The sequence below is a fragment of the Candidatus Tisiphia endosymbiont of Parasteatoda lunata genome, assembly GCF_964030955.1.
In the GTDB taxonomy this organism is placed as follows: domain Bacteria; phylum Pseudomonadota; class Alphaproteobacteria; order Rickettsiales; family Rickettsiaceae; genus Tisiphia.
Window position 1 is genome coordinate 858874 of record NZ_OZ035003.1, and the last position, 55347, is coordinate 914220.

Annotated in this window: 71 protein-coding genes, 1 tRNA gene, 1 rRNA gene, 1 other RNA gene and 6 pseudogenes (2 of these 80 cut by a window edge); 40 read left to right on the top strand and 40 right to left on the bottom strand. The window is 33.0% G+C overall.

Features of this window, described 5'->3' with window-relative positions; genetic code table 11:
* The 8 genes and pseudogenes from rplM to AAHN00_RS05355 all read left to right on the top strand — a co-directional run.
* Window positions 1-40 carry the final stretch of a 50S ribosomal protein L13 gene (gene rplM / locus AAHN00_RS05320; protein WP_341748112.1) on the top strand. It extends 428 nt beyond the left edge of the window, so the window shows 40 of its 468 coding nt (coding positions 429-468); the start codon falls outside the window, past its left edge; it ends in the stop codon at window positions 38-40.
* Between the two features lie 6 nt (window positions 41-46).
* A complete protein-coding gene (rpsI, locus tag AAHN00_RS05325; RefSeq protein WP_342272337.1) occupies window positions 47-523 on the top strand; it encodes a 30S ribosomal protein S9 in 477 nt (158 codons plus the stop codon).
* 62 nt (window positions 524-585) lie between these two features.
* Window positions 586-662: transfer RNA gene (locus tag AAHN00_RS05330), tRNA-Met, on the top strand.
* A gap of 202 nt (window positions 663-864) precedes the next feature.
* Window positions 865-1110, top strand: a complete 246-nt coding sequence (locus tag AAHN00_RS05335) for a YraN family protein (RefSeq protein WP_342272338.1) — start codon at window positions 865-867, stop codon at window positions 1108-1110.
* 448 nt (window positions 1111-1558) lie between these two features.
* Complete coding sequence (locus tag AAHN00_RS05340) at window positions 1559-2266, top strand: IS6 family transposase (protein ID WP_342272339.1); 708 nt, start codon at window positions 1559-1561, stop codon at window positions 2264-2266.
* Between the two features lie 61 nt (window positions 2267-2327).
* Window positions 2328-2666, top strand: a pseudogene (locus AAHN00_RS05345) (transposase); the annotation flags it as partial.
* Window positions 2667-2698: 32 nt separating this feature from the next.
* On the top strand, window positions 2699-3319 hold the full coding sequence (locus tag AAHN00_RS05350; RefSeq protein WP_342272340.1) for a transposase: 621 nt from the start codon (window positions 2699-2701) through the stop codon (window positions 3317-3319).
* Between the two features lie 231 nt (window positions 3320-3550).
* Entirely contained in the window at window positions 3551-4573 is a 1023-nt protein-coding gene (locus tag AAHN00_RS05355) for an Rpn family recombination-promoting nuclease/putative transposase (RefSeq protein WP_342272341.1), read from the top strand.
* A gap of 140 nt (window positions 4574-4713) precedes the next feature.
* Here AAHN00_RS05355 and AAHN00_RS05360 read toward each other — a convergent pair.
* Window positions 4714-4839, bottom strand: a pseudogene (locus tag AAHN00_RS05360) (Hsp20 family protein); the annotation flags it as partial.
* A gap of 107 nt (window positions 4840-4946) precedes the next feature.
* On the bottom strand, window positions 4947-5138 hold the full coding sequence (locus tag AAHN00_RS05365; RefSeq protein WP_342272342.1) for a hypothetical protein: 192 nt from the start codon (window positions 5136-5138) through the stop codon (window positions 4947-4949).
* A gap of 95 nt (window positions 5139-5233) precedes the next feature.
* Here AAHN00_RS05365 and AAHN00_RS05370 point away from each other — a divergent pair, with 95 nt between their 5' ends.
* On the top strand, window positions 5234-5845 hold the full coding sequence (locus tag AAHN00_RS05370) for a transposase (protein WP_342272343.1): 612 nt from the start codon (window positions 5234-5236) through the stop codon (window positions 5843-5845).
* Between the two features lie 28 nt (window positions 5846-5873).
* Here AAHN00_RS05370 and AAHN00_RS05375 read toward each other — a convergent pair whose 3' ends face one another.
* Both AAHN00_RS05375 and AAHN00_RS05380 read right to left on the bottom strand, forming a co-directional pair.
* Window positions 5874-6776 carry an IS3 family transposase gene (locus tag AAHN00_RS05375; protein ID WP_342272567.1) on the bottom strand — a complete coding sequence of 301 codons (903 nt, stop codon included), beginning with the start codon at window positions 6774-6776 and terminating at the stop codon, window positions 5874-5876.
* Entirely contained in the window at window positions 6734-7024 is a 291-nt protein-coding gene (locus tag AAHN00_RS05380; RefSeq protein ID WP_342270937.1) for a transposase, read from the bottom strand. Before AAHN00_RS05380 ends, AAHN00_RS05375 begins: the two co-directional genes overlap by 43 nt.
* 80 nt (window positions 7025-7104) lie before the next feature.
* Between AAHN00_RS05380 and AAHN00_RS05385 the strand changes: the two genes are divergently transcribed.
* On the top strand, window positions 7105-7689 hold the full coding sequence (locus AAHN00_RS05385) for an IS66 family transposase (protein ID WP_342272584.1): 585 nt from the start codon (window positions 7105-7107) through the stop codon (window positions 7687-7689).
* Here the strand turns inward: AAHN00_RS05385 and tnpB (AAHN00_RS05390) are convergent.
* A complete protein-coding gene (tnpB, locus tag AAHN00_RS05390; protein WP_341752109.1) occupies window positions 7686-8039 on the bottom strand; it encodes an IS66 family insertion sequence element accessory protein TnpB in 354 nt (117 codons plus the stop codon). The genes AAHN00_RS05385 and tnpB (AAHN00_RS05390) overlap by 4 nt on opposite strands.
* 170 nt (window positions 8040-8209) lie before the next feature.
* On the opposite strand from tnpB (AAHN00_RS05390), the gene AAHN00_RS05395 reads away from it, so the two are divergent.
* Complete coding sequence (locus AAHN00_RS05395) at window positions 8210-9394, top strand: IS3 family transposase (protein ID WP_342270888.1); 1185 nt, start codon at window positions 8210-8212, stop codon at window positions 9392-9394.
* A gap of 25 nt (window positions 9395-9419) precedes the next feature.
* Here AAHN00_RS05395 and AAHN00_RS05400 read toward each other — a convergent pair whose 3' ends face one another.
* The 8 genes from AAHN00_RS05400 to tnpA (AAHN00_RS05435) form a co-directional block, all read right to left on the bottom strand.
* On the bottom strand, window positions 9420-9779 hold the full coding sequence (locus AAHN00_RS05400; RefSeq protein ID WP_342272344.1) for a hypothetical protein: 360 nt from the start codon (window positions 9777-9779) through the stop codon (window positions 9420-9422).
* Window positions 9780-9882: 103 nt separating this feature from the next.
* Window positions 9883-10053 (bottom strand): hypothetical protein, encoded by a 171-nt coding sequence (locus AAHN00_RS05405; protein ID WP_342271174.1) that lies wholly within the window; start codon window positions 10051-10053, stop codon window positions 9883-9885.
* 182 nt (window positions 10054-10235) lie between these two features.
* Window positions 10236-10454 (bottom strand): hypothetical protein, encoded by a 219-nt coding sequence (locus AAHN00_RS05410; RefSeq protein WP_342272345.1) that lies wholly within the window; start codon window positions 10452-10454, stop codon window positions 10236-10238.
* Window positions 10455-10490: 36 nt separating this feature from the next.
* Window positions 10491-10613 (bottom strand): hypothetical protein, encoded by a 123-nt coding sequence (locus tag AAHN00_RS05415; RefSeq protein ID WP_342272346.1) that lies wholly within the window; start codon window positions 10611-10613, stop codon window positions 10491-10493.
* A 204-nt stretch (window positions 10614-10817) separates the two neighbouring features.
* Window positions 10818-11264, bottom strand: coding sequence for a hypothetical protein (locus AAHN00_RS05420; RefSeq protein ID WP_342272347.1), 447 nt, complete (start codon window positions 11262-11264; stop codon window positions 10818-10820).
* Window positions 11265-11407: 143 nt separating this feature from the next.
* On the bottom strand, window positions 11408-12598 hold the full coding sequence (locus AAHN00_RS05425) for an IS256 family transposase (RefSeq protein ID WP_342272348.1): 1191 nt from the start codon (window positions 12596-12598) through the stop codon (window positions 11408-11410).
* A gap of 287 nt (window positions 12599-12885) precedes the next feature.
* Window positions 12886-13734 carry a hypothetical protein gene (locus AAHN00_RS05430; RefSeq protein ID WP_342272349.1) on the bottom strand — a complete coding sequence of 283 codons (849 nt, stop codon included), beginning with the start codon at window positions 13732-13734 and terminating at the stop codon, window positions 12886-12888.
* A gap of 133 nt (window positions 13735-13867) precedes the next feature.
* Window positions 13868-14326, bottom strand: coding sequence for an IS200/IS605 family transposase (gene tnpA / locus AAHN00_RS05435; protein WP_342272350.1), 459 nt, complete (start codon window positions 14324-14326; stop codon window positions 13868-13870).
* A 111-nt stretch (window positions 14327-14437) separates the two neighbouring features.
* Here tnpA (AAHN00_RS05435) and AAHN00_RS05440 point away from each other — a divergent pair, with 111 nt between their 5' ends.
* The 6 genes from AAHN00_RS05440 (at window position 14438) to AAHN00_RS05465 (ending at window position 20010) form a co-directional block, all read left to right on the top strand.
* Window positions 14438-14812 (top strand): hypothetical protein, encoded by a 375-nt coding sequence (locus tag AAHN00_RS05440; protein ID WP_342272351.1) that lies wholly within the window; start codon window positions 14438-14440, stop codon window positions 14810-14812.
* Window positions 14813-14842: 30 nt separating this feature from the next.
* Complete coding sequence (locus AAHN00_RS05445) at window positions 14843-16006, top strand: ATP-binding protein (protein ID WP_342272352.1); 1164 nt, start codon at window positions 14843-14845, stop codon at window positions 16004-16006.
* Window positions 16007-16118: 112 nt separating this feature from the next.
* A complete protein-coding gene (locus tag AAHN00_RS05450) occupies window positions 16119-16997 on the top strand; it encodes an IS982 family transposase (protein WP_342271236.1) in 879 nt (292 codons plus the stop codon).
* Between the two features lie 1127 nt (window positions 16998-18124).
* Complete coding sequence (locus AAHN00_RS05455) at window positions 18125-18247, top strand: hypothetical protein (RefSeq protein WP_342272353.1); 123 nt, start codon at window positions 18125-18127, stop codon at window positions 18245-18247.
* A gap of 215 nt (window positions 18248-18462) precedes the next feature.
* On the top strand, window positions 18463-18918 hold the full coding sequence (locus AAHN00_RS05460) for a hypothetical protein (protein ID WP_342272354.1): 456 nt from the start codon (window positions 18463-18465) through the stop codon (window positions 18916-18918).
* Window positions 18919-19350: 432 nt separating this feature from the next.
* Window positions 19351-20010: an IS66 family transposase gene (locus AAHN00_RS05465; RefSeq protein ID WP_342272355.1), complete on the top strand. Its 660-nt coding sequence runs from the start codon at window positions 19351-19353 to the stop codon at window positions 20008-20010.
* On the opposite strand, the pseudogene tnpB (AAHN00_RS05470) reads toward AAHN00_RS05465, so the two are convergent.
* The 3 genes and pseudogenes from tnpB (AAHN00_RS05470) to AAHN00_RS05480 all read right to left on the bottom strand — a co-directional run.
* Window positions 20007-20210 (bottom strand): annotated as a pseudogene (gene tnpB / locus AAHN00_RS05470) (IS66 family insertion sequence element accessory protein TnpB); the annotation flags it as partial. The gene AAHN00_RS05465 and the pseudogene tnpB (AAHN00_RS05470) sit on opposite strands and share 4 nt — an antisense overlap.
* Window positions 20211-20410: 200 nt before the next feature.
* Complete coding sequence (locus AAHN00_RS05475; RefSeq protein ID WP_342271160.1) at window positions 20411-20614, bottom strand: hypothetical protein; 204 nt, start codon at window positions 20612-20614, stop codon at window positions 20411-20413.
* 36 nt (window positions 20615-20650) lie between these two features.
* Entirely contained in the window at window positions 20651-20794 is a 144-nt protein-coding gene (locus AAHN00_RS05480) for a hypothetical protein (RefSeq protein WP_342271455.1), read from the bottom strand.
* 232 nt (window positions 20795-21026) lie between these two features.
* Here AAHN00_RS05480 and AAHN00_RS05485 point away from each other — a divergent pair, with 232 nt between their 5' ends.
* Entirely contained in the window at window positions 21027-22097 is a 1071-nt protein-coding gene (locus AAHN00_RS05485; protein ID WP_342272356.1) for an IS256 family transposase, read from the top strand.
* Between the two features lie 22 nt (window positions 22098-22119).
* On the opposite strand, the gene tnpA (AAHN00_RS05490) is transcribed toward AAHN00_RS05485, so the two are convergent.
* Window positions 22120-22506, bottom strand: coding sequence for an IS200/IS605 family transposase (gene tnpA, locus AAHN00_RS05490; RefSeq protein ID WP_342272357.1), 387 nt, complete (start codon window positions 22504-22506; stop codon window positions 22120-22122).
* A 66-nt stretch (window positions 22507-22572) separates the two neighbouring features.
* On the opposite strand from tnpA (AAHN00_RS05490), the gene AAHN00_RS05495 reads away from it, so the two are divergent.
* Window positions 22573-22824, top strand: coding sequence for a hypothetical protein (locus tag AAHN00_RS05495; RefSeq protein WP_342272358.1), 252 nt, complete (start codon window positions 22573-22575; stop codon window positions 22822-22824).
* A 116-nt stretch (window positions 22825-22940) separates the two neighbouring features.
* On the opposite strand, the gene AAHN00_RS05500 is transcribed toward AAHN00_RS05495, so the two are convergent.
* The gene (locus AAHN00_RS05500; RefSeq protein ID WP_342272359.1) at window positions 22941-23156 is read right to left on the bottom strand and encodes a hypothetical protein; all 216 of its coding nucleotides are present in this window, start codon (window positions 23154-23156) and stop codon (window positions 22941-22943) included.
* A gap of 131 nt (window positions 23157-23287) precedes the next feature.
* Between AAHN00_RS05500 and AAHN00_RS05505 the strand changes: the two are divergent.
* From AAHN00_RS05505 to AAHN00_RS05520, 5 genes and pseudogenes are all read left to right on the top strand, one after another.
* Window positions 23288-23728 (top strand): annotated as a pseudogene (locus tag AAHN00_RS05505) (tyrosine-type recombinase/integrase).
* 4 nt (window positions 23729-23732) lie between these two features.
* Window positions 23733-23906 (top strand): DUF4158 domain-containing protein, encoded by a 174-nt coding sequence (locus AAHN00_RS15005; protein WP_410521416.1) that lies wholly within the window; start codon window positions 23733-23735, stop codon window positions 23904-23906.
* 75 nt (window positions 23907-23981) lie between these two features.
* The gene (locus AAHN00_RS05510; RefSeq protein ID WP_342270912.1) at window positions 23982-25166 is read left to right on the top strand and encodes an IS3 family transposase; all 1185 of its coding nucleotides are present in this window, start codon (window positions 23982-23984) and stop codon (window positions 25164-25166) included.
* A 49-nt stretch (window positions 25167-25215) separates the two neighbouring features.
* A complete protein-coding gene (locus AAHN00_RS05515; RefSeq protein ID WP_342272585.1) occupies window positions 25216-25770 on the top strand; it encodes a DUF4158 domain-containing protein in 555 nt (184 codons plus the stop codon).
* A 47-nt stretch (window positions 25771-25817) separates the two neighbouring features.
* Window positions 25818-26195: pseudogene (locus tag AAHN00_RS05520) on the top strand (IS110 family transposase); the annotation flags it as partial.
* Here the strand turns inward: AAHN00_RS05520 and AAHN00_RS05525 are convergent.
* The 6 genes and pseudogenes from AAHN00_RS05525 to tnpA (AAHN00_RS05550) all read right to left on the bottom strand — a co-directional run bounded on the left by AAHN00_RS05525 (window position 26146) and on the right by tnpA (AAHN00_RS05550) (window position 30171).
* Window positions 26146-26268, bottom strand: a complete 123-nt coding sequence (locus AAHN00_RS05525; protein ID WP_342272360.1) for a hypothetical protein — start codon at window positions 26266-26268, stop codon at window positions 26146-26148. The pseudogene AAHN00_RS05520 and the gene AAHN00_RS05525 overlap by 50 nt on opposite strands.
* A gap of 37 nt (window positions 26269-26305) precedes the next feature.
* Window positions 26306-26713: pseudogene (locus AAHN00_RS05530) on the bottom strand (transposase); the annotation flags it as partial.
* 30 nt (window positions 26714-26743) lie between these two features.
* Complete coding sequence (locus tag AAHN00_RS05535; RefSeq protein WP_342271324.1) at window positions 26744-27724, bottom strand: transposase; 981 nt, start codon at window positions 27722-27724, stop codon at window positions 26744-26746.
* A gap of 22 nt (window positions 27725-27746) precedes the next feature.
* Window positions 27747-28628 (bottom strand): IS256 family transposase, encoded by an 882-nt coding sequence (locus AAHN00_RS05540; RefSeq protein ID WP_342272361.1) that lies wholly within the window; start codon window positions 28626-28628, stop codon window positions 27747-27749.
* Between the two features lie 31 nt (window positions 28629-28659).
* Window positions 28660-29409 carry an IS982 family transposase gene (locus AAHN00_RS05545; RefSeq protein ID WP_342272362.1) on the bottom strand — a complete coding sequence of 250 codons (750 nt, stop codon included), beginning with the start codon at window positions 29407-29409 and terminating at the stop codon, window positions 28660-28662.
* A 330-nt stretch (window positions 29410-29739) separates the two neighbouring features.
* Entirely contained in the window at window positions 29740-30171 is a 432-nt protein-coding gene (gene tnpA / locus AAHN00_RS05550; protein WP_250310729.1) for an IS200/IS605 family transposase, read from the bottom strand.
* A gap of 131 nt (window positions 30172-30302) precedes the next feature.
* On the opposite strand from tnpA (AAHN00_RS05550), the gene AAHN00_RS15010 reads away from it, so the two are divergent.
* The 8 genes from AAHN00_RS15010 (at window position 30303) to lptB (ending at window position 36341) form a co-directional block, all read left to right on the top strand.
* Window positions 30303-30608 (top strand): RNHCP domain-containing protein, encoded by a 306-nt coding sequence (locus AAHN00_RS15010; RefSeq protein ID WP_410521417.1) that lies wholly within the window; start codon window positions 30303-30305, stop codon window positions 30606-30608.
* Window positions 30609-30754: 146 nt separating this feature from the next.
* Window positions 30755-31735 carry a transposase gene (locus AAHN00_RS05555; protein ID WP_342271025.1) on the top strand — a complete coding sequence of 327 codons (981 nt, stop codon included), beginning with the start codon at window positions 30755-30757 and terminating at the stop codon, window positions 31733-31735.
* Window positions 31736-32001: 266 nt separating this feature from the next.
* Entirely contained in the window at window positions 32002-32685 is a 684-nt protein-coding gene (locus tag AAHN00_RS05560) for an outer membrane protein (RefSeq protein WP_342272363.1), read from the top strand.
* A gap of 151 nt (window positions 32686-32836) precedes the next feature.
* Window positions 32837-33445, top strand: coding sequence for an outer membrane protein (locus AAHN00_RS05565; protein ID WP_342272364.1), 609 nt, complete (start codon window positions 32837-32839; stop codon window positions 33443-33445).
* A 66-nt stretch (window positions 33446-33511) separates the two neighbouring features.
* Window positions 33512-34468 carry a KpsF/GutQ family sugar-phosphate isomerase gene (locus tag AAHN00_RS05570; protein ID WP_342272365.1) on the top strand — a complete coding sequence of 319 codons (957 nt, stop codon included), beginning with the start codon at window positions 33512-33514 and terminating at the stop codon, window positions 34466-34468.
* Between the two features lie 29 nt (window positions 34469-34497).
* Entirely contained in the window at window positions 34498-35130 is a 633-nt protein-coding gene (gene lptC / locus AAHN00_RS05575) for an LPS export ABC transporter periplasmic protein LptC (protein ID WP_342260019.1), read from the top strand.
* Between the two features lie 79 nt (window positions 35131-35209).
* Complete coding sequence (locus AAHN00_RS05580; protein WP_342260018.1) at window positions 35210-35581, top strand: LptA/OstA family protein; 372 nt, start codon at window positions 35210-35212, stop codon at window positions 35579-35581.
* Between the two features lie 22 nt (window positions 35582-35603).
* The gene (lptB, locus tag AAHN00_RS05585; RefSeq protein WP_375331938.1) at window positions 35604-36341 is read left to right on the top strand and encodes an LPS export ABC transporter ATP-binding protein; all 738 of its coding nucleotides are present in this window, start codon (window positions 35604-35606) and stop codon (window positions 36339-36341) included.
* A gap of 126 nt (window positions 36342-36467) precedes the next feature.
* Here the strand turns inward: lptB and tyrS are convergent, their stop codons facing one another.
* From tyrS to AAHN00_RS05620, 8 genes are all read right to left on the bottom strand, one after another.
* On the bottom strand, window positions 36468-37703 hold the full coding sequence (gene tyrS, locus AAHN00_RS05590) for a tyrosine--tRNA ligase (protein WP_342272366.1): 1236 nt from the start codon (window positions 37701-37703) through the stop codon (window positions 36468-36470).
* 18 nt (window positions 37704-37721) lie between these two features.
* On the bottom strand, window positions 37722-37871 hold the full coding sequence (locus AAHN00_RS05595; RefSeq protein WP_342272367.1) for a hypothetical protein: 150 nt from the start codon (window positions 37869-37871) through the stop codon (window positions 37722-37724).
* 335 nt (window positions 37872-38206) lie between these two features.
* Entirely contained in the window at window positions 38207-39112 is a 906-nt protein-coding gene (secF, locus tag AAHN00_RS05600) for a protein translocase subunit SecF (protein ID WP_341748163.1), read from the bottom strand.
* A 16-nt stretch (window positions 39113-39128) separates the two neighbouring features.
* Window positions 39129-39365, bottom strand: coding sequence for a DUF2312 domain-containing protein (locus tag AAHN00_RS05605; protein WP_341751598.1), 237 nt, complete (start codon window positions 39363-39365; stop codon window positions 39129-39131).
* A 368-nt stretch (window positions 39366-39733) separates the two neighbouring features.
* Window positions 39734-40984: an MFS transporter gene (locus AAHN00_RS05610; protein ID WP_342272586.1), complete on the bottom strand. Its 1251-nt coding sequence runs from the start codon at window positions 40982-40984 to the stop codon at window positions 39734-39736.
* A gap of 314 nt (window positions 40985-41298) precedes the next feature.
* Window positions 41299-41559: a Txe/YoeB family addiction module toxin gene (locus AAHN00_RS15015; protein ID WP_341751596.1), complete on the bottom strand. Its 261-nt coding sequence runs from the start codon at window positions 41557-41559 to the stop codon at window positions 41299-41301.
* Window positions 41559-41804 (bottom strand): type II toxin-antitoxin system prevent-host-death family antitoxin, encoded by a 246-nt coding sequence (locus AAHN00_RS05615; protein ID WP_341751595.1) that lies wholly within the window; start codon window positions 41802-41804, stop codon window positions 41559-41561. The genes AAHN00_RS15015 and AAHN00_RS05615 overlap by 1 nt, the downstream gene beginning before the upstream one ends.
* A 204-nt stretch (window positions 41805-42008) precedes the next feature.
* Complete coding sequence (locus AAHN00_RS05620) at window positions 42009-42896, bottom strand: DMT family transporter (protein WP_341751594.1); 888 nt, start codon at window positions 42894-42896, stop codon at window positions 42009-42011.
* A 168-nt stretch (window positions 42897-43064) separates the two neighbouring features.
* Here AAHN00_RS05620 and AAHN00_RS05625 point away from each other — a divergent pair, with 168 nt between their 5' ends.
* A complete protein-coding gene (locus AAHN00_RS05625; protein ID WP_342272368.1) occupies window positions 43065-43781 on the top strand; it encodes an OmpW family outer membrane protein in 717 nt (238 codons plus the stop codon).
* Window positions 43782-43902: 121 nt separating this feature from the next.
* Window positions 43903-44469, top strand: a complete 567-nt coding sequence (locus AAHN00_RS05630; protein WP_341755474.1) for a cell cycle transcriptional regulator TrcR — start codon at window positions 43903-43905, stop codon at window positions 44467-44469.
* 142 nt (window positions 44470-44611) lie between these two features.
* On the opposite strand, the gene AAHN00_RS05635 is transcribed toward AAHN00_RS05630, so the two are convergent.
* The 6 genes from AAHN00_RS05635 to AAHN00_RS05665 form a co-directional block, all read right to left on the bottom strand.
* Complete coding sequence (locus AAHN00_RS05635) at window positions 44612-44935, bottom strand: YbaB/EbfC family nucleoid-associated protein (RefSeq protein WP_342272369.1); 324 nt, start codon at window positions 44933-44935, stop codon at window positions 44612-44614.
* Window positions 44936-44947: 12 nt separating this feature from the next.
* Complete coding sequence (gene dnaX / locus AAHN00_RS05640; protein WP_342272370.1) at window positions 44948-46504, bottom strand: DNA polymerase III subunit gamma/tau; 1557 nt, start codon at window positions 46502-46504, stop codon at window positions 44948-44950.
* A gap of 29 nt (window positions 46505-46533) precedes the next feature.
* An RNA gene (ffs, locus tag AAHN00_RS05645) (signal recognition particle sRNA small type) lies at window positions 46534-46629 on the bottom strand.
* A 36-nt stretch (window positions 46630-46665) separates the two neighbouring features.
* Window positions 46666-47469, bottom strand: coding sequence for an outer-membrane lipoprotein carrier protein LolA (locus tag AAHN00_RS05650; protein WP_410521418.1), 804 nt, complete (start codon window positions 47467-47469; stop codon window positions 46666-46668).
* A complete protein-coding gene (locus tag AAHN00_RS05660) occupies window positions 47466-48350 on the bottom strand; it encodes a bifunctional 5,10-methylenetetrahydrofolate dehydrogenase/5,10-methenyltetrahydrofolate cyclohydrolase (RefSeq protein ID WP_342272371.1) in 885 nt (294 codons plus the stop codon). The genes AAHN00_RS05650 and AAHN00_RS05660 overlap by 4 nt, the downstream gene beginning before the upstream one ends.
* Window positions 48350-49351, bottom strand: a complete 1002-nt coding sequence (locus tag AAHN00_RS05665; RefSeq protein ID WP_342272372.1) for an NAD(P)/FAD-dependent oxidoreductase — start codon at window positions 49349-49351, stop codon at window positions 48350-48352. The genes AAHN00_RS05660 and AAHN00_RS05665 overlap by 1 nt, the downstream gene beginning before the upstream one ends.
* A 108-nt stretch (window positions 49352-49459) precedes the next feature.
* On the opposite strand from AAHN00_RS05665, the gene AAHN00_RS05670 reads away from it, so the two are divergent.
* The 3 genes from AAHN00_RS05670 to AAHN00_RS05680 are packed head-to-tail and all read left to right on the top strand — an operon-like array spanning window position 49460 to window position 51183.
* Complete coding sequence (locus tag AAHN00_RS05670; RefSeq protein WP_342272373.1) at window positions 49460-49720, top strand: monovalent cation/H+ antiporter complex subunit F; 261 nt, start codon at window positions 49460-49462, stop codon at window positions 49718-49720.
* Entirely contained in the window at window positions 49720-50868 is a 1149-nt protein-coding gene (locus tag AAHN00_RS05675) for an FAD-dependent monooxygenase (protein WP_342272589.1), read from the top strand. Before AAHN00_RS05670 ends, AAHN00_RS05675 begins: the two co-directional genes overlap by 1 nt.
* A gap of 51 nt (window positions 50869-50919) precedes the next feature.
* Window positions 50920-51183 (top strand): hypothetical protein, encoded by a 264-nt coding sequence (locus AAHN00_RS05680; protein ID WP_342272374.1) that lies wholly within the window; start codon window positions 50920-50922, stop codon window positions 51181-51183.
* A 16-nt stretch (window positions 51184-51199) separates the two neighbouring features.
* Here the strand turns inward: AAHN00_RS05680 and AAHN00_RS05685 are convergent, their stop codons facing one another.
* Window positions 51200-51412, bottom strand: coding sequence for a hypothetical protein (locus tag AAHN00_RS05685; protein WP_342272375.1), 213 nt, complete (start codon window positions 51410-51412; stop codon window positions 51200-51202).
* A gap of 435 nt (window positions 51413-51847) precedes the next feature.
* On the opposite strand from AAHN00_RS05685, the gene AAHN00_RS05690 reads away from it, so the two are divergent.
* A 16S ribosomal RNA gene (locus tag AAHN00_RS05690) occupies window positions 51848-53350 on the top strand.
* Between the two features lie 260 nt (window positions 53351-53610).
* Here AAHN00_RS05690 and AAHN00_RS05695 read toward each other — a convergent pair.
* Window positions 53611-54318: an IS6 family transposase gene (locus tag AAHN00_RS05695; RefSeq protein WP_342270905.1), complete on the bottom strand. Its 708-nt coding sequence runs from the start codon at window positions 54316-54318 to the stop codon at window positions 53611-53613.
* Window positions 54319-54431: 113 nt separating this feature from the next.
* Between AAHN00_RS05695 and AAHN00_RS05700 the strand changes: the two genes are divergently transcribed.
* Both AAHN00_RS05700 and AAHN00_RS05705 read left to right on the top strand, forming a co-directional pair.
* Complete coding sequence (locus AAHN00_RS05700; RefSeq protein WP_410521434.1) at window positions 54432-55073, top strand: IS6 family transposase; 642 nt, start codon at window positions 54432-54434, stop codon at window positions 55071-55073.
* Between the two features lie 198 nt (window positions 55074-55271).
* Window positions 55272-55347, top strand: the 5' portion of a protein-coding gene (locus tag AAHN00_RS05705; RefSeq protein ID WP_342271157.1) for a hypothetical protein. Its footprint extends 77 nt past the window's final position; only the first 76 of its 153 coding nucleotides appear in the window; it begins with the start codon at window positions 55272-55274; its stop codon lies beyond the right edge, outside the window.

Consider the following 55347-nt stretch of genomic DNA (forward strand, 5'->3'; position numbering starts at 1 on the left):
TTATGATTTTGCAAGCAAAAATACAAAGAATAAAAAATAGTGAATTATGACAATATTAAAGGTTCAAAGTGAAAAAACCAAAAGTGATACAGTTCAGAGTAAGTTAGTTAAGCCTAAAACGCCTGCAGGAAGTAGTGATAATAAAGTCTATGGTACAGGTAGAAGAAAAAGTGCGATTGCTAGAGTTTGGTTAAAAAGTGGTAGTGGTAAGGTAATTGTCAACAAAAAAAATATGGAGCAATATTTCACTCGTGAAGCTCATACCAAATCTCTCTTGCGACCATTTGTTGTAACTAATACTGCTGGGCAATATGATATAATATGTACTGTTAGAGGTGGTGGAATATCAGGGCAACTAGGTGCTGTACTACACGGTGTTTCTAGAGTGCTTGACAAAATTGCACTAGAATTTCATAGTATTTTACGCAAATCCGGTTTCTTAACAAGAGACTCAAGGGTTGTAGAACGGAAAAAATATGGTAAGCATAAAGCTAGAAAAAGTACTCAATTCTCTAAACGTTAAAATTTTACATAATCTGTTTGGAGTTGTCTAGCATGTGATTTTTCTGAAGCTCTTTCCATCATGGCGGGGTAGCTCAGTTGGTTAGAGCAGCGGAATCATAATCCGCGTGTCGGGGGTTCAAATCCCTCCCTCGCTACCACAAAATGCTAATTCATGTGGTAGTTTATTATCGACTTTGTGTAATGGGGGGCATAATAAGAATCAACAACTAATTCTTTAAAGTATTAAAAATACTGTGATTTTTTTATATTTTATATGTAAAAGTCATTAGTGCTACTTGATATATATGCTATTATGCGGTGAATGTACTCGAAATTCTTCAAGTTCTTTCAAACATTATTATGAAAAGGATTACATTCGGTTTAATAGCTGAGTATGTGGCTATTGTTATTTATAAAATTAAATTTTATCAAATTCTTCACCATCGTAAAAGATATTATGTTGGTGAGATTGATATTATTGCCCTACGTGGAAAACAACTTGTTTTTATAGAAGTAAAAGCAAGAAGTTCTGACGTTGATGATCGGATATTATCAACTCATCAACAAGCAAGACTCAATAACAACCAGCTAAAGCTGGTGGGTTGATATCTAGACTGGAAGTCGCTATTACTCTAAAGAGATATTACTAATGCCTGTGCTATCTCTCTGATCCTAATTCTTATAAGTTACCCTGCAATACTTTGTAGCGATATTTAGTGATCCAAACAACATGAAAGCGATGGTAAAATACAGTGTGGCTAGTCTTGTTATAATCTGTCATATATGATATTTTAATATACATAAGAGCAAGCTCTTCATGTATATTAAAATATCATATATTCAAGTTATAGTGAATTGAAATATTAGAACAAGGACTGAAGTCTTTCCCAGCTGAAGCTGGGGGTTTTAACCAAAAAGGTGACTATAAAAAGATCTGCCAGTATATTTTTAAGCTCTAACCCAAAATACCAAAATTATCAAGTCAGATTGGTTCTGTCGCATATGTTGGACAATAGAAAAAAGATTGATATAATGATCTAAAAAAGATGTTAAGATGTTTCGTATTACTGCAAGATTATTATTATATTTCAAAGGATTTTGTTCTTCAGCAGAAATAATAATGTTATTTGTCTATATGAAATGCCGATTTTCTTTAAGTTATCGAGATTTGGAAGAAATGATGAGTATAAGGGGAGCAAAAATTGATCACTCTACATTACAAAGATGGGTTATAAAATTTGTACCATTGATAGATCAGGTGGTTAGAAAAAGAAAGAAGCCAGTTGGTAGTAGTTGGAGAATGGATGAGACTTATATTAAATTAAACGGTAAATGGGTTTATTTATATAGAGCACTAGATAGTCTTGGTAATACTGTAGACTTTCTGCTACGTAAGCATAGAGACAAGCCTGCAGCACTTGCATTTTTTCGTAAAGCCTTTAGAGAGAATAATTTTCCTGAGAAAGTAGTAATTGATAAAAGCGGTAGTAATACGGCTGCTCTTAATGATTTGAATACAGAAGTTCCTAAAGATTATAAAATTAAGGTTATTCAGACCAAATACCTGAATAATCTTGTAGAACAAGATCATAGGTTTATCAAAAAACGTACAAAGCCAATGCTTGGTTTTAAGAATTTTCATTCTGCAGAAATGACTATTACCGGTATAGAAAATATTCGTATGATGCAAAAAAGACAAATAATTGGAGCTAATGATAATCTTTCTACTTTTGAGAATTTTGCTATGTTAATGGCATCATAATGTCCAAAACCTTAGTTTTAACAATCTTGATGTAGTATGATTTATAGATGCGACAAAACCTATGATAGCTGCTCTTTGTAATAAAGATATTATTGCCCCTTTAGTCTTTGAAGGAAATTGTAATAGTGAGCTATTTGAAACTTATGTAAGAGATTTTTTGATAAAAGAATTAAAGCAAGGGCAAGTAGTAGTAATGGACAATATTAACTTTCATAAAAGAAAAAAGATAGAAGAGTTAATAAAATCCGTGGGAGCTAGTATTTTATACTTACCCACCTATAGTCCCGATCTCAATCCAATAGAACATCATTGGTTTAGGATAAAAAATTATATTCGTAAAACTGCTGATAATTTTACAGATTTTTTTGATTCAGTAACTTATGCATTGTCAATAGCTTAAGGGATTATGCTGTACCAATAAAGGTGAAGCAATTGTGTAATAAATTATGCCAAAGAATTAACAATGGAGAATCAATAGATTTAATAGTTGATAGTACCGGTCTTAGTTTTGGTAAAGCCAGTCATTGGTATGAAACAAAATATAATAAGCCATGCAACAATAAGCCTTGGAAGAAAATGCACATTGCAATTGATCCTGAGATGAATGTGCATGCGATTGAAATTACAGATTATGAGAGTTCGGATATTGAAGGTTTGGATCAACTAATACCTGAGGGACTAGAGATTAAGAAGCTAATTGCTGATGGTGGGTATTATAGTATTGCTGGTACTCAACGCCTAAACGATCAAGGCATTACACCAGTGATTCCACCACCGAAGCATGCTGTGGTTCATGAGCAGAATGCTACAGCATGGCATGATAAAATAGTGCAATATATTAAAGATAAAGGCAGTGTTTATGCATTTCATAAAAAATATGGTTATGGCAAAAGAGCGTTGGTTGAATCGCAAATTTCTCGTATTAAAAGATGTATTGGTTCATCATTACTAACTCAAAACACAGACTTACAAAAATTAGAAGGAGTAACTATCGCAAATATTATCAATCAGTGGAATTCATTTGGTAGCTGTGTTTCTGTGAAAATGGGATAATGCATGTCTAAATTAAGAAAGATTGTACCCTTCCGAGCAAAGCCATTGTAATATAGTAGTATTAATAAGAAATATTAGACTTGTATATACTAATATAGTACATCTGTTTTTCTTAGAGAAGATTGTACCAGAATTACTATTAAAACAGGATACGCTTGTGTTAAACATAATATTTAGTAGTTTGTCTAGCTTTATGTTATAATAATTAACGAGTTCAATACATTACTATTTATGACCATTAGTAAATTTCTAGACCCTAAGAATGATGTTGCCTTTCGCCGTATATTCGGTTCGGAGAAGAATAAAGACATTCTGATTCATTTTATTAATGATGTATTGGAGCTTAAAGGCAGTGATAAAATCAAAGAAGTAACATTTTTACCTACTATTCAAGAACCAGAGATTGCTGCTAAGAAGCAGAGTATAGTTGATGTTTTGTGTAAAGATGAAAATGGAGTGCAGCTAATTATTGAAATGCAGGTATCTCCACAAGAAGGCTTTGAGAAGAGAGCACAGTATTATGCTGCTAAAGCCTATTCAAGGCAGTTAAATAAAGGCAAGAAGGAGGGAGCTAGGTATATAGATTTAAAGTCGGTAATATTTATTGCTATCAGTGATAATATTATTTTTAAAGATAAGGTGTTCTATAAATCTGATCATATTATTTTGGATAAAGATAGCTATTCTCATGATTTAAAGGATTTTTCTTTTACTTTTATAGAGTTACCAAAGTTTAAAATCACAGATATAAATTTACTAACTAACATAATCGAGAAATGGTGTTATTTTTTCAAACATGCAGATGAGACAAGTGAAGAAGACTTACGTAAACTAATAGGTTCTGACGAGGTTATAGAGCGGGCATATGAAGAATTAAACCAGTTTAATTGGACAGAAGAAGAATTGCTGACTTATGAACAAGAGACTAAACGTATTATGGATAATAAAGCGTCAGAAGCCTACTTGATAGAAACTGCTAAAGCTGAAGGCATCCAAATAGGTGAAACTAGGGGCATCCAAATAGGTGAAACTAGGGGCATCCAAATAGGCGAAACTAGGGGCATCCAAATAGGCGAAACTAGAGGTATCCAAATAGGTAAAGCTGAAGGTAAAGCTGAACAAAATATTGCAGTAGCAAAAAAAATGCTAGCCAAAGGTTCAGACCCTGCTTTTATTTCTACTATCACCGGTCTTGATGAAGATTTTATCCTCTCTCTTACCAATTCTAAAGCTACTCATAAATCTAAGCTATAAGTAGTAACTATCGCAAATATTATTAATCAGTGGAATTCATTTGGTAGATGTGTTTCTGTGAAAATGGGATAATTCTGTCTACAGTAAGACAATTCCTACCCTTCCGAACAATGCCTAGTACAATTCGATTTATCATGAGGCTAATTAATAGGTATTTCCTTAACATCAGCTTCTTGTGTTTCAATACGAGGTAATATGATTGTTAAGATGCCATTTTTTAAATTGGAAGAGATAGTTTTTTGATCGATGTCATTATTTAACCCTATAGGCCTATCAGCAACATAGCTGCTAAAAAGACCTATAGCGTATTATACGAACTTTGAAATTCTGTGAACGGCTTACTTATAGCATTTTGCTGGATTTGAGTTCATAATTAGTCACACATTATTAAGCAATTTTTTCTAGTTTTCAGATATTTTATTGTCCCACTTTGGGAGAAAAACCCCGCACTTGCAGTGCGTCGTTTCAACATAAATTTTAAATATCTTATCAAGAAAAGATAAGATAAGATATTTTTTAACAAAATCTTACACTTCACAGATATATTCTTTTTGTGTTGTGACACTTTCTAAATGAGCCATACACAAATAGTTTCTAACTCAGGAGTTTCGCACTTAGCAAAAAATATGTTAATCTAGCAAGAAAGAGTTTTAGTTAAGCATGGCAAGATCAAAATGTAGCAAAGACTTATATAAATCATTTTTACAAGCAAGTAGCGTAAGATATAGTGGTAAAGCATTATCTGAAGTAAGTCCAATAAACCTATCTCATGATAGTGCAAGTCGATGGTTAAATAGTAAGGATTTCCGCCCTAGCGGGATCTACAGAGAAGTGTCAAAATATATTGATAGGGAAGCTTCTTGTTTATTAGTGGGAGATGACACGTTATTGTCAAAGCAATACAGTAAGAAAATTGAGCTTGTACATTATCAATATTCTGGAGCTGTACATGATGTTATACCTGGTATAGGGATGGTCAACTTACTGCATTACAATGCTAAAACTGATCAATCTACCCCTGTAGATTATAGAATATATGATAAAGAAACTGATGGAAAAACAAAGAATGAGCATTTTTGTGATATGCTTACTTTAGCTAAGGAAAGAGGGATCAATCCTGATGCAGTAGTAATGGATGCGTGGTATAGCGGTTTGGAGAATTTGAAACATATACGTAATTTAGGTTGGACATGGGTTAGTAACCTAAGAAAAAATAGAAAAGTTAATCATAATGTTAGCTTAGAAAGTTTAGAGATTCCTGATGAGGGATGATCTGTCAACAGTTTTCCGGACAGTTTGTTTAGGCACATTTTTGCATTTTCTCGTATTGTACAGGTGATAGATAGTCATTAGTTGAATGCATCCTTATACGATTATAAAATACTTCTATATATTCAAATATGGCATATTTTGCTTCCTCCCTAGTTTTAAATTTATATTGATAAATTAGTTCTGTTTTTATAGTGTGAAAAAAGCTTTCAGCAACAGCATTATCCCAACAATTTCCTTTACCGCTCATACTCTGTATAATACCATGTTGTTTTGTAAGTTTTGAATGGCTATCAGAACAATATTGACTACCTCTATCAGTATGCCAAATAAGTCCTTTAGGTGGTTTACGTTGCCATATTGCCATTAGCAGAGCATTATTAACTAAATCAGCTTTCATGTTACTATTCATTGACCACCCTATAATTTTCCTAGAAAATAGATCAATAACGGTTGCTAAGTACAGCCAACCTTCTTCAGTTGGAACATATGTGATGTCCCCAACCCAATAACAATTAGCAGCATAGACCTTGAACTTTCTATCCAATAAATTAGGAGCAACTTGCTTATTATGACTAGAATCAGTAGTTGCTTTAAATTTATGTTTGCTTTTACATACTAAACCAGCTTCATTCATTAGCCTTGCAATCCGCTTCCGACTAACAATTATACCGTGTCTAGATAGTTCCTTTTTAATGGGTCTAGATCCATAATTCCTTCTACCTTCTTGAAAAATTGTTTTAATCTTACAGGTTAAAGCATTATCTTCTTTGTCCCTATTGCATTCAGGGGTAGTTAACCATTCATAATAGCCACTACGTGATACTTTCATAAATTTGCACATAATCGCAGTTGAAAAATCACCTTTATGCTTCTTTATCCATGCGTACTTTATTGGGACTCTTTCGCAAAGTACGCGGCAGCCTTTTTTAATAGATCACGCTCCTGCGTTACCCTAGCTAAATCTTTCTTTAATCTTTTTAATTCATCATAGAGATGTTCATCTGTTCGCATTATTGATTCTTTAGGTTTGGAATATTTATCTACCCAAGTATATAGAGTATTTCTAGTAATACCTAACTCTTTAGCTGTTTGTGACACAGGTCGCTTGGACTCAATTGCTAATTTAACTGCTGACTCTTTAAATTCAGCCGGATAAACCTTTGGTTTGCTATTAGTCATTTTTGTACTTCCTTTCTGTTAATATTGTCTCCTATTAACTGTCCGGAAAACTATAACCACATCAAGATGCCTTTTAGCTGATTCGCAATTTTGCTAACTGCGAAACTCCTGTTACAGAGAATGAACTATATTACCCTGAAGAATGCGGATATTTTCTCAAACAAACACGAGGGATTTACCACAATGAACATCAATGTAAAGAGATGAGTCCTGAAGAAAAACTTGGGTATCATCAGGAACATAGCAGTAAATATATAGAAAACATATATAACAAAATAGACGAATTATTTAACGACAAGAAAGTTGAGCCTAATAGTAGGCTTGGACAAGCTATGAAATATTGGATAAATAATAAAGAAGGTTTGACCCAATTTTTAAAAATCCCAGTTAGCAATCTTGATAATAATTGGGCTGAGAGATCACTGCGTACCATTATTTTACAAAGGAAGAATTCATTATTCTTTAAAACAATCAATAGTGCTGAGATACATAGTGGTCTGTATAGTATAGTAAAGACTTGTAGTGAGAACGAGATCAATGCCTTTAAATATTTAAATTGGCTACAAGAGCAGAGTAGCAAAGCAAAGAAGCGTCCTGCGAATTATACGCCTTTTGCCTATGCAAGATATATGAATAATACGGAATTAATCGAGACAGCAGCTTAAACGACAGGAAGCCAATCATTAGAGAATTTGGCAGAACTAGGATCACCATTATGAATAAGAATGTGTAAGGTTCTATAACAAATTTGATAAGATGAATTATCAGATGGGAAAAGTTTTGCGGTAAATTTACCTTTGGATAGGCGTTTAGAGCATAGCCAAAAGCCTTGACCGTCAAAGGACAAAATTTTAATGGCAGTTCTGTTTTTATTATAGAATAAAAACAAGGAACCATTAAGAGGGTCAGAAGAAAGTTTTTGTCTACAAACAGCGATTAAGCCATCGATACCCTTGCGAAAATCGATGGCAATAGTGGCAACAAAAATAACTGACGCCGGGGTTAGTTGCAGCATAAAAATGTCTGAATTATGGTTTTTGGTTCTAGTGTTTGGATAATAAGTTTGGTACCATTTGGTTTAATAATGTGACAAGTATTATAATGGACTGAAAAAATTAGACAAAGAAGCAGGTATTTTTGTTTCTCAATAAGTATAGAATAATAAATAAAATTAAAGAGAAACAAATGGGTAAAAAACAAATTAAAAATTTTAGTGCAGAAGCAAAAACTAAAATAGTATTAGAGATGTTAAAAGAAGAATCAACAATAGGTCAGTTATCGGTCAAATATGAAGTAACGGCTAAAACTATGCAAAACTGGAAACGACAATTTTTAGATAATGCGTCATTGGCATTTGAGCCAGCAAAAGCTGTTAGTGAGTACAAAGGGCAGATTAGTGAACTTAAGAATCAAAACGATGAACTTGCAAAAGCATTAGGTAAGGCTACAGTCGAGAGGGACTGGGCGGTGGGAAAGCTAAACAGCTTGGACTTATCAAATAAGAAAAGTCTTGTCGACCCCAAGCTGAGTACGTTAGCAAAGACAAGGCAATGTGAACTATTAAAGATAAGCAGATCTGGAGTATATTATAAAGCTAAAGTAATGAGCTTATATAATCTTGATATTTTAAATAGAATAGATGAAATATATACGGATAACCCTGAGTATGGTTATCGTTATATATACAAACAATTATTGGAAGACGGCTTTAATGTGGGCAGAGATAGGGTGCTTAAATATATGGGAATAATGGGTATAGAAGCTATTCATCCTCATAAAAAGCAATCTACTTTTGTGAAGGATGGTCAACATAAAATTTATAGCTATTTGCTTGAGCCGTACTGGCACAAATCAGGAACGAATAGAACTATTCATGTACCTTATGTTAATCAAGTGTGGAGTGGTGACATTACTTATATTAGAACTAACGGAGGATTTATGTATCTTGTGGCGATTATAGATTGGCATAGTAAGGCAATACTAAGTTATAAAGTATCTAATTCTATGGATGCATCACTTGTAACCGATGTATTAAAAGATGCACTGAATAAATACCCTGCACCACAAATATTCAATAGTGATCAGGGTAGTCAATATACTGGACATGAGCATACGGGAATTCTAAAAGAGAATAATATACAAATCTCAATGAACGGTAAGGGTAGAAGCATTGATAATATTGTGATTGAAAGATTTTTTAGAACTTTAAAATATAATTGTATATTTATAAATGATTTTAAAAATATCGCAGAACTTAAAGATGGTATTGATAAATACATGGATAAATATAACAATCAAAGATTCCATTCAAGTATTGGTTATAAAAAACCGATGAACGTGTATCTTGATTACTTACAAAATGCAGCTTAAAAATTATGTAAAATGGGAAACAAAATTAGTGAAAAATTTGTCTTGAAAAATCAGTCCAGTTTCTATAGTGATTTTGTTTGGGGGCAGCTACAGGATCGGTATCTATAGAATTTAATAGTTGAAATGGGAGAAAATTAATATTTTGTTGTAGAGCTTGATTTGAAGTTGAGACAGGAGAAGTTTTGAGGGTAGGCTCATGGGCTTTTTTAATTGAACTGATTGTTGCTTTATTGTCCCACTTTGGGAGAAAAACCCCGCACTTGCAGTGCGTCGTTTCAACATAAATTTTAAATATCTTATCAAGAAAAGATAAGATAAGATAAGATAAGATATTTTTTAACAAAATCTTACACTTCACAGATATATTCTTTTTGTGTTGTGACACTTTCTAAATGAGCCATACACAAATAGTTTCTAACTTTTAAGTTAGTACATACATGAGGCATTCATGCCGTAATATTAAGCTCTGCACTTGCAGTGCAGAGTGGTTAACTAATATTAAGATGTTTAGCTATCTCTTGGTAAGAATAATGATGGAGTAATTGGTAAACTAATTCCTTTAGATGGTTTGGTATAGGATCAAACTTATTAGTTTTAGTTTGACGCCAGGCTTTAAATTGCTGAGCTACTTGCTCAATAGTAATTGATGGTATTTGCATAGTATGAAACCCAAATGTATAAAAAATTCATACTAGCAAAAACATTAGATAAAGTTATGCAGTTTTGCTGCAGGTATACAGTGTGTAAATTTTTCATAGGGCTTAAATTCTACCTTCAAATTTTATCAAAAAGTGAGCCATAGCTGCGTTCCAGTTTGGAATCGGCATAACCCATTTCTTGGTCATATAATCAATTGCCAAATACAAGGTCTTAAAAACGGCATTATCATTTGGAAAAACCCGTTTATTGTCCCACTTTGGGAGAAAAACCCCGCACTTGCAGTGCGTCGTTTCAACATAAATTTTAAATATCTTATCAAGAAAAGATAAGAATGAATCATACAGATATTTTTTAACAAAATCTTACACTTCACAGATATATTCTTTTTGTGTTGTGACACTTTCTAAATGAGCCATATACAAATAGTTTCTAACTTTTAAGTTAGTACATACATTAGGCATTCATGCCGTAATATTAAGCTCTGCACTTGCAGTGCAGAGTGGTTAACTCTTAGTAACCTTACGTAGTCCGTCCGCCAAAAATATTTAAAGCCCCCCATAATCTATGATTGAATAAAATATTTAAAGCCCCCCATAATCTATGATTGAATAAAATTTTTACAAAAAAAATTCTAATATTTGCACTAAAATTAAAAATTGTTTTCAATTTTATTGAAAAATTTCTGTTTTAGTAAAATTTTTACATGAGCTTATTGTTAACGATTTTTTTTAATCGTTTAGCAAGTTTTTTAATGATAATTTTTTTATGTAGAGTTAGGCATGATGTGTAAATGATTGGCAATACATCGTAAATTCAAACCTATAGCAGAGATTATTGGATTGATCACATCTCCTATCACACCCTTCAAGAAGTTTCTGCCCATCCTGCCATATTGTTTCAAATGCCCTATTATTGGTTCTATAGCACTGCGTCTCCTGATCATACACTTGTCTTCTTTCAATAACTTTTTCCGAGTTTTTGGGGTATATACCTTACTCTTCTCTTTAACATTGCTGCCAGTATAACCAAGATCAACAAACGATTTTTTTATCTTTATTGTCCCACTTTGGGAGAAAAACCCCGCACTTGCAGTGCGTCGTTTCAACATAAATTTTAAATATCTTATCAAGAAAAGATAAGAATGAATCATACAGATATTTTTTAACAAAATCTTACACTTCACAGATATATTCTTTTTGTGTTGTGACACTTTCTAAATGAGCCATACACAAATAGTTTCTAACTTTTAAGTTAGTACATACATGAGGCATTCATGCCGTAATATTAAGCTCTGCACTTGCAGTGCAGAGTGGTTAACTATTTTCTGCCATTAAACCCTATTATCTATAAGACTTATAGAGTTTTGCCGGACAGACTACGTAATTGGCTATTGACAGATTCTACACTATTAGTTGTGTATATTACTTTCCTTATCGCCTCAGGGTATCCTAGAAAAACCATTAAATTTTCCCAATGAACATACCAAGATTTAGCAATTTGTGGATACTGTTTACTCCATTTAGCTTCAAAAGATTCTAAAGCAAGATGTGCTTCTTCCTCTGTGCTAGCAGTATATATAGGCTTTAAATCAGCCGCTAATTCTTTTCGGTCTTTATATGATACATATTTTAAACTATTTCTAATCTGATGTACAATACATAATTGATGTTCGGTTTTCGGAAAAACTGCTTCTATTGCCTCAGACATACCGGTTAAATTATCACTGCAAGCAATAAGCATGTCTTGCATACCTCTGTTCTTCATCTCAGTAAAATTACCAAGCCAAAATTTCGCTCCTTCATTTTCACTGATCCACAATCCTAAAATATCCTTCCTTCCAGATAAATCAATACCTAATGCTACATATACAGACTTATTGATAATTCGTTTATCTTGACGTACTTTTACTACTAAACAGTCAAAAAATACTATAGCATATACTCGATCCAATGGTCGGCTTTGCCATATCTTGACATCCTCAATTACATCATCAGTAATTTGACTTATCAAACTTTCGCTAACGTCAGCTCCATACAATTCTTGCATTTGAATCTTAATATCAGATAAGCTCATTCCTTTAGCGTATAATGATATTATTTTATCATCAAATCCTTCAATACGTCTTTGACGCTTCGGAATTAATGCAGGTTCAAATGTACTACTTCTATCCCTTGGAACCTCAATCTCTACAACTCCATTATTTGTTACTAGATTCTTTACATTCCTACCATTACGAACATTATCACTATCACTATCAGTATGACAATATTTATCATATCCTAAATGATTATTCATCTCTGACTGCAATGCCTTCTCTACAAGCCGTTTGGTTAATTGTTTTAATAAACCATCCTCTTTAAGTAATGTTGATATATCTGTATCATTATTTATTGTCCCACTTTGGGAGAAAAACCCCGCACTTGCAGTGCGTCGTTTCAACATAAATTTTAAATATCTTATCAAGAAAAGATAAGAATGAATCATACAGATATTTTTTAACAAAATCTTACACTTCACAGATATATTCTTTTTGTGTTGTGACACTTTCTAAATGAGCCATATACAAATAGTTTCTAACTTTTAAGTTAGTACATACATTAGGCATTCATGCCGTAATATTAAGCTCTGCACTTGCAGTGCAGAGTGGTTAACTAATAAATCTATCGCTTGATTCATTGCTTCATTTTGTTTTTGGTGCATTATAATTTCTCCTTTTGTTATATTATATTTTTATATAACCTTTGAAAACTTTACACACTTATTTGTACAGAGCCGAGTGGAGTGCAGTAATGTACTCTGCTTATCCTACAAATTGACGGTGCCATTATTTTCTACCCTTCCGAACAAAGCCCGACAGACTTGCAGAACCCCGTTAATTCTACTTCGATAAGATCTTGAAATTCATTGAAATACTTAATGGTATCCTGTATATTTAAATGAACTTTTATGAATTCGTCATATTGATACACATCTACACAATTACAAAATAATATAGGTATAATAGATTTATTGTTAAATTTACATTGTGTCTCTTTGTATAAACCATCCAGACTGCAATACACCGTGCCGTCTACATCTATATCCTGATAGGGTATCTCCTCTCTAGAAATATTCTGAACACTATTGGCAAGGAGTATTTGCTGCATTTCTAATAATTGGTCTGGTGATTTTATCATAAGTAATCTCATCTCTGATATTTTAAAAGATGGAGCAAATTGATCGATAGAAAAAAATAGACGAAGCTTATCCATCCTATCTTCTACAATATTCAGAATTTCTTCTAAATAATAACCTTTACTATGTGCTAGCGCGTATTGAAAAGCCCAAGTACTTTGTACAAATGCAACTTCTTGTTTTGTTTGAACTGTTAACAAATTACTTGATTTTAAAGCATCGAAGCTCTTGAGTAACAATTGGAATAGAGCATCATTATTAGTATATACAGCACGTTCAACAATTCTAGCATAGATATAGTTCTTACACTCTTGCTTATTAAGATCAATATCTGTGTAATCTATCAAAATATCCTGTAATAATGCATCCAATTTCTTATATTCTTGACTTTGTTCTGAAACAATATTATTTGATAACATTAATGAATCACAAAAACTATTCTGGAGCTTAAGGTCTACTTCTCGTTTACTAAGTTTAATTTTTGGTAGAGGTTCTGGTGGATTCACTATATATGCACTACAAATACTTGATATCAGTTTTTCATGTAGAAATACTGCACCCCCAAAATCTATTAAATTAAAACTACTCAATAACAACCAGCTGAAGCTGGTGGGTTGATATCTAGACTGGAAGTCGCTATTACTCGAAAGAGATATTACTAATATTATTAGACTGATGAGCATCTGAATGATTATTAATGTAATTATTTATGATATCATCAGTTACATTACCGCTAGTCGAGCTAAAGAATCCCCTACCCCAAAAATGACATCCCCAATATGTTTTTCTAATTTCAGGAAATTCTTGTTGAATTTTTCTAGAAGAACGACCTTTAGCAACTTTAACAAACTGACTTACAGATATATGAGGTGGAATTTCAGCCATAATGTGTACGTGATCAGCAGATAGAACCCCATTGATAATTTTAATACCAAGTTCTTCTGCCACCTGTGCAATTATCTCTCTGATCCTAACTCTTAAGTTACCCTGCAGTACTTTGTAGCGATATTTAGTGATCCAAACAACATGAAAGCGATGGTAAAATACAGTGTGGCTAGTCTTGTTATAATCTGTCATATATGATATTTTACTATACATAAGAACTCTTATGTATAGTAAAATATCATATATTTAGGTTATAGTGAATTGAAATATTAGAACAAGGACTGAAGTCTTTCCCAGCTGAAGCTGGGGGTTTTAACCAAAAAGGTGACTATAAAATCATACGGTTGGCAAGCTATCTATGATAAAGATTTAGTAGCCCTAAAATCTCCTTATAATTTACATAGATGCAACTTATGTTGGAACGTGCATTCTGAAACTATGTTACAAAAAATAATAACATTTTATCAAGATATACCATTCTTTTTATACAATACACATGACATTAACTCTAATTATTTACAATTAGATACTATGCTTGAAAGCTTGAATTTACTAGCGATACGTGATGTTTACCAAAAGATATCTGAACAGGTTATAAAAGGTCAACTAAGTCCGATAGACTATTTGCAAGAACTAGTTCAAATTGAGCTTGAGCAATTGGATCTATTACTTGACATAATCTATAAACAGGTATTATAATAGCTAAATATTCCATATATAGATAGCATTATGTCTGTAAAAAGGTTATTAAATCTAAGTTTACCTCAAGGCCAATCAGCTTTCCTTTGGGGGGCAAGAAAAACTGGCAAAACAACATTTTTGCATCAAAGATTTCCAAATGCAATTTTTATTGATTTTTTACAAAGCGAAGTTTTTGCTAAATATTCATTGAATCCACACTATATTCGCTCAGAGATTCTTGCAATTCCAGAAGACAAAAGGAATGGTATGATTTTTGTCATCGATGAAGTACAAAAAATACCTCAAGTACTTAATGAAATTCATTGGATGATAGAAAACATAAAAGGAATAAGTTTTATACTTTGTGGTTCTAGCTCAAGAAAACTAAAATCATCTGGAGCTAATTTGCTTGGAGGGAGAGCATGGAGATATCAAATGTTTCCTTTTTGTTACCCAGAACTTAAAGAATTAAATTGGAATAGGATTTTTAATAGAGGGTTAATACCAGAACATTATGGTTCCGAATTTGCCTTAAAATCACTATCTGCTTATGTATATGACTATTTAATTAATGAAGTGCAATTAGAGGCAAACATTCGAAAACGTGAACCGTTTATTAGATTTTTGGATGTACTTACCTTAAGCCATACTGAGATGATTAATTTTACTAATATTGCTAGAGATTGCGGAGTTAATAAAGCAACAGTAAAAAGTTACTTCGAGATTTTAGAAGACATGTATATAGGATATTTTTTGCACCCTTATACCAAACGTAAAAACAGGCAAATTGTAACACAAATACCAAAATTTTATTTGTTTGATACTGGAGTTGCCAACTATTTATCTAAATATACTTTCAGTGGATTTCATACATCTGATGCTGGGAAAACTTTTGAGCATTATATTTTTCTTGAACTCAAAGCATACCAAACCATGAGTGAAACTAGAGATGAGTTATTTTACTACCGCGATTCAGAAGGGCATGAAGTAGACTTTATATTCAGGGATCAAGCTTTTGAAGTTAAAACTAGACAAAATATAACATCCAAAGATATAAGGGGACTTCTTTTATTTGGGAAAGATTATAGAGCAAAACTTAATGTCATATGTACTGTTGATAAAAAAAGAATAGAAACTTTTGGAACCCAAAGTGTAACAATTTGGCCAGTACAAGAATTTCTTGAATCTTTATGGTCAAATAGCTTATTTTAACCAGAATAAGTACTTTATAACCCCAGTTGCCAATTAAATAGGAGAGATGAAAGGTAGATTTTAAAAGGGACATAGGTTATTTTATCTTTTTCAACCAATAACAAAATAACCTATGAAAAAAGATTTTACCGCAATTTACTGTTTTGTCGACGATTTTATAAAGAATTTGGAAAATAATTTGCCTACAATTAATAGTAGTAAATTTAAACCTGGTGTAAGTAATTATTTATCAATAAGCGAAGTAGTAACCATATTAATTGGTTACTATGATTCATATTGTGATTGTTTTAAGCATTATTACAAACAAGTAATCTTACATAATTATACAGAAGATTTTAAACTTGTTAGCTATGAACATTTTACTAAATTGATAGGTAGAAGTATGCCTTATTTAGCAATATTACTGAATCATTTGCTTGCTGAATGCACAGGTCTGTCTTTTGTAGATGCTACAGGTATAGCCGTATGTAAGAATTATCGTATAAGTTCACATAAGGTTTTTAAAGGAATAGCGGCAAGAGGAAAAACCACTAAGGGGTGGTTTTATGGACTAAAGTTACATTTAATCATAGATACCGAAGGTAATCTGATAAAGGTATCTTTCAGCAGTGGTAATAAGGATGATAGGAAAGGGCTTAAAGGAATGATATCTGGTATATATGGCAAAGTTTTTGGCGATCGCGGTTATATATCTAAAGAATTATTTGATGATTTGCATGACAAAGGCATTCAACTTATTACTCGGGTTAAAAAGAATATGAAAAATATATTACTCCCTATTACAGATAAGGTTATGTTGCTCAAAAGAACTCTGATAGAAACCGTAATAGGCAAACTTAAATTTCTTGATAAATTGGAGCATTCTAGACATAGATCAGTTACAAATGCATTTAGTCATATGCTATCCTGCCTAATCAATTATCAGTTGCTAGAAAACAAACCTTCTATCAAAACTTTGCTGCCTATAGAACTTTTTGATATACCAAATTAATTGGCAACTGGGGTTTTATAGGGTATTATAAACATTTATGTGTTAAAAAGCATGAAATAATGATCCCCAAATTAGGCTAATTGATTGCAAAGAAATAACAGTTATTATTAATTAATATCATTTACTTTAATAGCATTAGAGATAATAAGTTATTTAGAAATAAAATAAGAGAATAAAGGGAACTGTAAACATTTCTGCAAAAATTTAGTATAAGGCTACAGGTGAGGTAATAAAAGGGCTGCAGAGGTAATTTCTTTCATTTCTTATAAAATCTTTCCATAAAATAAAAAATACAAATTTGAGAATTTGTTCTGTAGAGCTGTGATAATCAAGGTTACCATATTATAATATTCTGTAAAAGAAACTTTTTACTGTAAGTATGAAATTTGAGTTAAAAATGGATAAATTTTTCCTTTTTAAACATTCAGTAAATTATACCATTTACCGAATGTTTGTAATATGCTAGTAAGATTAAAGTGAGGAATTATAACGTATACTTGCAGCAAAACAGCATAACTCTATTAAATTTTTTTGCTAGTATGAATTTATAGTCACCTTTTTGGTTAAAACCCCCAGCTTCAGCTGGGAAAGACTTCAGTCCTTGTTCTAATATTTCAATTCACTATAACTTGAATATATGATATTTTAATATACATAAGAGCAAGCTCTTCATGTATATTAAAATATCATATATGACAGATTATAACAAGACTAGCCACACTGTATTTTACCATCGCTTTCATGTTGTTTGGATCACTAAATATCGCTACAAAGTATTGCAGGGTAACTTATAAGAATTAGGATCAGAGAGATAGCACAGGCATTAGTAATATCTCTTTAGAGTAATAGCGACTTCCAGTCTAGATATCAACCCACCAGCTTCAGCTGGTTGTTATTGAGTTTATAAATTTGGGTTTCTACTATGCAAATATCACCGATTAGTAAAAAAACTAGTTGAAAAAGCACCAGTCATATTATAACATTTGAAATATTAACAATAATGATAATTAATCGAAATGTAAAAGCCAAAAGTAGCGACCTTAAGTGCTGAAGAACGAGAAGAACTAATACAACATGTTAAGGCAAATTCACTAACAGGAGATGATCAGCAAGCGATAATAGAACTTGTGAAATTTTGTAACGAACTAATAGACAAGCTAGCATCATCAAATGTCAGTATAAATAAGCTTAAGGAAATGCTGATTGGTTTTAAGGCAGATAACAAAAAAAAGATAGTTCAGATTCATTAAAAGAACCGCCAAGTGAATCTGATAACGGGAATGGTGGTAATGAAGAAGAGTACGGTAAGCCCAAAAAGATAGATCGTAGTAATTGGCAAGGTAGATATGGGTTTGATGATTATAAGGATGCGAATACCAGCTATTTAGCTCCTGAGAATTTTTGTAGTGGTGATAGCTGTCATCACTGCTATAATGGCAAACTATATAATAGTGAAGCTAGAAAATTGCTACAATTTACAGGTAATGCTCCAATTACAGTCAACAGATATGTAAAGAAAACACTACGTTGTAATGTTTGCGATTATACAGTCATGAACAATAAAAATATCAACAAATGGACAAATAGTAGCAGAAGTGCAATAGTGTTACAAAAGACCTATGGTACTCCTTTCTACCGTTTATTTAGGCTACAAAGTTTAAGCGGAGTTCCTATAGCATATAGTTCGCTTTGGCAACAATATTTAGATGTTTGGCAGGAAGGTGGTGGAATTGAGATTTACGGAGTATTATTGGAAATGGCTGCTCAGTGTAGTTCACTGAACCTTGATGATACTAGAGCTAGGATTTTAGAAATTACTATAGCCAATAAAAAATTACGTACTCAAAATAAGAAAGGACGCAGCTGTTATACTACTACAATATGTGCTAAGACTGCGAATAATGAGGTGATAGTTTTATAGTCACCTTTTTGGTTAAAACCCCCAGCTTCAGCTGGGAAAGACTTCAGTCCTTGTTCTAATATTTCAATTCACTATAACTTGAATATATGATATTTTAATATACATAAGAGCAAGCTCTTATGTATATTAAAATATCATATATGACAGATTATAACAAGACTAGCCACACTGTATTTTACCATCGCTTTCATGTTGTTTGGATCACTAAATATCGCTACAAAAGTATTGCAGGGTAACTTATAAGAATTAGGATCAGAGAGACAGCACAGGCATTAGTAATATCTCTTTAGAGTAATAGCGACTTCCAGTCTAGATATCAACCCACCAGCTTCAGCTGGTTGTTATTGAGATTTTACCGGTAATAAGCATGGTGGGGAGAATATCGGTAACGTACTAAAGAATCGTAAGAATAGAACAGATTCTATCCAATTAATGACTGACGCAAGTAACAATAATAACCCGGTATTATCAGAAGCAGATAAAGAATTACTGGCAATAATAGTGATGATCAATTGTTTGTCACATGGACAGAGGAAATTTACAGAGAATGAGCAATATTATCCTGAAGAATGTGGATATTTTCTCAAACAAACACGTGGAATTTACCACAATGAACATCAATGTAAAGAGATGAGTCCTGAAGAAAAACTGGAGTACCATCAAGAACATAGCAGGGAATATATAGAAAACATATATAACAAAATAGACGAATTATTTAACGACAAGAAAGTTGAGCCTAATAGTAGGCTTGGACAAGCTATGAGATATTGGTTAAATAATAAAGAAGGTTTGACCCAATTTTTAAAAATTCCAGTTAGCAGTCTTGATAATAATTGGGCTGAGAGAGTACTGCGTACCATTATTTTACAAAGGAAGAATTCATTATTCTTTAAAACAATCAATAGTGCTGAGATACATAGTGGTCTATATAGTATAGTAAAGACTTGTAGTGAGAACGAGATCAATGCCTTTAAATATTTAAATTGGCTACAAGAGCAGAGTAGCAAAGCAAAGAAGCATCCTGCGAATTATACCCCTTTTGCCTATGCAAGATATATGAATAATACGGAATTAATCAAGACAGCAGCTTAAATGACAGAACGCCAATCATTAGAGAGTTTGGCAGAACTAGGATCGCCATTATGAATAAGAATGTATAAGGTTCTATGGCAAATTTGATAAGATAAATTATCAGAAGGGAAGAGTTTTGCGGTAAATTTACCTTTGGATAGGCGTTTAGAGCATAGCCAAAAGCCTTGAGCGTCAAAGGACAAAATTTTAATGGCAGTTCTGTTTTTATTATAGAGTTAACCACTCTGCACTGCAAGTGCAGAGCTTAATATTACGGCATAAATGCCTTTAGCCTCAGCTAATTTTCAACTTGAAAGTCTCCCACAGCATCATCTTTACCTTCATGCTTTTCGGCTCTGTACAAATAAGTGTGTAAATTTTTCAAAGGTTATATAAAAATATAATATAACAAAAGGAGAAATTATAATGCACCAAAAACAAAATGAAGCAATGAATCAAGCGATAGATTTATTGTCCCACTTTGGGAGAAAAACCCCGCACTTGCAGTGCGTCGTTTCAACATAAATTTTAAATATCTTATCAAGAAAAGATAAGAATGAATCATACAGATATTTTTTAACAAAATCTTACACTTCACAGATATATTCTTTTTGTGTTGTGACACTTTCTAAATGAGCCATATACAAATAGTTTCTAACTTTTAAGTTAGTACATACATTAGGCATTCATGCCGTAATATTAAGCTCTGCACTTGCAGTGCAGAGTGGTTAACTGTCCCACTTTGGGAGAAAAACCCCGCACTTGCAGTGCGTCGTTTCAACATAAATTTTAAATATCTTATCAAGACAAGATAAGATAAGATAAGATATTTTTTAACAAAATCTTACACTTCACAGATATATTCTTTTTGTGTTGTGACACTTTCTAAATGAGCCATACACAAATAGTTTCTAACTTTTAAGTTAGTACATACATGAGGCATTCATGCCGTAATATTAAGCTCTGCACTTGCAGTGCAGAGTGGTTAACTAAAACAATTAACCAAACGGCTTGTAGAGAAGGCATTGCAGTCAGAGATGAATAATCATTTAGGATATGATAAATATTGTCATACTGATAGTGATAATGTTCGTAATGGTAGGAATGTAAAGAATCTAGTAACAAATAATGGAGTTGTAGAGATTGAGGTTCCAAGGGATAGAAGTAGTACATTTGAACCTGCATTAATTCCGAAGCGTCAAAGACGTATTGAAGGATTTGATGATAAAATAATATCATTATACGCTAAAGGAATGAGCTTATCTGATATTAAGATTCAAATGCAAGAATTGTATGGAGCTGACGTTAGCGAAAGTTTGATAAGTCAAATTACTGATGATGTAATTGAGGATGTCAAGATATGGCAAAGCCGACCATTGGATCGAGTATATGCTATAGTATTTTTTGACTGTTTAGTAGTAAAAGTACGTCAAGATAAACGAATTATCAATAAGTCTGTATATGTAGCATTAGGTATTGATTTATCTGGAAGGAAGGATATTTTAGGATTGTGGATCAGTGAAAATGAAGGAGCGAAATTTTGGCTTGGTAATTTTACTGAGATGAAGAACAGAGGTATGCAAGACATGCTTATTGCTTGCAGTGATAATTTAACCGGTATGTTTGAGGCAATAGAAGCAGTTTTTCCGAAAACCGAACATCAATTATGTATTGTACATCAGATTAGAAATAGTTTAAAATATGTATCATATAAAGACCGAAAAGAATTAGCGGCTGATTTAAAGCCTATATATACTGCTAGCACAGAGGAAGAAGCACATCTTGCTTTAGAATCTTTTGAAGCTAAATGGAGTAAACAGTATCCACAAATTGCTAAATCTTGGTATGTTCATTGGGAAAATTTAATGGTTTTCCTAGGATACCCTGAGGCGATAAGGAAAGTAATATACACAACTAATAGTGTAGAATCTGTCAATAGCCAATTACGTAAGGTTACTAAGAATAAACGGGTTTTTCCAAATGATAATGCCGTTTTTAAGACCTTGTATTTGGCAATTGATTATATGACCAAGAAATGGGTTATGCCGATTCCAAACTGGAACGCAGCTATGGCTCACTTTTTGATAAAATTTGAAGGTAGAATTTAAGCCCTATGAAAAATTTACACACTTAATTAGAAAGGCTCTGCTTTTCTATGTAGGCTTTGATCATCTGATCTGTGACATTACCTGTAGTTCTTACAAAATATCCTGTAGCCCATAAATGTTTACCCCAATATCTCTTTTTTAATTCCGGAAATTCTTGCTGAATCTTTCTAGAACTCTTACCCTTCAAATATTGTACCAGCTTGCTAACACTTTGATATGGAGGTATTGATACATATATATGCACGTGATTAGCGGCAACCTTGCCTCTTATTATTTCAACTCCATTATCTTTACATATCTCCTGTACTAGATCTTTGGTGCGTCTCCCAATATCTCCTATTAATACTTTATATCTATACTTCGTTACCCAAACTATATGATAACCTGAGTTTGACGTAAGAAAGAACATTTGAAAATTAAGAAGGGAGGGATTATAAAGTTCTCTAATAATAATGACAAAATTGGAGAATATATTATGATCCCTCTTACGGAGATTTTCTGCTTAATTGATGATTTTTGCAAGCATTTTGATACGGAGCGAAATAAATATATATTACCAAATCCTAACCGTAAGCGTAAAGTGGGCTGCAGTATAGGACTCTCAGAGATTATTACTATTATAGTAATGTTTCACTTGAGTCACTACCGTACCTTTAAAGATTTTTATTGTCCCACTTTGGGAGAAAAACCCCGCACTTGCAGTGCGTCGTTTCAACATAAATTTTAAATATCTTATCAAGAAAAGATAAGATATTTTTTTAACAAAATCTTACACTTCACAGATATATTCTTTTTGTGTTGTGACACTTTTTAAATGAACCATACACAAATAGTTTCTAACTTTTAAGTTAGTACATACATGAGGCATTCATGCCGTAATATTAAGCTCTGCACTTGCAGTGCAGAGTGGTTAACTGTCCCACTTTGGGAGAAAAACCCCGCACTTGCAGTGCGTCGTTTCAACATAAATTTTAAATATCTTATCAAGAAAAGATAAGATAAGATATTTTTTAACAAAATCTTACACTTCACAGATATATTCTTTTTGTGTTGTGACACTTTCTAAATGAGCCATACACAAATAGTTTCTAACTTTTAAGTTAGTACATACATGAGGCATTCATGCCGTAATATTAAGCTCTGCACTTGCAGTGCAGAGTGGTTAACTTTGATAGTCATATATGATTTTAATGGCATATAGACACGGATTTCGCGTTAGCGAGTTAGTAGCATTACGTTGGCAACAAGTAGATCTAAAAACTGGGTTGTTGCAAGTACACAGGCGAAAGAATGGAATTGACAGTATACACCCACTGTTTGGACCTGAATTAAGAGGATTAAGAAAAGTACAACGTGAATATCAAGATACTCAATATGTATTCGTTTCCTAACGAAAAAGCCCTATGATTCCATCAACTTTTGCTAAAATACTTAGTCGTGCTGGAAGTAAAGCAGGTTTAGATATGCCTATCCACCCCCATATGTTAAGACATTCGACTGGTTTTAAACTTGCCAACGATAGTCGTGATACTCGTAGTATTCAACAATATTTAGGTCATAAAAATATTAAGCATACAACAAGATATACAGAAATATTACCTGCTAAATTTAATAATTTTTGGTCAGATTAACTTAATGATACGAGAAAATAGTTTTTCACAATATAATTTAATTGAATTTGGATCATTGCAACAAGATGACCTTAACAAGATACAACAATGTCGTGGTAAGCATAATAAACTAGGCTATGCATATCAATTAATTTTTGTCAAATTACTCAACTATTTTCCTAAACTTATAATGGACTGAAAAAATTAGACAAAGAAGCAGGTATTTTTGTTTCTCAATAAGTATAGAATAATAAATAAAATTAAAGAGAAACAAATGGGTAAAAAACAAATTAAAAATTTTAGTGCAGAAGCAAAAACTAAAATAGTATTAGAGATGTTAAAAGAAGAATCAACAATAGGTCAGTTATCGGTCAAATATGAAGTAACGGCTAAAACTATGCAAAACTGGAAACGACAATTTTTAGATAATGCGTCATTGGCATTTGAGCCAGCAAAAGCTGTTAGTGAGTACAAAGGGCAGATTAGTGAACTTAAGAATCAAAACGATGAACTTGCAAAAGCATTAGGTAAGGCTACAGTCGAGAGGGACTGGGCGGTGGGAAAGCTAAACAGCTTGGACTTATCAAATAAGAAAAGTCTTGTCGACCCCAAGCTGAGTACGTTAGCAAAGACAAGGCAATGTGAACTATTAAAGATAAGCAGATCTGGAGTATATTATAAAGCTAAAGTAATGAGCTTATATAATCTTGATATTTTAAATAGAATAGATGAAATATATACGGATAACCCTGAGTATGGTTATCGTTATATATACAAACAATTATTGGAAGACGGCTTTAATGTGGGCAGAGATAGGGTGCTTAAATATATGGGAATAATGGGTATAGAAGCTATTCATCCTCATAAAAAGCAATCTACTTCTGTGAAGGATGGTCAACATAAAATTTATAGCTATTTGCTTGAGCCGTACTGGCACAAATCAGGAACGAATAGAACTATTCATGTACCTTATGTTAATCAAGTGTGGAGTGGTGACATTACTTATATTAGAACTAACGGAGGATTTATGTATCTTGTGGCGATTATAGATTGGCATAGTAAGGCAATACTAAGTTATAAAGTATCTAATTCTATGGATGCATCACTTGTAACCGATGTATTAAAAGATGCACTGAATAAATACCCTGCACCACAAATATTCAATAGTGATCAGGGTAGTCAATATACTGGACATGAGCATACGGGAATTCTAAAAGAGAATAATATACAAATCTCAATGAACGGTAAGGGTAGAAGCATTGATAATATTGTGATTGAAAGATTTTTTAGAACTTTAAAATATAATTGTATATTTATAAATGATTTTAAAAATATCGCAGAACTTAAAGATGGTATTGATAAATACATGGATAAATATAACAATCAAAGATTCCATTCAAGTATTGGTTATAAAAAACCGATGAACGTGTATCTTGATTACTTACAAAATGCAGCTTAAAAATTATGTAAAATGGGAAACAAAATTAGTGAAAAATTTGTCTTGAAAAATCAGTCCAGTTTCACTCACCCCATTTGAGCTAATCGAAGAAATAGTTATTTATGCTTCTGTACAACTATCAATAAATTACCAAGCAATATATGACTATCAAAATAATATAGTAAAAATTTCAGCACATCGTAAAGATATTACTGAATATTTAGGTCTTAGTTTATTTGATGACATAGCACAAACCAAGCTTAGAAAATTTATATTTGGAGAAGCTTTACGCTTAGAAGCTCATAGTTTGCTTAAAATTCAAGCTATTATTTTTTTAAAAACTAATAATATATTGTTACCGGCAAGTGATACTTTAAACCGACTAATATCTTTTGAGCGTAAACAAGCTAGGAAGCACATTTTTGAAGTTATACATTCAAGGCTCACTGATGATATACCTAAAAAATTGAATGATTTATTGACAACCCAAAATGGCTATTCAAACCTAGAGTTTTTAAAAAAACCACCCCAAAAAGCTTCTGCTGATGCTATAGTAAATTTATCTGAACGCCTTAAAATAATGGTATGGACCTACCCTATATACAGAATGAGAAGCGTATGCTAATCTTCTAGGATAGGAAATGAATCCTAAACAACAATAAGGAGGTCCATATGGAAGTTACCACAATTGGTATAGATATTGCAAAAAGAATTTTTCAAATTCACGGTGTAGATAAAAATGGCAAGACAATATTAAAGAAGAAATTAATGAGAGAACAGGTTTTAACTTTTATGGCTAACGTACCAAAATGTCTAGTAGGCATGGAAGCTTGCGGTGGAGCTAGCTATTGGGCAAGAGAATTAATAAAATTAGGTCATAATGTAAAACTAATGGCACCACAGTTTGTTAAGCCTTATGTCAAAACCAATAAAAATGATCAAGCTGATGCAGAAGGAATATGTGAGGCAGTAGCAAGACCTAGTATGAGGTTTGTACCCATTAAAACTGTAGAGCAACAAGATATTTTATTGTCCCACTTTGGGAGAAAAACCCCGCACTTGCAGTGCGTCGTTTCAACATAAATTTTAAATATCTTATCAAGAAAAGATAAGATAGAGTCAATCATTTAATTTGAGTCAATCATTTAATTTGTGTAAGTTCATTTTTTATTTTCCAATAAATCATATTTAAAATCTCCACAAAGTATTTCAAATTGATTTAAAGCTAAAGACCAATCTTTAATAGGCATGGTCCATTTTTTGGCTGCATTTTGTAGGGATAAAAATATTATTTTTTGAATTGACTTATCATCTGGAAACACCCCCTTATTTTTGATAATTTTTCTAATTTGACGATTTACAGATTCTATAGTGTTAGTAGTATAAATTACCTTTCTGATCTCTTCAGGAAAGGCAAAAAACGGTATTATCCCAGACCAATTACGTTGGCAAATATCAGAAATTACCGGATATTTTTTATCCCATTTTACACCAAATTGCTGAAGTTTTAAACGTGCCATTTCGTCATTATTAGCTGTATAAATTTGTTTTAGATCTGATGTGACCTCTTTTAAATCTTTATATCAGGAGTTTCGCAGTTAGCAAAATTGCGAATCAGCTAAAAGGCATCTAATGTTGTTCTGAATTGATGTTTTTATAACTTCCCAAGTTTGTTGATATAAAGTAATTTTTTCATTTATCCTCCTTTTGTTCATATCGAGCCAAGCAAATACGGCAAGGCAAATATGATTTTTCTGAGCTCGACCCGTGCGTGCCTGACAGCGTTCAATACCACAAGTTTGTTTTAATTCTCGATGATAAACTTCTATAGACCACCGTGCCTTAACAATTTTCTCTATTTGTTCACGTGTTGGATTTTCTAAGTTAGTTGTTATGTAATCAATGCGACCATTTTTTGCCACAAACTTAAATACCGTAACCCAACCGTATCCACGTAGGTGAATTTTTAGTCCCTCATCAGGAATCTCTAAACTTTCTAAGCTAACATTATGATTAACTTTTCTATTTTTTCTTAGGTTACTAACCCATGTCCAACCTAAATTACGTATATGTTTCAAATTCTCCAAACCGCTATACCACGCATCCATTACTACTGCATCAGGATTGATCCCTCTTTCCTTAGCTAAAGTAAGCATATCACAAAAATGCTCATTCTTTGTTTTTCCATCAGTTTCTTTATCATATATTCTATAATCTACAGGGGTAGATTGATCAGTTTTAGCATTGTAATGCAGTAAGTTAACCATCCCTATACCAGGTATAACATCATGTACAGCTCCAGAATATTGATAATGTACAAGCTCAATTTTCTTACTGTATTGCTTTGACAATAACGTGTCATCTCCCACTAATAAACAAGAAGCTTCCCTATCAATATATTTTGACACTTCTCTGTAGATCCCGCTAGGGCGGAAATCCTTACTATTTAACCATCGACTTGCACTATCATGAGATAGGTTTATTGGACTTACTTCAGATAATGCTTTACCACTATATCTTACGCTACTTGCTTGTAAAAATGATTTATATAAGTCTTTGCTACATTTTGATCTTGCCATGCTTAACTAAAACTCTTTCTTGCTAGATTAACATATTTTTTGCTAAGTGCGAAACTCCTGTATATGACACATACTTTACTGAATTGCGAACCATATGTACAATACATAATTGTACTATAGTACTCGGGAATACACTGCTTATAGCTTCTGGAAAGCCCTTTAAACCATCCACACAAGCAACATAAATTTGTTCAATTCCTCGATTCTTTAACTCAGTAACTACTTGCATCCAAAATTTAGCACCTTCATTTTTGCCTATCCAAATGCCAAGTAACTCCTTTTTCCCTTCTATATTTACAGCAAGTGCTAAATATACTGCTTTATTTATTACTATGTGATTGTCTCTAGATTTTACATAGATACAGTCCAAGTATAATATTGGATACACCCTATCTAAACAACGATTTTGCCACCTAGTTACTTCTTCTATCACCCCATCTGTTATGGTGGATATCAAGTCACCAGATACATCAGTTTGATATATTTCTTCTAAATGCCCTCGGATCTCGCTGACTGTCATACCGCGACCATAAAGGGATATCACTTTCTCATCAAATCCATTAAATCTCCTCAGCCCTTTTGGTATTAATTGAGGATTATACTCTCCTTCCCGATCTCTTGGTACTTCTACTGTCAGCTTACGACCATCCCCATCAATTACTGTCTTCTCATAGCTACCATTACGACGATTATTATCTACTTTTGGCATCTTGCTATGTTTTGAATATCCTAATTCATGATCCAACTCACTTGCTAATATTTTCTCAACTATTTGCTTCTTTAGCTGTTGAAATAAACCATCTCGACCAAATAACTCCGATGGATCTGCTTTTGATAATAATTCTTCTACTAGCTGATTACTGATGTCTAATATATCTTTATCTGTATCTAATTTTTTAGCCATAATTCCTCCTTGCTTGCTTAAGTTACTTTTTTTACAGTAATCTCTTACTGCTTTCTTTGCAACTTACACAAACTATAGGACAGACTCTTAAAAACTGCTTTTTAATAGGATCTATTATTCTTTCTTTCATATTACTTTTAATTTTTGTTATTAATTCTAAACCTTGATTAGCAAGGGATTGAGTGAGTTTTTTACTGATATACCCACGATCACCAAAAAGCCAGCCTTGTAATTTATCTACTAAATTTTCCACCACTGCTCTATCATCGACATTTCCAGGAGTTAAAGAAAAACTCATAATCTCTCCGCAACTGTTAATGACAATATGTAGCTTACAGCCAAAGAACCACCCAGTGGAAGTCTTACCTCTTTTTGCTATGTCTTTGAATACTTTATGTCTATTAATTCTTAAATTATGGCAAGCAGGAAGTTTAGTAGAGTCGATATAATATTGACCAGTTTGTTTTCCTGTTAGGCTTTTTAGCAGTAACACCATGGGCATGAAGCTCATTGGCATTAACTGAACAAAACGACTATAGCTCACAAGTTTTGGAAATTCCTTTCTATAACTTTGGCATAGGCAGCATAAATAAAAATCTTTAAAGGTACGGTAGTGACTCAAGTGAAACATTACTATAATAGTAATAATCTCTGAGAGTCCTATACTGCAGACCACTTTACGCTTACGGTTAGGATTTGGTAATATATATTTATTTCGCTCCGTATCAAAATGCTTGCAAAAATCATCAATTAAGGAGAAAATCTCCGTAAGAGGGATCATAATATATTCTCCAATTTTGTCATTATTATTAGAGAACTTTATAATCCCTCCCTTCTTAATTTTTAAATGTTCTTTCTTACGTCAAACTCAGGTTATATACTCAGGTAGAACTTCAAGAATTGGCGTCGTCGTGTCTAAAGATCTCCGCTGCTCACGTACTAATGTACGCTACGCCGCTCGACTTTGCTACTGCCTAGCTCTTCTTGAAGTTATACTATCGTCTACCAACTCTTCATTTACGAGCAGTATATTGCCAAAAAAAAGTCAGAACGCCCTCGCAAAGCGAGGGGCTTGACGGTTATGAGCAGCCCAAAGGGCTGCCATTGTTAATTAAAATTCTCCTGATTCGTCAGAGCCTAAACTATCAAGTTGCTCTTGATTCTTAATGTAGTGTTTGATCTGATTCTCTTCAAATCCTACAGTTGAGACCGCATAACCTCTAGCCCATAACTTTTCTCCATTAAAATTACGTTTTCGTCCACCAAACTGCCTAGCAACGGCTATAGCACTTTTCCCCTTGATATAGCCTATTACTTCAGCTACAGAATATTTAGGAGGAATCTTGATGAGCATATGCACATGATCTTGTACCATATGCCCCTCTATGATCTTGCTCCCACGTTGAAAAGCTAACTCATGGAATACGTTCCCAAGATATTTTCTAACCTTCCCGTACAATTCTTTTTTACGACACTTTGGAATAAACACAATATGATATTTGCAATCCCATTTAGAATGATTTAAACTTTCGTATGTTGTCATATATTTTCTCCTTTGACCGTCAAACCAAAGAAGTTATATATGATAACTTTTTATTTTATACTAAATCTAAAGGCCAAGCCTTGATGGTCTCACTAGTCAAACTAGTGGCTTACCTATCATTGAGTTAAAAAATGGTTACAAAAAAGTTTTATAGAAATAAAGAAGATTTTATTTGTGATATATGTAGTGAATTGGTACAAGGAAATGGCTATACTAACCATTGTTCAACATGTTTCTACAGCAAGCATGTGGATATTAACCCTGGGGATAGAGCCTCTAGATGTAACGGACTAATGCAGCCAGTTTCCTATAAACTCGACAGTAAAAAGGGCATAATTCTAACCCATAAATGTCTTAAATGTGGAGAATATAAAAACAACAAGCTTGCAAGCACAGATAGCGTAGAGAATTTGCTAGATGCTTTCAGTTATGCCTAAATATACCCCAATGAGGGATAAGAATTAGTTAATTCTTATCCTGAATTCGCGTAATATCAGGGCAATGGCATAAATTCTATCACTATCAGGAGTTTCGCACTTAGCAAAAAATATGTTAATCTAGCAAGAAAGAGTTTTAGTTAAGCATGGCAAGATCAAAATGTAGCAAAGACTTATATAAATCATTTTTACAAGCAAGTAGCGTAAGATATAGTGGTAAAGCATTATCTGAAGTAAGTCCAATAAACCTATCTCATGATAGTGCAAGTCGATGGTTAAATAGTAAGGATTTCCGCCCTAGCGGGATCTACAGAGAAGTGTCAAAATATATTGATAGGGAAGCTTCTTGTTTATTAGTGGGAGATGACACGTTATTGTCAAAGCAATACAGTAAGAAAATTGAGCTTGTACATTATCAATATTCTGGAGCTGTACATGATGTTATACCTGGTATAGGGATGGTCAACTTACTGCATTACAATGCTAAAACTGATCAATCTACCCCTGTAGATTATAGAATATATGATAAAGAAACTGATGGAAAAACAAAGAATGAGCATTTTTGTGATATGCTTACTTTAGCTAAGGAAAGAGGGATCAATCCTGATGCAGTAGTAATGGATGCGTGGTATAGCGGTTTGGAGAATTTGAAACATATACGTAATTTAGGTTGGACATGGGTTAGTAACCTAAGAAAAAATAGAAAAGTTAATCATAATGTTAGCTTAGAAAGTTTAGAGATTCCTGATGAGGGACTAAAAATTCACCTACGTGGATACGGTTGGGTTACGGTATTTAAGTTTGTGGCAAAAAATGGTCGCATTGATTACATAACAACTAACTTAGAAAATCCAACACGTGAACAAATAGAGAAAATTGTTAAGGCACGGTGGTCTATAGAAGTTTATCATCGAGAATTAAAACAAACTTGTGGTATTGAACGCTGTCAGGCACGCACGGGTCGAGCTCAGAGAAATCATATTTGCCTTGCCGTATTTGCTTGGCTCGATATGAACAAAAGGAGGATAAATGAAAAAATTACTTTATATCAACAAACTTGGGAAGTTATAAAAACATCAATTCAGAACAACATTAGATGCCTTTTAGCTGATTCGCAATTTTGCTAACTGCGAAACTCCTGACTATTACGATGGCTCAAACATTTTCGGGTTAGCTACAGATTCAGTCTATTGTGTTTTTATTGCCAGAAAGTATCTCTATAACACTATTGATTAATGCTCATAATAGTTTTTAGTTTGTCCTAAGGGAAATAGTATGCTATATATACCGAACTAGGTAGCCTAAGTGGGATTTGGAGAGATTTGTGTTTCACGGGCATTATTTGAGAATCTAATAAGGGAATTCTTGTCTATCTAATTTAAGGAGAAATATTATGAAAAAGTTGTTTTTAATCGCTGCTACAAGTACGGCTCTTTTAACTTCTGCTACATCTTTTGCAGATGTAGGGCAGTTTTATCTTAAAGCTGAAGGTGGTGCGACTAAGTTGAATAATACGAAAATGAAATCTGAAAATAAAAAAGAGAGCTTGAAATTAAAATCTAAAACTAATGCGATTTTGGGTCTTGGTGCTGGTTATTATGCCATGGATAATGTTAGAGCAGAATTGACACTTGATTTTCTAGTTAATCCAGAATTTACTAATTCTAAGTCTAAAACTGCAACTGACGCAGGTCATAAAATGACAGCTAAAGGACAAGTGATGTCATTGTTGCTCAGTGGTTATGTAGATTTGTATGATGCAGGTTTTGCTAAATTCTTTGCTGGAGCAGGTATTGGTATGGCTCAAGTAAAAGAAAAGCTAACTGCGGAATACACTGACAATAAAAAAGTAACTACAATCTCTGCAACTAGGAAGCCCGCTAATAATTTTGCTTATCAGTTGACTGTTGGTGCTTCTGCTAATGTGGCTGATGGTGTGAATGTTGAGCTTACCTATAGTTGGAGAGATTATGGAGAAACAAATTCTAAAAATAAAGATAAGAAGGATACTGACAAAATATCTAAAGCCGCTTACAGAGGTCATAATGTAATGGCTGGCTTAAGATTTGATATCTAATAGTAAATAATTTATAGATTTATTATTTTTGTTCTACAAAAGAAGAGGCTTTTTGGTAACCCTCTTCTTTTGTTATTTGTAGGGTTATCTTGAAAATAAGCTAGCGGATTAGTTTAATTTATAGTAAAATATAAATTAAAAAAATAGAACTATGAAAAATTTACTCTTAGTAACGATTATAGCTATTTCACTTTTAGTCTCTTTTTCCTCTTTGGCTATTGAAAATCAATTTTATTTGAAAGCAGAGGTTGGGGAGAATAAAATGGCTAACATTAAGTTAAATGATAAAAAACTAAAGCAAAATACCGCTATGTTTCTTGGCGGAGGTTTGGGGTATTATATTCTAGATAATGTTAGAGCTGATCTCATGCTTGCTTGGATTGCTAATCATCAATCTAAGCATTCTTTTGCCGGTACAGACTCAAAAATTAAGCCTCAAATTGCTACTTTAATGCTTAATGGTTATGTGGATATTGTTGATATAAGTATTTGTGAATTTTTTGTCGGTGCTGGTGCTGGAGTTGGTCAACTAAAAAACCAAATTACTAAGAATAATGGTGTATCAGTTTCTAGTGGTAAAAAAAATAACCTAGTCTACCAGCTTACTCTTGGAGCTGCTACAAAGTTAGCCCCAGGAGTAAAAGTTGAAGCAGCTTACAGTTGGAAAGATTTTGGTAGCACAAAAGAAATAAAAAATCATATTAAGTCATTAGCATATAAAGGTCATAATGTATCACTCGGCGTCAGGCTTGATGTGTAATATGCTCAACTAATATTCTGTCATTCCTCTAGCTACGACAACATCATTGAACAATTCGGACACTATATGAAAATACCATACCATTGTGATGTCGCCAAAAGGGTTATATTAAAAGAATCTGCTGCATTAGTTGAATTATCTAATAATATTCCTAGTGATTTTAACAATATAGTAGATTATATAATTAACTGTAAAGGTAGGGTTATTTTAACCGGTATAGGAAAGAGTGGTTATATAGCTCATAAAATAGCAGCAAGTTTTGCTTCTACCGGTACGGCTGCTTTTTATCTGCACCCAGCTGAGGCTAGCCACGGTGATCTTGGTATGGTAACTGACAATGATGTAGTATTTATGTTGTCTAATTCAGGAGAGACCAAAGAATTATTTGATATAATGAAATATTGTAAGAGATTTTCTATAAAAATAATTGCCATGACTATGAATGCCAACTCTACTATAGCAATCAATAGTGATTTCCTATTATTAATACCAAGAATCAATGAAGCATCTTATATTGCCGCTCCAACAACTTCTTCAGTAATGATGTTATCTCTTGGAGATGCACTTACCACTTCTGTACATGAAGCACGAGGCTTTTCTGAAGATGATTTTCGGCTGTATCATCCTGGAGGAAAGATTGGAGCGAATTTTATAAAGGTAGAGAGCTTAATGCGGGTGAAAGATCAGTTGCCTTTAGTATATGCTGATACCTCATTTACCGATACTATATTGGTTATGAATCAAAAGAGTCTTGGATGTGCTATAGTGGTAAATAAAGATTTGAGTTTGGTTGGTATTATAACAGATGGAGACTTGCGTAGACATATTAATGATAAAATAGATATGAAGTATGCATGCGATGTAATGACTTCTAACCCAAAACAAATTTCTCCTTTAAAATTAGCGGGAGAGGCTTTAGGTATAATGAATAGTAAATCGATTACTAGCATACCAGTAACTGAAAATAATATGGTGATTGGTATTGTTCATATCCATGATTTACTTAGGGCAGGAATTAGTTGATGAATGTCCATGATAATGTTGGCAATATTATGGTTAAGATTCCCTTCATAGATAAAGGTAGTAGTGCTATCATTTCATCTTATAGACGTTCAATTAGTCTATCAAAGATCTTATCTTGTTTAGGAATAATATTAACCTTATGTTTAATTTATATAAATTTAAATCCTATCAGTAATAATTCAAAATCAACGGAGGATAATAGTAGCAATAGTGCTTTTAATCCAAATGATAAAGATTATGAAATAAAAATTTCAAATTCAATTTTTAAGGGGTTCAATAAAAACTTAAATCCTTACCAGATTCAGACTGTGCAAGCAGTTAGGACTTTAGGTAATCAATATAAACTGGAAGAAATTAATGCTACATATAAAATAAATGACAACAAAGACTTAGTGATCAGTGCAAAAAATGGTATATTGAATGAGAGTAGTCACATATTAAAATTAGAAAATGATGTACAGTTTTTTTTAGGAGAAAGCACATTAAAAGCACAAGAAGCCCAACTGAATCTACTAAATAAAGAAACATATAGTAACACAGGAGTGGTATTATCTTATAAAAATTGTAAAATTACTTCTAATAATTTTAGTGCTACACATGATAATGATATTATAAATTTCAAAGGTAATGTATCGACGGTTATTGATGTATCGGATTTTTAGCATGATTTGCTATGTATTGTTTTTTCTAATCATGAGTTCATCCGTAGCCCATGGGAATCAGTACTCAAAGCATTCGAGTATGGATAGATTATATATTCATTCTGACAATTTAGTAATTGATCAAACTAAGAATCAAGCTTGTTTTACAGGAGAGGTGATTTTGTGGTTTGATGATATGATGGTAAAAACAACTAATTTAGAAATTTTTTATAAAACAGTTGATAATAAAAAAACTATTGATTACATCTCCATACCGTCAAGATTGATTGCTAAGAGGAGTAATGGTCAAGAGTTACTAACTGCTACTTCTGCAAAATATTTTGTAGAAAGAAAAGAACTAGTACTGCTTGGTGATGTAATAGTACAGAATAAGGATGGTATTATAAAAACTGACAAACTAGTATATTATACGGAACTCAATAATATAGATTATAGCAAATCAAAAAATTAGTTATGTAAGAAATTTTTAAAGTATGCCGCATTTAATAATAGAGAAATTACAAGTAAGTAGTATTTCAAAATCTTATAATAAGAGAGTGATCCTAAACGACGTATCTCTTCAATTAAAAACAGGAGAAATAGTTGGTCTTTTTGGTCCAAACGGTGCAGGTAAAACTACCTGTTTTAGTATTATTATAGGACTTACCAAACCAGATAGTGGAGCATTATTTTATAATGATCATGATATTACTCATTTACCAATTTATTTAAGAGCTAGGTTTGGCTTTAGCTATCTTCCTCAAGAACCATCAATTTTTCGTGGGCTATCTGTAGGAGATAATATTAGATTAATGCTAGAGATTTTAGAAAATGACCAAGAAATTATCGAACAAAAAACATTAGATTTGCTTAAAGAATTTTCTATTCTTCATCTAAAAGACATGCCAGCAATAGGATTATCCGGCGGAGAAAGACGTAGGCTAGAAATCGCAAGAACAATAGCACTAGATCCCAAATTTATTATGCTTGACGAACCACTTGCAGGCATTGATCCGTTAGCAATTGAGGATCTTAAAAATTTAATTGTTCACTTACGTAACCGCAATATCGGCATCCTAATTACCGATCACAATGTTAGAGATACTCTTAATATAGTTGACAGAGCCTATGTTATTTACGAAGGAAAAGTCCTATTAGAAGGAACTCCACAAGAAATAGCCACAAGCTATCAAGTAAAGGAAGTATATCTAGGACAATCTTTTTGTTTGTAATAATAGACCTCTTGGTACTCTGCTCCTTACGTACATCATCGTCCGCTGCGGGTCAAGGTTTCGTGGCTTCTTTAAATCCTTGCACATAAACGAGTTTGCCAAAGAGATATATTTTTTCGTTCACTATTATGTCAACCTGATCAATACATGTTTTTTCTTACCTGCGGATATCTTAATAACCTGGTTGTCCTGCATAAAAGTTAAATCAACAACCATATTTTCATCTTGGATTAGTTGATTATTGATTTTTGCTCCAGCCCCTCTAATCAACCGACGTCCTTCGGATTTTGATTTAGCAAGACCTGCTTCATAAAGTAATTCATATGCTGGAATACCTAGAGCTAACCTCCCCTGTTCTAGATAAATAGTTGGTAAATTGCAATCAATTTCTCCTTGTTCAAAAAGCTTGGTAGCTGTTTCTAAAGCTGTCATAGCTGCCTCTTTACCATGACAAAGTTTAGTTAAATTAAAGGCTAATTGCTTTTTGGCACTATTAATATCAGATGCACTACGTAAGATAAACTCTTGCATGGCATCTTCTCCTAACTCACTATATAATTTTGCGAACTTGACCACATCTTGATCTTCACAATTCCGCCAATATTGATAATAATCGTACGGGCTTAACATATCCTCATTTAGCCACACAGCTCCACCAACAGACTTGCCCATTTTGTTGCCAGAAGCAGTTGTTAGTAAGGGCGTAGTCATACCAAAGACTTCATTACCTGTTAGTTTCCTTGTAAAATCAACACCCATTACTATATTACCCCACTGGTCGCTACCACCTATTTGTAAAGAACAACCATATAGTTTATTTAAATGATAAAAATCGTAGGCTTGTAGTAACATATAATTAAATTCCAAGAAACTCATATGTTGCTCTCTCTCTAAACGTAATTTTACAGAGTCCATAGATAACATACGATTCACAGAAAAAAAATTACCAAAATTGCGAAGAAATTCTAAGTAATTTAACGATTCTAGCCAATTTGAATTATCAACTAATATTGCATCATTTTCCCCAGTACCAAATTTAATAAATTTTGATAATGATTTTTTTATACCTTCAGCATTTTTGGCAATTTCTTCTTTTGTTAAAGATTTCCTTGCCTCATCTTTACCGGTAGGATCGCCAATTTTACTAGTTGCCCCTCCTAGGAGTACTATTGGTTTATGACCATATTGTTGCAATAAACGCAGTATCATAATTTGCATCAGACTACCTACATGTAAAGATTGTGCTGTACAATCAAAACCAATATAAGCAGATATTTTACTGTTTTTCATTAGCTCTGTTAGTTTTTCTAAATCAGTACATTGATATAGAAAACCTTTACTATCAAAATTTTTAATAAACATTTTTTAAACTAATTTTTTTTAATATTTATTGTCCCACTTTGGGAGAAAAACCCCGCACTTGCAGTGCGTCGTTTCAACATAAATTTTAAATATCTTATCAAGAAAAGATAGGATATTTTTTAACAAAATCTTACACTTCACAAATATATTCTTTTTGTGTTGTGACACTTTCTAAATGAGCCATACACAAATAGTTTCTAACTTTTAAGTTAGTACATACATGAGGCATTCATGCCGTAATATTAAGCTCTGCACTTGCAGTGCAGAGTGGTTAACTATTAGACTTCCTGCATAAGTCAAAAATAGTTGAGGAATTTTTAGGAGAAACGAAGCCGGCTACCTTCGCGTACACAGGCGTACGTGAGGAGCACAGGCGAGTTTCGACGACAAAATTACCAACTAGATTGACTTATGCAGGAAGTCTATTATTTTGTAGCAGAATTGAAGGGCTCTACTTCAATTCTGCCACTCAACTTTTATCCAAAAACTTGAAAATTGATTTATCAATTCTTCAAGTTTTTGAAGTAGGTCAATATAGGAGCAGATATAAAAATAGATGAATATGTACCAACTATTATACCAAAAAACACTAATACACTAAAACTATAAATAGCTTCCCCACCAAATATTACCAAAGCTAGGTTTGCGAGTAAGGTTGTAACAACTGTTAAAATAGTCCTAGACAGAGTTTCATTAATACTCAGATTAATAATTTGTGGCATTACTTTCTTATGTGATTTGCGTAAATTTTCTCTGATTCTATCATAGATAACTACTGAATCATTCACAGAATAACCTATTATGGTAAGAATAGCAGCTATGGAGCTTAAATTGAAGTCTAGCCTCATTACACTCATAAAACCTAAGCTTAATATGGCGTCATGTAACAAAGCTACAAGTATACCAAGCCCAAAATACCACTCAAATCTAACCCAAGTGTAAACCATTATGGCAAGAAACGAAAGAATTAGTGCTGTTATTCCTGATTTTATCAGTTGAGTACCAACTTGTGGACCGACAAAATCTACTTTACGATACTCAAATTTATAAGGAAATTGGTTTTTTAAAGTTGATTTGATAAGCTCAATATTTTGCATTAAAGTATCTTCACTATTGCTGCCAACTCGTATTGACAAATCATGCTGATTACCAAAATTTTGCAATACTACTTCACCAATCTTAAGGTTATTAAGCACTTCACGCATTTTGGTTAAATCAGGGTCTTGATCAAGCCGCACTTCTATAACAATCCCACCAGCAAAATCAATACCAAAATTAAATTTGTAAATCCCTATCCAAATAATACTTACAAGAGATAAAATAATGGATATCGTATAACTTACTTTTTTAAATCTGATAAAGTCAAAGTTGATTTTATCAGGTAAAAGCCTTAATGGATATAATTGCATTATTGAATACTTTAATTTATATACCGAGAGCTTGTCTATACAATTCTAAGATTGCATCTTGTTCAGCTAGCTTATTTCTATCAAGTTTTTTTAGTTTTAACACCGACTTCATAGCCTTGGTATCAAAGCCACTAGAGCTGGCTGCATCAAATATATCTTTTATTGCTTCAGATAATTCAGCTTTTTCTTGTTCAAGCCCTTCTATTTGATTTATATATTGTTCTAATTGTTCTTTAGCTATCACTTCTGTCATAAAATTAAAGTTTATTGTTTATCAAAAATTGTAATATGGCTAGTATATATTATTTTTATCAAGCCGCTAAGTAGTTTATAGATAATTTTGCTATAAATACTAGAAAAATTTTTAGATTAGTTACCCCAACTTAGGGATAAGAATTAGTTAATTCTTATCCCTAATTGGCTTTAATATAAGGAAAAATGCATTCTTAAAGCGGTTTTGCAAATGCATTTTAAACCTTTCTAAAGCTAAAATCATGTTTTTAGCAAAATATTAATTTAACAATCAGATGCAGAGCCGTCTCAAATCTGATTGTTTCGATAATTTTACCGAATTTGGGATAAGAATTGACTAATTCTTATCCCAAATTCGCGTATTAGTTGTTACCCTCTTGAACGATCCTTATAAAAACAAAGAGCTATTAGGCTTGAAATAGCACAAGCAATTACATAATAAATAGATGAAGTAATAGTACCAGTTTTTTGTACAAGATATTCTAGTATTAAAGGTGTTGTACCACCAAAAATACTGGTTGCTGTATTATAAGACAATGATAAAGCAGTATTTCTGATATTGGTTGGATAAAATTCAGCTTGCAGTGCAGGTTCAGGACCAATATAACAAGCAGCTAAAATTGATAATACGATTTGAGATATAATTATAAAATAAAATTCTCCAGTTTCAATTACATTCATCAAAAAAGGAATAACTAAAATAATTACCAGTAAATTAATCACAAAAATTTTCTTTCGACCAATTACATCAGATAAATAGCCAGAACATAAAGTAACAATAGCCATGATTATATAACAATAATTAGCTAAATTGCTAACTTGGTCATCGGTAAAACCACGATTTATCCTCAAAAATGACATTAGATAAGTAGCTTGTAGATAGAATATTACTGAACCTGTAGAATTGATGAAGATTGATATTAACATATCAATCAAATATACAGAGATAACTTTTTTCAGAGGAGATTTTAAAATCCCACCATTTTCTTTTATACTTTGAAAACTAGGGGTTTCACTGGTATATTTTTTTATATAAAGTCCAGCAAATAAAATAAAAATTCCTAATAAAAATGGTATTCTCCACCCCCAATCATTAAATTGTTGTCCTGATAAAAGGCTTTGTATAAGCTGCGAAATGAGTGATCCAAATAATATACCAATACAAATACTGGACATTGGTATACTGCCAGTAAAGCCACGATGTACCTTACCTGTATGTTCAATAGCAAATGCAATTGAGCCAGTAAGTACTCCGCCCATTGATAAACCTTGCAGCATCCGAAGTAGAATCATTAATATAGTTGCGGTAACACCTATATTGTCATAAGTTGGTAATATGCCAATTAGTGCCGTTGGCAGAGACATACAAAATATAGATGTACTTAAAGCAGTTTTTCTACCAAAACGATCTCCCAGTATCCCAAAAAATACCCCACCTATTGGTCTCATTAAATAACCGATAGCAAATACCAAAAAAGCATGCAATAAAGACGAGCTAGGACTTGATCCAGGAAAGAACTTTGCTCCTATTATAGGAGCAAAGTAACCAAATAATGCGTAATCATACCACTCAAATGCATTTGCTACACCGCTTGCAAAAACCAACTTACGTTTATTCATATTTTTTATTGTCCCACTTTGGGAGAAAAACCCCGCACTTGCAGTGCGTCGTTTCAACATAAATTTTAAATATCTTATCAAGAAAAGATAAGATAAGATATTTTTTAACAAAATCTTACACTTCACAGATATATTCTTTTTGTGTTGTGACACTTTCTAAATGAGCCATACACAAATAGTTTCTAACTTTTAAGTTAGTACATACATGAGGCATTCATGCCGTAATATTAAGCTCTGCACTTGCAGTGCAGAGTGGTTAACTATTTCATTGGTGTCAAGGGTTAGAATGCTTGTTAGCAACATAATATGATGGCTTACTCATAATGCCCACTCAAGCTGATTATTAGTACAGTCTTTTCATCTTCAAAGATTTCGTATATCAGTCTATGTTTGATATTAATTCTTAGAGAATAGCAACCTTTTAAGTTGCCTACGAGTTTCTCACTGCTGATAGGTCTTGGATTATTTTTTAATTCAGTCCATAATTTTCTAGCCTTATTATCAAGCTTTTCTGACTTTAACTTTTGGAAATCTTTAAATGATTTTTTAGTAAATTTCAAATTGTACAATGACATTAATTCATATCATCTTCATTTAAGCACTCATCCAAAGGTTCTTGCCGAGCTTTTAGTATTTCCTTAACTAATCCAGGTATAGAATATAATTCTAATGTCGCTTGCAAAGATTCGTAGTCTTCTCTAGATAATAGTACTGCGTCATAATGCTTACCTTTTAAATATACTGGCTTATGTGTTTCGTTTGTTTCTTGTACAAGGCTAAATAAATTAGCCCTTGCTACCGATATTGTTTGTACGTTCATAATTTATCTCCCTTATAAGTATACTCGCTTTGAAGGATTGTTTTTTGAAAATATCAAGGACTCGTGTACGCTCTGTTTGTCCCTTATTTGTAAATCCAATTTTCCAAATCATTTGAGTATATACACATAACTAGTACATGATATTGTACATTCAATATCATGTCAACAAAATATTTGAAGAAAACAAGCATTGCTAGTACTTCTTCATGCAGTAGCTTTATCATTTTGTGTTATATTTCCTTTCTCAGAATATATTATAAACAATGTTGCAGGTATTATTATCAATGCTCCGTATAAAGTACTGTTTTCAGGGATTTCATTAAACACAAGATATCCAGCTGATGCTGAAATTATTAACTCTAAATATCTATAAGGGGCTGTAGCTGTGGCATCAACTAGAGAGAAAGCCTTTAATAAGAAAAATAAGATTAAACTACCCCCAGCTCCTAAGGTAAATAGCAAAATAAATTCTGAACTGGTAGGTGTTTGCCAATACATTATTGATGGTGGTATTGATACTAAAGATGTTACTAAAGCAGAATAAAATAGCATACTAATCATTGATTCTTTTACTACAAATTTCTTATTGATAATATCTAACATTGCAAAAATTATAGCAGCTAATACAAAAATTAATATCTGTGGATTAAAATCGCTAGCATGAGGTTTCAAGGTAATAACAATGCCAATAAAACCAAATAAAGTTGCTGCCCATCTTTGCCAAATAATATTCTCATTTAAGAAAAAAACTGCTAGAACTAGAGTAAATAAAGGTGTAGCAAGACTAATAACTGTAGCAGTAGTCACGGGGGCAATACTGAGACCATAAATCCAACACGTCATAGCAAAAAACAATAAAACCCCTCTTGCAATATGTATAAAAGGACGATTAGTTTTAAGAGTCTGTTTCCCATAATATAAAATAAAAGGGACAAGAATTAAAGCACTAAAGAAAAAGCGAAAACAAGTCACCTCAAAACTATGTAGCCTAAGTCCAAGATATTTTGCTGTTATGTCATTAGTTGTACTACTTATCAAGCTTAATATAAACCAACCAATACCAACAAAATAAGTGTTTAATTTATTATTCATTGTATAGACCTTAATTCGTTATTTTTTGTATTAGTGTTTTCTATATTTAGTGTTATAGTGTCACTAATGTTAAACAAATTTAAAAATCTTATTATCAATTTGATTTCCAAATAAGAAAGAATATATATAATACAGCAATATATTTAAAGCAAGAAAAGGTTTATAGTTATGATAAAAGTCACGAAAAAATTTGGAATATTGTTATTGGTAAGTTGTGTAAGTATCTCTAGCTTTGCTAATTCTGATTTAACTAATAATGACTATGATGCCGATTATTATGAAAATGAAGGTAATCTTGTGTTTAAAATAAGAGGGGGGGGGATAAAATCTAGTGCAAAGCAAAAAGGCTTTCCTAAGGCTACCGCCGCAAGCCCAGTATCGATTGGTAATTTTGTTGAAAATGGTTACGGTTTTGATGCTTCTACATCAATATTCTTTGCTAGTAATGTTGCTGCAGAGTTATCTTTAGGTTTTAATGTATTACGTCCTAAAAATAATAGTTTAAAGAATGTGGCTTATAATTATGGTGGTAATCCAGCAGATGTTGGTAAGAGAAAAGATCTTTATATGATACCCCTGACTGTTACGGGACAATATCATATAGCTCCCTTTGGTGCTATTAGACCTTATGTTGGCGTTGGTTATCATGGAGCTTATATGTTCAGTAAATCTAAAGGATATACAGTCAAAAATGGTCACGGTGCTGTATTACAGATCGGGGTTGACTTATATGCTAAGGATGATACATTGATTAACTTAGATGTAAGGCAGTATTTTCTTAAGACCAAAGTTGATTATAAAAATAGTTTAGTAAAACAACCTATATCATCTAAAGTAAGGTTTAATCCGTTAATGATTGCAGTAGGTATTGGTTTTAGGTTTTAGGCTTGCCTGACCTAATTAAACGAGAAATTGAAATAGTCTAAGATGTCTATTGTTGACTTATTAGTTAGAAGAGACTATATCTTTTCTAGACATATCAATATTATATTATTAGTTTTTTACTATGAGTTCACAACAAAAATTACCTATACTGCCTAAAGCAACTGCTATTTGGTTGATTGATAATACTGCTTTAACGTTTAAGCAGATAGCTGATTTTTGTGGGGTTCATGAGCTTGAAATTAAAGGTATTGCTGATGGTGAAGTGTCTCAAGGTATTATGGGGTTAGATCCTATTGCTGGAGGACAATTAACTCAAGAAGAAATAATGCGTTGCACGAAAGATCCAAGTAGTAGTTTAAGACTTTTTGTGAGTAGTGCCTATGATTTGGTAAGTACAAAGAAAAAACAACAATCTAGATATACTCCTATTGCTAGACGTCAGGATAAACCAGACGCGATATATTGGTTACTTAAAAATTGTCCAGAAATTTTAGATAATCAAATTATAAAACTCGTTGGTACTACTAAGTCAACCATAGAAGCTATCCGTGATCGTAGTCACTGGAACATGAAAAACATTCGCCCACGTGATCCAGTTTTACTTGGAATTTGTAGTCAAGTAGAATTAGACAAGAGTATTGAGCAAGCACAGCTTTTATCTAAGCAAGAAAAAACTGTTAAAGAGTAAGTCAGGGCAATTTAAAAGCCGCGATCGGTAGTTGCTATAGACATGCCTGCAAAGGCTATGAGATATTATAGATTCCCGCCTATGCGGGAATGACCTACTCATGATCCATGTAACAAATCCTCTATGCGGAAGTTGGGAGGATTTAAAATGGCATCTTTAGTCCAGGTGGCAAACCAATATTACCTAAAGCATCAGACATAGAGTTTTGTGAATCTTCATCGACCTTGCTTTTAGTATCGTTGAAAGCAGCAACAATTAAATCTTCCAATAATTCCTTCTCTGTTTCTTTAAGCAAAGAGGAATCAATAGAGACCTTTCGAACCTCTCCACGGCCACTAACGGTAATATTTACTAACCCACCACCTGCTTTTCCAAAATATTCAGCATTTGCCATTTTTTCCTGCATTGCTTGCATTTTTTTCTGCATTGACTGAGCTTGTTTTAAAAATTGATTAAAATTTGTCATACTATGTACCTTTTAATTTTCTAACAAAATATCTGAAATTGTAACATTTGGAAAGTGTTGTGTTAAAATTTTCCAATCTTGACTTGATTTTACTTTATTTAGCAATTGTTCTTTAAGAGTGATTATTTTTAACTGTTTTGTAATGATAACATTCCAAGTTTTTCCTGACCAAGCAAATAATAAATTAGCAATTTGTTCTTTTATTTTTGTGTTGAGATCGCTTCCAGCAATTTCTATAGTTTGAAGAACAAAAGATTTTAACTCCACTTGGTTTAGTAATCTGTAATAAACTTCCATCTCATTATGCAAATGTAAAAACTCAAGAAAACCGGTAATGTGATAGTTCTTAGTTGATTGTTGTAATACCGGTTGTTCTAGTTGCTCCGCATCATTATATTCCACTAATTCTTCTAGCGATGGTAACATCTGGGAGTAAATAGATTTTATCACCAGCATTTCAGCTTCTATCAATTGATTATGTGAAGTTTTCATCTCTATAATTCCTTTACTATATATTTGCCAAATAATAGATAATTGAGGAAGAGTAATTTTTGTTAGAATATTTGTAATATTATCATTAAAAGATACATATATAGGATTTTGATAATTAGGTAATATCTTTATTTTACTAAGATAGGCAGTAAAATCAGCAACTAATGCTACAAAAGTTTCTAAATTTGCTGAAGACATATAAAGATTGTTTACTAAATCAATAGATTTAGCAGCATCTTTTTGAATAATATATTCAAAAAACTTAACTATACTAGCTGTATCCACCAAACCAAGTATTTGATAAACGATTTCAGGAGTGATCAAGTCTCCTGCTGCCAAGCTTGTTGCTTGGTCTAGTACTGAAACTGCATCTCTAGCTGAACCATCAGATCTAGATGCAATTATTCTAAGAGCCTCTATCTCAACGTTTAACTGTTCTTTTTTAGCGATGGACTGAAGCAATTGAAAAATCTCATCAAATGTTAGCCTCCTTAAATCATATCGCTGACATCTAGAAATTACAGTTAATGGAATTTTTTGTGGTTCAGTAGTAGCAAATATAAATATTACATGTGCTGGTGGTTCTTCAAGAATTTTAAGTAGAGCGTTGAATGCACCTTTAGATAGCATATGAACTTCATCAATTATGAAGATACTGTACCTAGCGATTAGCGGCTTATATTCACTACTTTCTATTATTTTACGGATATCATCAACACTTGTCTTGCTAGCAGCATCAATTTCAATTATATCGGGATGGTTATTGTTATTAAAACTGCTACAATTCTGACAACTCTCACAAGGTTTAATACTATCACCTTCAACTATCAGATTGGTACAATTAATAGTTTTAGCGATAATACGTGCTGAAGTAGTTTTGCCAACACCCCTAATACCAGTAAGAAGATAACCTTGAGATATACGATTTTTTAGAATAGTATAGCTTAAAATTTTTGTTAAAACTTCTTGTCCGTATAGCTCAGAGAAATTAGTAGGGCGATATTTTCTAGCAAAATTAATATATTGGTCAGTTGTTTTTGTCACTATGGTATATTCACAAAAATATGATCTACTCAAATGATTTCAAATCCAATTCTTGAAAACAGAAGAGTATGCTAGTAATGACCCACTAGAGACTATTTTGGCTGCTTCCTTTCGAACCTGACCACCTGAACAGCACCAATGCCCACTACTAGCACATGATAAAATAGTTCTTTTATCATCTAGAGGCAAGTTATTTAAGTGGCTAAATTGTATTTTTTTTCTATATCGTTTTTTGTCAGTCTACTTGGTGTTCCGAATATGTCTGGATTCTTAAGCTTAAATAAATCATCATCAAATTTTTGTACTTTTGCAATATGATTAAATATTATCGTAATAACATTTTCATCTTCAAGTATTTCTAGCTTTTTTATTTGTTTAGTTTTTTTATCAAAGGTAATCTGACTACGCCGCTCTAATAAAGTATGATAAATAGTAATTTTAAACATATTATCTTGATCTATTACTGACTCAATTTTGAAATATTTATCAAAATCTATACTATCTTCTAATAAAAAATTAAATACATTCTCCTCTGCCTTAATACGACTTACATGTTTCATATCATAATCATACACGGAAACATAATTAGTATTACCAATAACTACCAAAGGGAATGGTGGGTAATAATTACATCGAAACTTAGAAGGCTTATTTATTAATAACTTACCTTCAGCTTTATTCCCTGCTGAATCCTCTTGGCTAAAGTCCACAGCCATGGATTTTATTTCACGTAAATATATTTTAAGTTGATCAATAGCTTTGTTATCAAAAGATCTATTCTCTAATATTAGAACTCTAGCAGAATTCGCTTCTACTAGGGAATTTGTAGGAGGATCGGAACGCAGAATCGTAGCGTACTCTAGTGTACGTGAGGATTCGAGTCTAGTCCCAACGCCCAAATTACCAGTAGAAGTAGAGTTATGCAAGAACTCTACTTCAGCATAGGCTATGGTTAGAAACCAATAAATGGCAATAATACCTTTACAAAGCCAGCTCATCTTTTATACCTAATATGTGTTATATTTTGTTTTGCTGCTTTAAGTGTATTCTTTAGCAAATAAGCGACAGTCATTGGTCCAACACCACCTGGAACTGGGGTTATATATCTCACTTTATCAACAACATTGGTAAAATCAACGTCTCCTACCATCTTGTCGCTATTAGGAAGTTTACTAATACCAACGTCAATCACTATAGATTGAGGGTTAAAATATTCTTCTGTTAATGTCAAAGGGGATCCGGTAGCTGATATTACTATGTCAGCACGGAAAGTTATAGAACTTAAATTTTGAGTTCTTGAATGGCATATCGTCACAGTACAATCTTCTCTAAGTAATAAAGCTGATAATGGTTTACCTACAATATTAGAACGCCCTATAACTACAGCATTTTTTCCAGCTAAATTTTTCTCAATGTGTTTAAGTAATTCAATGCAACCAAGAGCCGTGCAAGGTATAAAGCCATTGCCTGAGTTACTATGTAGATAACCAACATTTATAGGATGGAAACCATCGACATCTTTGCTAGGATCGATGGCAGATAAGATTAAATTTTTATTGATATGTTCAGGTAGAGGAAGTTGTACGATAATTCCAGAAATATTTGAATCATTGTTGAGCATGCTGATTTCATGCAGCATATGGTCAATATCAATTTCACTGGGCAAATTTATTTGCAAAGCGTTCATACCAATTGCTCCTGCTGCTTTGATCTTATTTCTTACATATATACTACTAGCTGGGTTATCACCCACTAGTATAATAGCAAGAGTTGGTACTAACTTATGTTGCTCCTTGATTAAATTAATCTCTGCCCTTAACTTAGATAATATTTGTTCTGCAACATATTTACCATTGATGATATTGCCGTATTCCTTCACTATTTATGCACTCCTTTGGTAGTTGAATATTCGAAGTGTAAGGCCTTACCCTCAAATACCCTGCCATAGGCGTGATGTAGGCTGCTAGCTGCTTCGGCAAAACCAGTAAGAATTAATTTTAATTTTGCCGGATAACTAGCAATATCGCCAATTGCATAAATGCCTGAAATATTTGTTTCAAAATATGAAGGTTCTACAATTATATGATTAGTTTTGAGATTTAATCCCCAATTTTTTATCGGACCAAGTTCTTGGCTAAGTCCAAAAAATGGCAATAATATATTTGCTGGTAAGGTGCGAATATTACCTTCAAAATCCTTTACTCCGATTGCTTCTAGGATACCATCTTTTCCTACTAAATGGTCTAGTTGATAATTAATTACCAACTCAATTTTGCCATTATCTGCTAGTTCTTTGAGTTGCCTTATACTCTCATTCGCTGCCCGAAATCTCTCACGCCTATGCACTAAATATATTTTTTTAGCAATTTCAGATAGTGATATTGCCCAGTCTACAGCCGAATCGCCTCCACCAGCTATTACAATTTCTTTGTTGGCAAAACTATTGCGGTTATTGATAAAATAAAATACTGATTTTTCCTCAAATGCTTCTATATTAGGTAATGGAGGTCTATTAGGTCCAAAAGAACCGCATCCAGCAGCTATAATAATAACTTTAGCAGTAATTATGGTGTCTTTAGAAGTGGTAATTTGGAATTGCCCCTCTTCTTTTTCCAACTGCACTACTTGCTGATTTAGATGATAAACCGGATTAAACGGTTGTGCTTGCAATGCCAATTGTGCTATCAACTCTTCTGCCATAATTTTAGGGTAGGCTGGTATGTCATATATCGGTTTTTCTGGATAAAGTATGCTACATTGCCCTCCTATTATCTCCTGCGAGTCAACAACATGGCAACGCATACCAAGCATCCCAGCTTGGAAAATAGCAAATAGACCAACTGGACCTGCACCAATTATTATAATATCAGTGTTGTGCATAAAATAAAATTTTTATAAATAAAAAAATAGTCAAACTCTTAACGATACCGGGATTTTATGTTAGAATGGATAAATAATCAACTAATCAGTTTAAATTAATTTTGTATCATGATAAATTTTTATTTAATTATCAATATTTTGTTTATTGGTTTAATGATCTATTTATTACTTAAAAATGTAAATATTTTTGTCAAACTCTTAGTGCTAAATAGTTTAACTAGTATAATAACCTTATTCATTTGTTTTCTTGGGTCATTTAAAATGAATAATTGTTATTTAGATATTGCTATAATTTATTTTCTCTTAAGTTTTATAGCAAGTGGAGCATATTTAAAGTATCTTATCAATCAATCTAATAATGTGATGTGATGGAAAAACAAATAATAATATTGGGTTGTGGTTTCAGTGGTATGCTTACGGCATTATCATTTGCGAAAGAGGATATTAAGACTACCATCCTTGAGTATCAATCGATAAATTCTGATAATTTTTGTACTCATATCAGAACGACCGCCTTAACCCCTGCTTCTATGCAGTTTCTAAGAGCCCTTAATGTATGGTTTGAGATTGAGAAGATAGCTAGCAAAATGTTGGACGTCTATGTTGTTGATAATAAAGCACCAGAGATGCTATGTATGTCAAATATTAAGGGAAATGATGCATTAGGTTATATAGTAAAAAATAGTGAATTTAAAAAAATATTACTAGCAAATGTTAGAAAAAACCCTTTGATTAAGATAATTGATCAGTGTGATTATAAAAAAGTTGATAGTAAACCTGATCATTCAACCATATATCTAGATGACAATAAGACTATGAATAGTGACTTATTGATTGTTTGTGATGGACGTAATTCTAAAGTTCGTCAATATTATTTTTTTAATAAAATAGAGAAAACCTATAACCAAATCGCCTTAACGTTTGATATTAAGCATGAGAAAGATCACGAAAATTGTGCTATTGAACATTTTATGCCATCTGGTCCTTTTGCCATTTTACCTCTCAGAGACCAAAAGACCTCATCTATAATATGGACTACTAGGCAAGAGCAGGCTGCATTATTGATGAGCTTACCAAAGGAAGAATTTGAGTATTTAGTAAGTAAAAATTGTGGGTATTCTTTAGGGTCTATTGCTTTAGATAGTACTATTAGCTCTTTTCCTTTAAAGGCTCGTATAGCTAGTAAATATTTTTATAATAAAATAGCAGTTGTGGCAGATAGTGCCCATACAATTCATCCTCTAGCTGGTCAGGCTTTGAATCAAGGAATAAAGGATATTGAAACTTTAACTCAATTAGTGGCTAGTAGTGGTATAAGTACAGGAATGCTAGAACGATATCAAAAATTAAGACAAAATGATAATTTTCATATGTATATGATTACTGAAAGCTTAAATAGTATTTTCTCAAACCATTCAAAACCCTTGTGGTATCTAAGACGTTTGGGGCTTAAAGCTATTGATAATATACAGCCTATTAAGAATTTGTTAGTAGAGTATGCCATGGGTCGTAGATAAAATGAAAAATATCTTACTATTTTGCCAAATAAATACTCTAGGGGGATTGAAATGAATTTTTTTGATGACAGAGAACTAGCATTGCGATTTAAAAATAATGCTGTTAGTTCTAAAGAACGGTTTTGGTATTTTATGATAAGCTTGATAATTGGGATAGTAATATTAAAATTACCATTAAATGTACAAGTGGATGTATATAAGATAGTGTTATCTTTGGGTTGTGCGGTTATTGGAACAATTATATGTTATAATACTAATAAAGCTGGTGATGACAAAGAGTTTAAGCAAGATGTATTTGTATTGGATTTCCAGTAATGATACGAACGTTAGTTTATTTAACACCTGCATTAATTATCTTCTTGGTATTATTATTACCTAGAGAAGTATTTATTGTCCCACTTTGGGAGAAAAACCCCGCACTTGCAGTGCGTCGTTTCAACATAAATTTTAAATATCTTATCAAGAAAAGATAAGAATGAATCATACAGATATTTTTTAACAAAATCTTACACTTCACAGATATATTCTTTTTGTGTTGTGACACTTTCTAAATGAGCCATACACAAATAGTTTCTAACTTTTAAGTTAGTACATAAATTAGGCATTCATGCCGTAATATTAAGCTCTGCACTTGCAGTGCAGAGTGGTTAACTTTTAAAGAGATGATAATTGAGGTCATATGGGAACTCGTTTGGTCGTTCTGTTATTATTGGAGGCTAAATTCGGCCATCAGGATAGCAGCAAATTAGGTTGAGGATTAAAAGTGGCTCTAAATATAATTATAAAAAAAGTTCAAAATACCAGTTGACAGGATGGTAGATTTTGCATATAACTACTCCTACGAAAAGACGAACATTAATTGTTCGTAGCTGTTTTTAAAAGTAAATAATCAGATATAGGTAGTGACAGCAAAATGTACTTATCACTAAAAGTGATAAATTAAACCTGTCAATTTTTTGAATAAAAAGTAGACAGAATCAAACTTGAGAGTTTGATCCTGGCTCAGAACGAACGCTTTCGGTATGCTTAACACATGCAAGTTGAACGGATTAATTTAGGGCTTGCTCTGAATTAGTTAGTAGCAAACGGGTGAGTAACACGTGGGAATCTGCCCATCAGTACGGAATAACACTTAGAAATAAATGCTAATACCGTATATTCTCTTCGGAGGAAAGATTTATCGCTGATGGATGAGCCCGCGTCAGATTAGGTAGTTGGTAGGGTAATAGCCTACCAAGCCAACGATCTGTAGCTGGTCTGAGAGGATGATCAGCCACACTGGGACTGAGACACGGCCCAGACTCCTACGGGAGGCAGCAGTGGGGAATATTGGACAATGGGCGAAAGCCTGATCCAGCAATACCGAGTGGGTGACGAAGGCCTTAGGGTTGTAAAGCCCTTTTCAGCAGGGAAGATAATGACGGTACCTGACCAAGAAAGCCCCGGCTAACTCCGTGCCAGCAGCCGCGGTAAGACGGAGGGGGCTAGCGTTGTTCGGAATTACTGGGCGTAAAGAGTGCGTAGGCGGTTTAGTAAGTTGGAAGTGAAAGCCCGAGGCTTAACCTCGGAACTGCTTTCAAAACTACTAATCTAGAGTGTAGTAGGGGATGATGGAATTCCTAGTGTAGAGGTGAAATTCTTAGATATTAGGAGGAACACCGGTGGCGAAGGCGGTCATCTAGGCTACAACTGACGCTGATGCACGAAAGCGTGGGGAGCAAACAGGATTAGATACCCTGGTAGTCCACGCCGTAAACGATGAGTGCTAGATATCGGGAGAATTTCTTTCGGTTTCGTAGCTAACGCATTAAGCACTCCGCCTGGGGAGTACGGTCGCAAGATTAAAACTCAAAGGAATTGACGGGGGCTCGCACAAGCGGTGGAGCATGCGGTTTAATTCGATGTTACGCGAAAAACCTTACCAACCCTTGACATGGTGGTCGCGGGAAGCAGAGATGCATCCCTTCAGTTCGGCTGGACCACACACAGGTGTTGCATGGCTGTCGTCAGCTCGTGTCGTGAGATGTTGGGTTAAGTCCCGCAACGAGCGCAACCCTCATTCTTATTTGCCAGCGGGTAATGCCGGGAACTATAAGGAAACTGCCGGTGATAAGCCGGAGGAAGGTGTGGACGATGTCAAGTCATCATGGCCCTTATGGGTTGGGCTACACGCGTGCTACAATGGTATCCACAGAGGGAAGCAATACGGTGACGTGGAGCAAATCCCTAAAAGATATCTCAGTTCGGATTGCTCTCTGCAACTCGAGAGCATGAAGTTGGAATCGCTAGTAATCGCGGATCAGCATGCCGCGGTGAATACGTTCTCGGGTCTTGTACACACTGCCCGTCACGCCATGGGAGTTGGTTTTACCTGAAGGTGGTGAGCTAACGTAAGAGGCAGCCAACCACGGTAAAATTAGCGACTGGGGTGAAGTCGTAACAAGGTAGCCGTAGGGGAACCTGCGGCTGGATTACCTCCTTTAAAGACTTAACATAGCAAATATTACTTTTGTAATATTTGCCTAAGTTCGACTTTCGCTGTCACTACCTTTAACTGATTGTTTATGAAGCTTTTAAAAACAGCTCTTTCTTTAAGTATTTTTTTATATTCACCAAGCCTAGCAAAATAAATATTTCCCAATATATATACTTGATGAATTTTAAGAGTTGGTTAGTTAGGCGGGTTTTGTCGCATCTATAAATCATACTACATCAAGATTGTTAAAACTAAGGTTTTGGACATTATGATGCCATTAACATAGCAAAATTCTCAAAAGTAGAAAGATTATCATTAGCTCCAATTATTTGTCTTTTTTGCATCATACGAATATTTTCTATACCGGTAATAGTCATTTCTGCAGAATGAAAACTCTTAAAACCAAGCATTGGCTTTGTACGTTTTTTGATAAACCTATGATCTTGTTCTACAAGATTATTCAGGTATTTGGTCTGAATAACCTTAATTTTATAATCTTTAGGAACTTCTGTATTCAAATCATTAAGAGCAGCCGTATTACTACCGCTTTTATCAATTACTACTTTCTCAGGAAAATTATTCTCTCTAAAGGCTTTACGAAAAAATGCAAGTGCTGCAGGCTTGTCTCTATGCTTACGTAGCAGAAAGTCTACAGTATTACCAAGACTATCTAGTGCTCTATATAAATAAACCCATTTACCGTTTAATTTAATATAAGTCTCATCCATTCTCCAACTACTACCAACTGGCTTCTTTCTTTTTCTAACCACCTGATCTATCAATGGTACAAATTTTATAACCCATCTTTGTAATGTAGAGTGATCAATTTTTGCTCCCCTTATACTCATCATTTCTTCCAAATCTCGATAACTTAAAGAAAATCGGCATTTCATATAGACAAATAACATTATTATTTCTGGTGAAGAACAAAATCCTTTGAAATATGATAATAATCTTGCAGTAATACGAAACATCTTAACATCTTTTTTAGATCATTATATCAATCTTTTTTCTATTGTCCAACATATGCGACAGAACCAGATTATTATCATATTTCAAAGGATTTTGTTCTTCACCAGAAATAATAATGTTATTTGTCTATATGAAATGCCGATTTTCTTTAAGTTATCGAGATTTGGAAGAAATGATGAGTATAAGGGGAGCAAAAATTGATCACTCTACATTACAAAGATGGGTTATAAAATTTGTACCATTGATAGATCAGGTGGTTAGAAAAAGAAAGAAGCCAGTTGGTAGTAGTTGGAGAATGGATGAGACTTATATTAAATTAAACGGTAAATGGGTTTATTTATATAGAGCACTAGATAGTCTTGGTAATACTGTAGACTTTCTGCTACGTAAGCATAGAGACAAGCCTGCAGCACTTGCATTTTTTCGTAAAGCCTTTAGAGAGAATAATTTTCCTGAGAAAGTAGTAATTGATAAAAGCGGTAGTAATACGGCTGCTCTTAATGATTTGAATACAGAAGTTCCTAAAGATTATAAAATTAAGGTTATTCAGACCAAATACCTGAATAATCTTGTAGAACAAGATCATAGGTTTATCAAAAAACGTACAAAGCCAATGCTTGGTTTTAAGAGTTTTCATTCTGCAGAAATGACTATTACCGGTATAGAAAATATTCGTATGATGCAAAAAAGACAAATAATTGGAGCTAATGATAATCTTTCTACTTTTGAGAATTTTGCTATGTTAATGGCATCATAATGTCCAAAACCTTAGTTTTAACAATCTTGATGTAGTATGATTTATAGATGCGACAAAACTTAGTTAAAGGTACTATATAGGTTATATTAAAAATAATAATAATTAACCTGAGTTTGACGTAAGAAAGAACATTTGAAAATTAAGAAAGGAGGGATTATAAAGTTCTCTAATAATAATGACAAAATTGGAGAATATATTATGATCCCTCTTACGGAGATTTTCTGCTTAATTGATGATTTTTGCAAGCATTTTGATACGGAGCGAAATAAATATA

What these genes read in the sequence shown, in the direction of transcription:
- AAHN00_RS05450 (WP_342271236.1), top strand. Translation starts at nt 16,119, where the DNA reads ATGAAAAAAGATTTTACCGCAATTTACTGTTTTGTCGACGATTTTATA.
- AAHN00_RS05540 (WP_342272361.1), bottom strand. Translation starts at nt 28,628, where the DNA reads ATGGCTAAAAAATTAGATACAGATAAAGATATATTAGACATCAGTAAT.
- AAHN00_RS05445 (WP_342272352.1), top strand. Translation starts at nt 14,843, where the DNA reads ATGTCTGTAAAAAGGTTATTAAATCTAAGTTTACCTCAAGGCCAATCA.
- AAHN00_RS05620 (WP_341751594.1), bottom strand. Translation starts at nt 42,896, where the DNA reads ATGAATAATAAATTAAACACTTATTTTGTTGGTATTGGTTGGTTTATA.
- AAHN00_RS05695 (WP_342270905.1), bottom strand. Translation starts at nt 54,318, where the DNA reads ATGTTTCGTATTACTGCAAGATTATTATCATATTTCAAAGGATTTTGT.
- lptC (WP_342260019.1), top strand. Translation starts at nt 34,498, where the DNA reads ATGGTTAAGATTCCCTTCATAGATAAAGGTAGTAGTGCTATCATTTCA.
- AAHN00_RS05465 (WP_342272355.1), top strand. Translation starts at nt 19,351, where the DNA reads ATGACTGACGCAAGTAACAATAATAACCCGGTATTATCAGAAGCAGAT.
- AAHN00_RS05355 (WP_342272341.1), top strand. Translation starts at nt 3,551, where the DNA reads ATGACCATTAGTAAATTTCTAGACCCTAAGAATGATGTTGCCTTTCGC.
- AAHN00_RS05555 (WP_342271025.1), top strand. Translation starts at nt 30,755, where the DNA reads ATGGCAAGATCAAAATGTAGCAAAGACTTATATAAATCATTTTTACAA.
- tnpB (WP_341752109.1), bottom strand. Translation starts at nt 8,039, where the DNA reads ATGCTGCAACTAACCCCGGCGTCAGTTATTTTTGTTGCCACTATTGCC.
- AAHN00_RS05610 (WP_342272586.1), bottom strand. Translation starts at nt 40,984, where the DNA reads ATGAATAAACGTAAGTTGGTTTTTGCAAGCGGTGTAGCAAATGCATTT.
- AAHN00_RS15010 (WP_410521417.1), top strand. Translation starts at nt 30,303, where the DNA reads ATGGTTACAAAAAAGTTTTATAGAAATAAAGAAGATTTTATTTGTGAT.
- lptB (WP_375331938.1), top strand. Translation starts at nt 35,604, where the DNA reads ATGCCGCATTTAATAATAGAGAAATTACAAGTAAGTAGTATTTCAAAA.
- AAHN00_RS05510 (WP_342270912.1), top strand. Translation starts at nt 23,982, where the DNA reads ATGGGTAAAAAACAAATTAAAAATTTTAGTGCAGAAGCAAAAACTAAA.
- AAHN00_RS05670 (WP_342272373.1), top strand. Translation starts at nt 49,460, where the DNA reads ATGATAAATTTTTATTTAATTATCAATATTTTGTTTATTGGTTTAATG.
- AAHN00_RS05370 (WP_342272343.1), top strand. Translation starts at nt 5,234, where the DNA reads ATGGCAAGATCAAAATGTAGCAAAGACTTATATAAATCATTTTTACAA.
- secF (WP_341748163.1), bottom strand. Translation starts at nt 39,112, where the DNA reads ATGCAATTATATCCATTAAGGCTTTTACCTGATAAAATCAACTTTGAC.
- AAHN00_RS05570 (WP_342272365.1), top strand. Translation starts at nt 33,512, where the DNA reads ATGAAAATACCATACCATTGTGATGTCGCCAAAAGGGTTATATTAAAA.
- tnpA (WP_342272357.1), bottom strand. Translation starts at nt 22,506, where the DNA reads ATGTTCTTTCTTACGTCAAACTCAGGTTATCATATAGTTTGGGTAACG.
- AAHN00_RS05680 (WP_342272374.1), top strand. Translation starts at nt 50,920, where the DNA reads ATGAATTTTTTTGATGACAGAGAACTAGCATTGCGATTTAAAAATAAT.
- AAHN00_RS05700 (WP_410521434.1), top strand. Translation starts at nt 54,432, where the DNA reads ATGTTATTTGTCTATATGAAATGCCGATTTTCTTTAAGTTATCGAGAT.
- AAHN00_RS15015 (WP_341751596.1), bottom strand. Translation starts at nt 41,559, where the DNA reads ATGTCATTGTACAATTTGAAATTTACTAAAAAATCATTTAAAGATTTC.
- AAHN00_RS05340 (WP_342272339.1), top strand. Translation starts at nt 1,559, where the DNA reads ATGTTTCGTATTACTGCAAGATTATTATTATATTTCAAAGGATTTTGT.
- AAHN00_RS05415 (WP_342272346.1), bottom strand. Translation starts at nt 10,613, where the DNA reads ATGGGGGGCTTTAAATATTTTTGGCGGACGGACTACGTAAGGTTACTA.
- AAHN00_RS05630 (WP_341755474.1), top strand. Translation starts at nt 43,903, where the DNA reads ATGAGTTCACAACAAAAATTACCTATACTGCCTAAAGCAACTGCTATT.
- AAHN00_RS05485 (WP_342272356.1), top strand. Translation starts at nt 21,027, where the DNA reads ATGAATAATCATTTAGGATATGATAAATATTGTCATACTGATAGTGAT.
- AAHN00_RS15005 (WP_410521416.1), top strand. Translation starts at nt 23,733, where the DNA reads ATGATACGAGAAAATAGTTTTTCACAATATAATTTAATTGAATTTGGA.
- AAHN00_RS05405 (WP_342271174.1), bottom strand. Translation starts at nt 10,053, where the DNA reads ATGCAAATACCATCAATTACTATTGAGCAAGTAGCTCAGCAATTTAAA.
- rpsI (WP_342272337.1), top strand. Translation starts at nt 47, where the DNA reads ATGACAATATTAAAGGTTCAAAGTGAAAAAACCAAAAGTGATACAGTT.
- tnpA (WP_250310729.1), bottom strand. Translation starts at nt 30,171, where the DNA reads ATGACAACATACGAAAGTTTAAATCATTCTAAATGGGATTGCAAATAT.
- AAHN00_RS05625 (WP_342272368.1), top strand. Translation starts at nt 43,065, where the DNA reads ATGATAAAAGTCACGAAAAAATTTGGAATATTGTTATTGGTAAGTTGT.
- AAHN00_RS05565 (WP_342272364.1), top strand. Translation starts at nt 32,837, where the DNA reads ATGAAAAATTTACTCTTAGTAACGATTATAGCTATTTCACTTTTAGTC.
- AAHN00_RS05535 (WP_342271324.1), bottom strand. Translation starts at nt 27,724, where the DNA reads ATGGCAAGATCAAAATGTAGCAAAGACTTATATAAATCATTTTTACAA.
- AAHN00_RS05545 (WP_342272362.1), bottom strand. Translation starts at nt 29,409, where the DNA reads ATGATCCCTCTTACGGAGATTTTCTCCTTAATTGATGATTTTTGCAAG.
- AAHN00_RS05380 (WP_342270937.1), bottom strand. Translation starts at nt 7,024, where the DNA reads ATGACTAATAGCAAACCAAAGGTTTATCCGGCTGAATTTAAAGAGTCA.
- AAHN00_RS05580 (WP_342260018.1), top strand. Translation starts at nt 35,210, where the DNA reads ATGGATAGATTATATATTCATTCTGACAATTTAGTAATTGATCAAACT.
- AAHN00_RS05635 (WP_342272369.1), bottom strand. Translation starts at nt 44,935, where the DNA reads ATGACAAATTTTAATCAATTTTTAAAACAAGCTCAGTCAATGCAGAAA.
- AAHN00_RS05675 (WP_342272589.1), top strand. Translation starts at nt 49,720, where the DNA reads ATGGAAAAACAAATAATAATATTGGGTTGTGGTTTCAGTGGTATGCTT.
- AAHN00_RS05650 (WP_410521418.1), bottom strand. Translation starts at nt 47,469, where the DNA reads ATGAGCTGGCTTTGTAAAGGTATTATTGCCATTTATTGGTTTCTAACC.
- AAHN00_RS05560 (WP_342272363.1), top strand. Translation starts at nt 32,002, where the DNA reads ATGAAAAAGTTGTTTTTAATCGCTGCTACAAGTACGGCTCTTTTAACT.
- tnpA (WP_342272350.1), bottom strand. Translation starts at nt 14,326, where the DNA reads ATGTATAGTAAAATATCATATATGACAGATTATAACAAGACTAGCCAC.
- AAHN00_RS05605 (WP_341751598.1), bottom strand. Translation starts at nt 39,365, where the DNA reads ATGACAGAAGTGATAGCTAAAGAACAATTAGAACAATATATAAATCAA.
- AAHN00_RS05395 (WP_342270888.1), top strand. Translation starts at nt 8,210, where the DNA reads ATGGGTAAAAAACAAATTAAAAATTTTAGTGCAGAAGCAAAAACTAAA.
- AAHN00_RS05335 (WP_342272338.1), top strand. Translation starts at nt 865, where the DNA reads ATGAAAAGGATTACATTCGGTTTAATAGCTGAGTATGTGGCTATTGTT.
- AAHN00_RS05615 (WP_341751595.1), bottom strand. Translation starts at nt 41,804, where the DNA reads ATGAACGTACAAACAATATCGGTAGCAAGGGCTAATTTATTTAGCCTT.
- tyrS (WP_342272366.1), bottom strand. Translation starts at nt 37,703, where the DNA reads ATGTTTATTAAAAATTTTGATAGTAAAGGTTTTCTATATCAATGTACT.
- AAHN00_RS05665 (WP_342272372.1), bottom strand. Translation starts at nt 49,351, where the DNA reads ATGCACAACACTGATATTATAATAATTGGTGCAGGTCCAGTTGGTCTA.
- AAHN00_RS05495 (WP_342272358.1), top strand. Translation starts at nt 22,573, where the DNA reads ATGATCCCTCTTACGGAGATTTTCTGCTTAATTGATGATTTTTGCAAG.